The sequence below is a fragment of the Streptomyces sp. NPDC059477 genome (assembly GCF_042749375.1).
GTDB lineage: Bacteria > Actinomycetota > Actinomycetes > Streptomycetales > Streptomycetaceae > Streptomyces.
In genome coordinates this window covers 38140-95810 of the sequence record NZ_JBHYUG010000022.1, presented here as the reverse complement: position 1 = coordinate 95810, position 57671 = coordinate 38140, and the positions used below count along the sequence as shown (strand labels likewise).

49 protein-coding genes (1 of these 49 running past the window's edge) are annotated in these 57671 nt (G+C 72.9%); 29 read left to right on the top strand and 20 right to left on the bottom strand.

The features are described 5' to 3' along the window. Positions 1–462: the 3' portion of a hypothetical protein gene (locus tag ACFXAZ_RS14555; protein ID WP_384589623.1), read on the top strand. 1974 nt of this gene lie to the left of the window's left edge; 462 of the gene's 2436 nt are visible here — the last part of the coding sequence; its start codon lies off the left edge, out of view; it ends in the stop codon at positions 460–462. Positions 463–727: 265 nt separating this feature from the next. Here the strand turns inward: ACFXAZ_RS14555 and ACFXAZ_RS14550 are convergent, their stop codons facing one another. The 5 genes from ACFXAZ_RS14550 to ACFXAZ_RS14530 form a co-directional block, all read right to left on the bottom strand. Then, positions 728–2890 (bottom strand): FUSC family protein, encoded by a 2163-nt coding sequence (locus ACFXAZ_RS14550; protein WP_384589621.1) that lies wholly within the window; start codon positions 2888–2890, stop codon positions 728–730. An 859-nt stretch (positions 2891–3749) separates the two neighbouring features. Beyond that, entirely contained in the window at positions 3750–6194 is a 2445-nt protein-coding gene (locus ACFXAZ_RS14545; RefSeq protein ID WP_384589618.1) for a right-handed parallel beta-helix repeat-containing protein, read from the bottom strand. Positions 6195–6323: 129 nt separating this feature from the next. Next, positions 6324–6926, bottom strand: a complete 603-nt coding sequence (locus tag ACFXAZ_RS14540; RefSeq protein ID WP_384589615.1) for a hypothetical protein — start codon at positions 6924–6926, stop codon at positions 6324–6326. 257 nt (positions 6927–7183) lie between these two features. Beyond that, positions 7184–8008 carry an MOSC domain-containing protein gene (locus ACFXAZ_RS14535; protein ID WP_384589612.1) on the bottom strand — a complete coding sequence of 275 codons (825 nt, stop codon included), beginning with the start codon at positions 8006–8008 and terminating at the stop codon, positions 7184–7186. Positions 8009–8050: 42 nt separating this feature from the next. Beyond that, positions 8051–8482 carry a DUF6643 family protein gene (locus ACFXAZ_RS14530; RefSeq protein WP_384589609.1) on the bottom strand — a complete coding sequence of 144 codons (432 nt, stop codon included), beginning with the start codon at positions 8480–8482 and terminating at the stop codon, positions 8051–8053. A 298-nt stretch (positions 8483–8780) separates the two neighbouring features. On the opposite strand from ACFXAZ_RS14530, the gene ACFXAZ_RS14525 reads away from it, so the two are divergent. Continuing rightward, positions 8781–10082, top strand: coding sequence for a TerD family protein (locus ACFXAZ_RS14525; RefSeq protein ID WP_384589662.1), 1302 nt, complete (start codon positions 8781–8783; stop codon positions 10080–10082). Between the two features lie 10 nt (positions 10083–10092). On the opposite strand, the gene ACFXAZ_RS14520 is transcribed toward ACFXAZ_RS14525, so the two are convergent. Further along, entirely contained in the window at positions 10093–11286 is a 1194-nt protein-coding gene (locus ACFXAZ_RS14520; protein WP_384589606.1) for a glycosyltransferase, read from the bottom strand. A 39-nt stretch (positions 11287–11325) separates the two neighbouring features. Between ACFXAZ_RS14520 and ACFXAZ_RS14515 the strand changes: the two genes are divergently transcribed. Together ACFXAZ_RS14515 and ACFXAZ_RS14510 are read left to right on the top strand one after the other, a co-directional pair. Further along, the gene (locus tag ACFXAZ_RS14515) at positions 11326–12117 is read left to right on the top strand and encodes a glutamate racemase (RefSeq protein WP_384589603.1); all 792 of its coding nucleotides are present in this window, start codon (positions 11326–11328) and stop codon (positions 12115–12117) included. An 87-nt stretch (positions 12118–12204) separates the two neighbouring features. After that, positions 12205–12756 carry a hypothetical protein gene (locus ACFXAZ_RS14510; protein ID WP_384589600.1) on the top strand — a complete coding sequence of 184 codons (552 nt, stop codon included), beginning with the start codon at positions 12205–12207 and terminating at the stop codon, positions 12754–12756. A 47-nt stretch (positions 12757–12803) separates the two neighbouring features. On the opposite strand, the gene ACFXAZ_RS14505 is transcribed toward ACFXAZ_RS14510, so the two are convergent. Further along, positions 12804–13838 (bottom strand): O-antigen ligase family protein, encoded by a 1035-nt coding sequence (locus ACFXAZ_RS14505; RefSeq protein WP_384589660.1) that lies wholly within the window; start codon positions 13836–13838, stop codon positions 12804–12806. A 331-nt stretch (positions 13839–14169) separates the two neighbouring features. On the opposite strand from ACFXAZ_RS14505, the gene lnt reads away from it, so the two are divergent. From lnt to ACFXAZ_RS14485, 4 genes are all read left to right on the top strand, one after another. After that, the gene (lnt, locus tag ACFXAZ_RS14500) at positions 14170–15780 is read left to right on the top strand and encodes an apolipoprotein N-acyltransferase (RefSeq protein ID WP_384589597.1); all 1611 of its coding nucleotides are present in this window, start codon (positions 14170–14172) and stop codon (positions 15778–15780) included. A gap of 67 nt (positions 15781–15847) precedes the next feature. Then, on the top strand, positions 15848–16327 hold the full coding sequence (locus ACFXAZ_RS14495; RefSeq protein WP_384589594.1) for an NUDIX domain-containing protein: 480 nt from the start codon (positions 15848–15850) through the stop codon (positions 16325–16327). Between the two features lie 54 nt (positions 16328–16381). Continuing rightward, a complete protein-coding gene (locus tag ACFXAZ_RS14490) occupies positions 16382–17185 on the top strand; it encodes a 3-hydroxybutyrate dehydrogenase (RefSeq protein WP_384589591.1) in 804 nt (267 codons plus the stop codon). 228 nt (positions 17186–17413) lie between these two features. Next, positions 17414–19351, top strand: coding sequence for a helix-turn-helix domain-containing protein (locus ACFXAZ_RS14485; protein WP_384589589.1), 1938 nt, complete (start codon positions 17414–17416; stop codon positions 19349–19351). Positions 19352–19360: 9 nt separating this feature from the next. Here ACFXAZ_RS14485 and ACFXAZ_RS14480 read toward each other — a convergent pair whose 3' ends face one another. Continuing rightward, on the bottom strand, positions 19361–19867 hold the full coding sequence (locus ACFXAZ_RS14480; RefSeq protein ID WP_384589586.1) for a cupin domain-containing protein: 507 nt from the start codon (positions 19865–19867) through the stop codon (positions 19361–19363). A gap of 141 nt (positions 19868–20008) precedes the next feature. Between ACFXAZ_RS14480 and ACFXAZ_RS14475 the strand changes: the two genes are divergently transcribed. From ACFXAZ_RS14475 to ssuE, 11 genes are all read left to right on the top strand, one after another. Continuing rightward, on the top strand, positions 20009–20443 hold the full coding sequence (locus tag ACFXAZ_RS14475; RefSeq protein ID WP_384589583.1) for an RrF2 family transcriptional regulator: 435 nt from the start codon (positions 20009–20011) through the stop codon (positions 20441–20443). Beyond that, a complete protein-coding gene (locus tag ACFXAZ_RS14470) occupies positions 20440–21402 on the top strand; it encodes a DsbA family protein (protein WP_384589580.1) in 963 nt (320 codons plus the stop codon). The genes ACFXAZ_RS14475 and ACFXAZ_RS14470 overlap by 4 nt, the downstream gene beginning before the upstream one ends. Before the next feature lie 794 nt (positions 21403–22196). Then, positions 22197–23822 (top strand): ABC transporter substrate-binding protein, encoded by a 1626-nt coding sequence (locus tag ACFXAZ_RS14465; protein ID WP_384589577.1) that lies wholly within the window; start codon positions 22197–22199, stop codon positions 23820–23822. Positions 23823–23849: 27 nt separating this feature from the next. Then, positions 23850–24881 (top strand): ABC transporter permease, encoded by a 1032-nt coding sequence (locus ACFXAZ_RS14460; RefSeq protein WP_384589574.1) that lies wholly within the window; start codon positions 23850–23852, stop codon positions 24879–24881. Positions 24882–24884: 3 nt separating this feature from the next. After that, a complete protein-coding gene (locus ACFXAZ_RS14455; protein WP_384589572.1) occupies positions 24885–25772 on the top strand; it encodes an ABC transporter permease in 888 nt (295 codons plus the stop codon). Then, positions 25772–26794 (top strand): ABC transporter ATP-binding protein, encoded by a 1023-nt coding sequence (locus ACFXAZ_RS14450; RefSeq protein ID WP_384589569.1) that lies wholly within the window; start codon positions 25772–25774, stop codon positions 26792–26794. Before ACFXAZ_RS14455 ends, ACFXAZ_RS14450 begins: the two co-directional genes overlap by 1 nt. Next, positions 26791–27651 (top strand): ABC transporter ATP-binding protein, encoded by an 861-nt coding sequence (locus tag ACFXAZ_RS14445; protein ID WP_384589566.1) that lies wholly within the window; start codon positions 26791–26793, stop codon positions 27649–27651. The genes ACFXAZ_RS14450 and ACFXAZ_RS14445 overlap by 4 nt, the downstream gene beginning before the upstream one ends. A 52-nt stretch (positions 27652–27703) precedes the next feature. Continuing rightward, the gene (locus tag ACFXAZ_RS14440; protein WP_384589563.1) at positions 27704–29047 is read left to right on the top strand and encodes an LLM class flavin-dependent oxidoreductase; all 1344 of its coding nucleotides are present in this window, start codon (positions 27704–27706) and stop codon (positions 29045–29047) included. 8 nt (positions 29048–29055) lie between these two features. Continuing rightward, positions 29056–30885, top strand: coding sequence for an FAD-dependent oxidoreductase (locus ACFXAZ_RS14435; RefSeq protein WP_384589560.1), 1830 nt, complete (start codon positions 29056–29058; stop codon positions 30883–30885). 1 nt (position 30886) lies between these two features. Beyond that, entirely contained in the window at positions 30887–31744 is an 858-nt protein-coding gene (locus tag ACFXAZ_RS14430) for an alpha/beta hydrolase (protein ID WP_384589557.1), read from the top strand. A gap of 57 nt (positions 31745–31801) precedes the next feature. Further along, the gene (ssuE, locus tag ACFXAZ_RS14425; protein WP_384589554.1) at positions 31802–32359 is read left to right on the top strand and encodes an NADPH-dependent FMN reductase; all 558 of its coding nucleotides are present in this window, start codon (positions 31802–31804) and stop codon (positions 32357–32359) included. Positions 32360–32395: 36 nt separating this feature from the next. Here ssuE and ACFXAZ_RS14420 read toward each other — a convergent pair whose 3' ends face one another. Next, complete coding sequence (locus ACFXAZ_RS14420; RefSeq protein ID WP_384589551.1) at positions 32396–32812, bottom strand: VOC family protein; 417 nt, start codon at positions 32810–32812, stop codon at positions 32396–32398. A gap of 125 nt (positions 32813–32937) precedes the next feature. Here ACFXAZ_RS14420 and ACFXAZ_RS14415 point away from each other — a divergent pair, with 125 nt between their 5' ends. From ACFXAZ_RS14415 to ACFXAZ_RS14405, 3 genes are all read left to right on the top strand, one after another. Further along, positions 32938–33534: a TetR/AcrR family transcriptional regulator gene (locus ACFXAZ_RS14415; protein ID WP_384589548.1), complete on the top strand. Its 597-nt coding sequence runs from the start codon at positions 32938–32940 to the stop codon at positions 33532–33534. A gap of 132 nt (positions 33535–33666) precedes the next feature. Further along, positions 33667–34743, top strand: a complete 1077-nt coding sequence (locus tag ACFXAZ_RS14410) for an MDR family NADP-dependent oxidoreductase (RefSeq protein WP_384589545.1) — start codon at positions 33667–33669, stop codon at positions 34741–34743. Between the two features lie 193 nt (positions 34744–34936). Continuing rightward, positions 34937–35407, top strand: a complete 471-nt coding sequence (locus ACFXAZ_RS14405) for a MerR family transcriptional regulator (RefSeq protein WP_384589542.1) — start codon at positions 34937–34939, stop codon at positions 35405–35407. 189 nt (positions 35408–35596) lie between these two features. Here the strand turns inward: ACFXAZ_RS14405 and ACFXAZ_RS14400 are convergent, their stop codons facing one another. From ACFXAZ_RS14400 to ACFXAZ_RS14370, 7 genes are all read right to left on the bottom strand, one after another. Further along, positions 35597–36634 carry a LacI family DNA-binding transcriptional regulator gene (locus ACFXAZ_RS14400; RefSeq protein ID WP_384589540.1) on the bottom strand — a complete coding sequence of 346 codons (1038 nt, stop codon included), beginning with the start codon at positions 36632–36634 and terminating at the stop codon, positions 35597–35599. Between the two features lie 224 nt (positions 36635–36858). Continuing rightward, a complete protein-coding gene (locus tag ACFXAZ_RS14395) occupies positions 36859–38184 on the bottom strand; it encodes an amidohydrolase family protein (RefSeq protein WP_384589537.1) in 1326 nt (441 codons plus the stop codon). Continuing rightward, on the bottom strand, positions 38171–38926 hold the full coding sequence (gene allE / locus ACFXAZ_RS14390; RefSeq protein WP_384589535.1) for a (S)-ureidoglycine aminohydrolase: 756 nt from the start codon (positions 38924–38926) through the stop codon (positions 38171–38173). The genes ACFXAZ_RS14395 and allE overlap by 14 nt, the downstream gene beginning before the upstream one ends. A 2-nt stretch (positions 38927–38928) precedes the next feature. Continuing rightward, a complete protein-coding gene (locus ACFXAZ_RS14385) occupies positions 38929–39969 on the bottom strand; it encodes an aminopeptidase (RefSeq protein WP_384589532.1) in 1041 nt (346 codons plus the stop codon). After that, positions 39957–41429 carry a dihydroorotase family protein gene (locus tag ACFXAZ_RS14380; protein ID WP_384589529.1) on the bottom strand — a complete coding sequence of 491 codons (1473 nt, stop codon included), beginning with the start codon at positions 41427–41429 and terminating at the stop codon, positions 39957–39959. The genes ACFXAZ_RS14385 and ACFXAZ_RS14380 overlap by 13 nt, the downstream gene beginning before the upstream one ends. After that, complete coding sequence (locus tag ACFXAZ_RS14375; protein ID WP_384589526.1) at positions 41426–42778, bottom strand: amidohydrolase family protein; 1353 nt, start codon at positions 42776–42778, stop codon at positions 41426–41428. The genes ACFXAZ_RS14380 and ACFXAZ_RS14375 overlap by 4 nt, the downstream gene beginning before the upstream one ends. Before the next feature lie 7 nt (positions 42779–42785). Then, positions 42786–43478: a pyroglutamyl-peptidase I gene (locus ACFXAZ_RS14370; protein ID WP_384589523.1), complete on the bottom strand. Its 693-nt coding sequence runs from the start codon at positions 43476–43478 to the stop codon at positions 42786–42788. Between the two features lie 316 nt (positions 43479–43794). Here ACFXAZ_RS14370 and ACFXAZ_RS14365 point away from each other — a divergent pair, with 316 nt between their 5' ends. The 6 genes from ACFXAZ_RS14365 (at position 43795) to ACFXAZ_RS14340 (ending at position 51553) form a co-directional block, all read left to right on the top strand. Continuing rightward, positions 43795–45444 (top strand): ABC transporter substrate-binding protein, encoded by a 1650-nt coding sequence (locus ACFXAZ_RS14365; protein WP_384589520.1) that lies wholly within the window; start codon positions 43795–43797, stop codon positions 45442–45444. Continuing rightward, the gene (locus ACFXAZ_RS14360) at positions 45441–46466 is read left to right on the top strand and encodes an ABC transporter permease (RefSeq protein ID WP_384589517.1); all 1026 of its coding nucleotides are present in this window, start codon (positions 45441–45443) and stop codon (positions 46464–46466) included. The genes ACFXAZ_RS14365 and ACFXAZ_RS14360 overlap by 4 nt, the downstream gene beginning before the upstream one ends. After that, the gene (locus tag ACFXAZ_RS14355; protein WP_384589514.1) at positions 46466–47371 is read left to right on the top strand and encodes an ABC transporter permease; all 906 of its coding nucleotides are present in this window, start codon (positions 46466–46468) and stop codon (positions 47369–47371) included. The genes ACFXAZ_RS14360 and ACFXAZ_RS14355 overlap by 1 nt, the downstream gene beginning before the upstream one ends. A gap of 478 nt (positions 47372–47849) precedes the next feature. Beyond that, positions 47850–48920: an ABC transporter ATP-binding protein gene (locus ACFXAZ_RS14350; protein ID WP_384589511.1), complete on the top strand. Its 1071-nt coding sequence runs from the start codon at positions 47850–47852 to the stop codon at positions 48918–48920. Then, a complete protein-coding gene (locus tag ACFXAZ_RS14345) occupies positions 48917–49768 on the top strand; it encodes an ATP-binding cassette domain-containing protein (RefSeq protein ID WP_384589508.1) in 852 nt (283 codons plus the stop codon). The genes ACFXAZ_RS14350 and ACFXAZ_RS14345 overlap by 4 nt, the downstream gene beginning before the upstream one ends. Before the next feature lie 75 nt (positions 49769–49843). After that, the gene (locus tag ACFXAZ_RS14340; RefSeq protein WP_384589505.1) at positions 49844–51553 is read left to right on the top strand and encodes an ABC transporter substrate-binding protein; all 1710 of its coding nucleotides are present in this window, start codon (positions 49844–49846) and stop codon (positions 51551–51553) included. 118 nt (positions 51554–51671) lie between these two features. Here ACFXAZ_RS14340 and ACFXAZ_RS14335 read toward each other — a convergent pair whose 3' ends face one another. Together ACFXAZ_RS14335 and ACFXAZ_RS14330 are read right to left on the bottom strand one after the other, a co-directional pair. Next, complete coding sequence (locus ACFXAZ_RS14335; protein ID WP_384589502.1) at positions 51672–52661, bottom strand: phosphotransferase family protein; 990 nt, start codon at positions 52659–52661, stop codon at positions 51672–51674. 78 nt (positions 52662–52739) lie between these two features. After that, the gene (locus tag ACFXAZ_RS14330; RefSeq protein ID WP_384589499.1) at positions 52740–53993 is read right to left on the bottom strand and encodes a prolyl oligopeptidase family serine peptidase; all 1254 of its coding nucleotides are present in this window, start codon (positions 53991–53993) and stop codon (positions 52740–52742) included. Positions 53994–54109: 116 nt separating this feature from the next. Between ACFXAZ_RS14330 and ACFXAZ_RS14325 the strand changes: the two genes are divergently transcribed. Further along, positions 54110–54952: a TetR/AcrR family transcriptional regulator gene (locus ACFXAZ_RS14325; protein ID WP_384589496.1), complete on the top strand. Its 843-nt coding sequence runs from the start codon at positions 54110–54112 to the stop codon at positions 54950–54952. Between the two features lie 143 nt (positions 54953–55095). Here the strand turns inward: ACFXAZ_RS14325 and frc are convergent, their stop codons facing one another. Continuing rightward, a complete protein-coding gene (gene frc, locus ACFXAZ_RS14320) occupies positions 55096–56352 on the bottom strand; it encodes a formyl-CoA transferase (protein WP_384589493.1) in 1257 nt (418 codons plus the stop codon). Between the two features lie 76 nt (positions 56353–56428). Beyond that, the coding region (gene oxc / locus ACFXAZ_RS14315; RefSeq protein ID WP_384589490.1) for an oxalyl-CoA decarboxylase at positions 56429–57671 on the bottom strand (1243 nt) is incomplete at its 5' end.

Below are 57671 nucleotides of genomic sequence, written 5' to 3'. Positions count from 1 at the left end.
TCCGGCCACTCCCAGGGCAGCGTCCTCGCCGCCGCGGCGGCCTGGCAACTGACCCCGGCGATCCGCGCCCGGGTGGCGCTGCTGACGTACGGCTCCCCGCTGGAGCGGCTGTACGGCCGCTGGTTCCCCGCCTACTTCGGCCCGGCCGCGCTCGACGCACTGCACCGCGACGTCGACTGCTGGCGCAATCTGTACCGGGACACCGACCCGATCGGCGGCCCCATCGGGCTGCCCGGCAGCTGCGGCCCCGATGTCGACCGCGCGGCCCTCGCCGACCCCCTGTCCCACGGCCGTACGGCCCTGCACCCGCTGCCCGCACCGATCCTCGGCCACTCCGACTACCAGGCCGACCCCGCCTTCGCCGACGAACGGTCCCGGCTGCTGGCCCGATTGAGCCCGGCGGTGCCGGGGCAGCGGCCGGGGGCTGGGGGTGTGGGTGAGGGTGATGGCGAGGGTGGTTAGGAGGGATCGCCGGGGATCAGTGATCAGCGGGGGAGGGGGTGTCGTCCCGTCTCCCGTCCGGGGTCGGGGCGGGGGTGTTGCCTTCCTCGTCCGGGGCCTGGGGGCGGGAGTGTCGGCCTCCTCGTTCGGGGCCTGGGGTCGGAAGTGTCGGCCTCCTCGTCCGGGGCCTGGGGGCGGGGATGTTGTCCTCTCCGCCGGGGCCCGGGATCAGGAATGTTGCACCCCCCGGCCTACGACCGGTGGATCGGGGATGTTGTTCGCCCGCCTACGACCGCGGGATCGGGGATGTCGTCTCCCCGCCCACGGCCGGGGGGTAAGGGATGCCGTCCACCCCGCCCCCGACCGCCGTCTCCAGATCCGCCGCCAGTCCCCCCAGCCAGACCTCCATGTCCACCAGCAGGGACAGCGTCGCGGCCGGTTCCCGCCGGGCGGCGCCCCACGGCAGCGGGGCCGGCCTGACCCGCACCCCGTCCGCCGGGAACTCCGCCGCCCGTTCCCCCGCCGCCGCCACCTGACCGGCCGCCTCATGGGCCCACTGCCGCACGGCGGGCGGGAAGTCCGGCGGGCCGTGCTCGCGCGGCAGCCAGTAGGCGCCGATCAGCACCCGGGAGCCGTAGTTGAGGGCGGCGAGCCAGTCGGGGCCGTCCTCGCCCGCGTGCGGCACGGGTTCCGCGCGGTACTGCGCGTAAGCGGCCTCCGCGATCTGGAGCCGGTGCAGGGCGAGCCACTGCATCCCGGCGGCGACCTTCCCGCCCGGGGCCCGACCGCCCCCGCCCGTCACGGCGTCGGCGGTGGCCCGCACCAGCGGCCCGGACGTGTGCAGCAGCGCCGACACACCCCGCCGGATCTCGGCCCGCGCGCCGGACGGCCACGCCAGCAGCCCGCACATCAGCCCGATCGCGCTGCCGGTCAGCACATCGATGAGCCGTGCCTCCGCCAGCCGCCAGGTCACCGGCGTGAGCTGAGCGAACGCCATCGAGACGACCAGCGTGAACAGGCCCTGCGCCCACGCCGGGCCACCGACCGGCCCGACCGAGAAGGCCACCAGCATCATCGGCACCAGCAGGAACTCGTACACCCGGATGGTGTCACCCGCCCCGATCACCAGTACGCCCGCCGCGATGGCGCCCAGCAGGGTGCCGAGGGCCGCCGAGCGGACGGCGGACCAGGTGGCGCCCGCCGTGGTGCGCCCGAGGGTGAGCACGGCCAGCAGCACCCAGAAGCCGTGCGAGAGATCGAACGACCCGGCCACCAGCCGGGCCAGCGCCAGCCCCAGCATCGTCCGGACGGCGTTCTGGAACACCACCGAGTGCGGGGTGAGGTTCCCGGCGACGCGCACGAACCACAGCCGGGGCGTGGAGCGTTCCGCGTACCAGAACTGTTCCTCGGGCAGTCCGGGCACCGAGCGCCGGCGCCGCCCGGCCGCGAGGGCGACGGCGGTGCGTACGGTCATGGCGGACACCGCGGCCGACAGCACCGTCGACCGTCGCCGCAGCACCGCGTGGAGCAGGCCCTCGGGCCTGTTCGGGAGCCGCGTGCGCTCGACCAGGAACCGGTCGGTCATCTCCACGATCACCCCGGGACCGGCCGCCGGGGGCCGCCCGCGCAGAATGCCGGCCGTGTCCGCGCCGGTCGCCGCGATCCCCCTCAGCAGGGTCTGGGTGGACAGGTCCACCGGGCAGGGCGTGAGTTCGGTGAGGGAGGCGAGCTGATCCAGCAGCCGGCGGGTCGCGGAACCGGCCTGGGCCAGGGCGCGGTCCGTCCGGCCGGCACCTGTGGGGCGGCTGCCGGCCGGCTGCTGCGAGAAGCGCAGGTCCCGGCCCGCCGCCCGCAGCCGCGCCGCCAGCCCGGTGTCCGCGCCCACCTCCCGGGTCAGTCGGCGCGCGGCCCCGACCGCGAGATCCAGAGCCCCGGCGAGCCGGTCCTCGTACGACGGCTGCCACGGCTGGGGGAGCAGTAGCAGTTCGCACAGGATCAGCGCGCCCGCCCCGACGGCCAGTCCGGTCAGCCGCTCGGGCGCGGTGCCGGGCGCGTAGGGCGGGAAGCAGGCCAGGATGTAGCAGAGCTGGAGTGCGGGAACGGTGGCCGCCAGCCGTGGCGCGCACGCCGCGCCGAACGTCAGCACGAACCCCACGACCAGCATGCCGACGGCCGCCGCCCAGGTCGCCATGGCCAGCACCGTACCGAGGACGATCAGTACGGCGGCGCCCGGCAGGGCCCGCAGTACCGTTTCGGCACGGTGGCGGCCGGAGCCCGGTAGCGGGGACAGCGCGCCGAAGGCGATCGCCGCGAACAGGGCGTAGACGGCGACGAGGGGCTGGTCCAGCAGATGCGCCGCCGGGTAGAAGCCGACCGTCGCCGCGACCGTGACCCGCAGCGATCGCCGGGCCGCCTCGGCCAGCTCGGCCCGCGCCGGCGGCTTCGGCATGAACGTTCCTCCCCCTGGGCTCGCCCGGCGCGGGTCCCGACGCGGTGAGATCCGCCTCGACGGACGTCTGCCGCGGCGGGTTCCGGGTGTCGACCCATGCTGCCGGGCGAGAGCCGGACCCGCCGCCCGCCGCACCAGCGCCCCGCCGGGGGTCGCCCGACCGGCCCACTGTGCCGCGGAGCGGTTCTCCGTCGGGGGTGACCTTCTGCGCGGCGGAGGGGGGTGGCTCGGATCGGAGGGGGCTGGGCCCCGGGGGGGCATGCTCGGGCCCGGGGGACCGCGGCTTGGTTGGGAGCCCAGGGATGCCTGGCGAGTGGGACCTGGTGGTCGAGCGGGGATGCCTGGGCCAGTAGGACCCCCGGGGCCATGGGGAGGCCGGGCCAGTGGGGCCTCGGGGCCAGGGCGGGGATGCGCGGGCCAGCCTGCCCGGCTCAGCGGGGTCCCGGGCCCGGTGGGGTGCTCGGGCGAATGGGACCCGGTGGCCAAACGGGGATGCTTGGGCGGCTGGACCCCCGGGCCAGTGAGATGCCTGGGCCAGGCGGATCTCGGGAGGCCAGGTGGGGATGCGCGGGCGGGTGAGGCCCCGGCCCAGTGGTGTCTCTGTGGTGTCTCTGTGGTGTCTCTGGACCGAGCGGCGTCTGCGGGCCTAGCTGGACCCCGGGCCAGTGGGGTGCTCGGGCCAATGGGATCCCGGGGGGACAAGTGGGGATACGTGGGCCAGCGGACCTCCGGCCCCGGCGGGATCCCGGCCCCGGCGGGATCCCCGGCCCCGGCGGTGTCCCTGGACCCAGCGGGACCCCGGGGCAAGCCCGATGCCTCGGTTCAGCTGCCCGACCCGGCTCGCTGCGCCGCCGCCGGTTCAGGGCAGTTCCGGCAGGTCCTCCTCGAACAGGAGTGACAGGTCGTCCTTGCTCGGTTCCGTCAGCTGGGCCACCCGGCTCGCGTGCCGTTCCACCATCGCCTCGAACGTCTGCCGCGCGGTCCGTCCGTTGCCGAAGGCCGGACCCTTGGGCAGCTCGGCGAAGTACTTCCTGAGCGCCTCCGGAGCGCCCGGCGCGAGCTGGTACTCATGCTCCTCGGCCTGCTGCTGCACGATCCGCAACAGCTCCTCGGGGTTGTAGTCGCCGAAGGTGATGGTCCGCGAGAAGCGGGACGCCACGCCCGGATTGACCGACAGGAACCGCTCCATCTCGGCGGTGTACCCCGCGACGATCACCACGACCGCGTCCCGCTGGTCCTCCATCAGCTTCACGAGCGTGTCGATGGCCTCCTTGCCGAAGTCCCGGCCCGCGTCCTCCGGCGACAGCGCGTACGCCTCGTCGATGAACAGCACCCCGCCGCGCGCCCGTCCGAACGCCTCCTGGGTGCGGATCGCCGTGGAGCCGATGTGCTCGCCGACCAGATCGACCCGCGAGACCTCGACGAGATGGCCCTTCTCCAGCACGCCCAGCGAGGCGAGGATCTCGCCGTACAGCCGGGCGACGGTCGTCTTACCGGTGCCGGGGGAGCCGGTGAAGACCAGATGCCGCTTGACGGAGGCGGCCTTGAGACCCGCCAGCTGGCGCCGCCGCCCCACCTCGATCATGTCGGTCAGCGCCCGCACCTCGCGCTTGACGCTGTCCAGGCCGACCAGGCCGTCCAGTTCCCCGAGCACGGTCGTGGAGCTGCGCGAGGGCTGCTCGGGCCCGGCGGGGGCGGCGGCCGGTACGGGTTCCGGCTCGGAGGTGCGCTGTCCGGGGATCGCCCCGAGCAGGCCCGGCGTCCCGGTCGTCGTCTGCTGGACGGCCGGCTCCGGCGCCGAGGGCCGTATGCCGCCGCTCTCGTCGCTGGTGCAGTCCTCGATCACGGGCCCGGTGCCCGCCGCGCCGTCCGACCCGGCGTCCGCGAACTCGTACCCGCCGCGGGCGCAGCGCTCCGTACGGCACTTGCGCAGGGTCGTGCGGGAGCCGTCTATGACATGGAAGCCGTAGCCGCCGCTGCCCGTCACCCGGCAGTTCAGGAAGCTGCCCCGGCCGCCCGCCGACACATAGAAGCCCGCTTCGGCGGGGGAGTCGACCGTGCAGCGCTCCACGGTGGGGTCGGCGCCCTTGGTGACGATCACCCCGGTCTGGGTGCCCGTCACCGTGCAGTTGCTGAGCGTGCCGCCGCTGCCGTGGTCGCGGAACCAGGCGCCGGTCGCGGCGTCCCGGATCCGGCAGTCGTCGAGCTGGGCGGTGGCGCCGTCGCTCACCGACACCGCCGTGTTGCGCACCTGGGACAGATCACTGTCGACGACGTCCGCGCGGGAACCGCGGTCCAGCACGAACAGCGCGTCCGGCACGTCGTGCACCCGGCAGGAGTCGAGGACGGCGGTGGCGCCGTCGCTCACCCACACCGCCGGATAGTCGCCGGTGGAGTCGAAGATCTCGCACTGATTGGCGTCCACGCGCGTGCCCGGGTCCCACACCGACAGACCGTTGCGGCCGAACTGCCGGACGGTGGTGCGGGTCAGGGTCAGCACCGAGCGGGAACGCAGATCGACCGCGTTCTCCGGGATGTCGTGGATACGGCAGTCGGCCAGGGTCAGCACCGCGTCGGTGTCGAGCGTGACGCCGTCGGCGGTGGTGCGGTGCACATCGCAGTCGGTGAGATGCGCCGTCGCGCGGGCGGTGATCTGCACGCCGCTGCCGCGCACCTCGTAGATCTCGCAGCCGACCGCCTCCACCGCGGAGTTCTCCCCGGTCGCCGTCAGCCCCGCGCCCGAGGTGTGATGCACCCGGCAGCGCTCCAGGCGGGGATGCGCGCCCCCGCGCACGGCTATCCCGGCCTGCCCGGCCGCGACCACCTCGCACTCCTCGAACACCCCGCCCCCGCCGTCGAGCACGGCGATGCCGATGCCTCCCGGATTGTCGACGGTGCACCGCCGCACGGTCGGCCGGGCGCCCCCGCGCACCTCTATCCCGGCGGCGGACCGGGTCACCACCCGCACATCCGTCAGCTCCGGCGCCCCTTCCTCGACCAGCAGCGCGGGCGCGGCGGAATCCTGCCCCTCCACCAGCAGATCCTGTACGACGGCGGAGGCGCGCACGGTCAGCGGCACCCCGTCGGCCGGGGCGATGCGCACCGAACCGGGGGAGCCCTCGGGGCCGCGCAGCGTCACCGCGCGCTCCACCACGAGATTCTCCCGGTAGGTGCCGGGGGCGACGGTGAGCACATCACCGTCGGCCGCGGCCTCCAGGGCGGCGGCGAGCGAGGTGTACTCACCTGTGCGGCGCCGCCACCGCGAGGTACCGGTGTGCGTCACCTGGACCGTGCCCTGTGCCATGGCGTTGTTCTGTCCCCACCTCGTCGTACGCGGGTTTGATGCCGAAGGGTTCGGCCGGTCCACCGTAGCGTGCGCGCGGGCGGTGGGTTGACCAGAGCCGAAAGGCCGTCAATTGCCGACCAACGGGCGTCAACTGCCCGTACCGGTCCGGCCCCAGTCCGGGCCCGCGCGGTCCCATGCCCGGTCCCAGCGGGCGTGGCGGAGCGTGACCAGCCGCCGGACGATCAGGCGTCTGGAGCCCTCCACCAGCCCGGCGACCGCGAGCGCGGCGCCGAAGCCGGCGAGCACCGCGTGGGTGGTGGCCGTGGCCGGATCCAGTGGACGGGCGACCGTCCGCCCACTGGCGTCGGTCCAGATCGTGAACCGGTCGCCCGCCTGCGGGGAGGTCAGCCGGGCCAGCACGGGCCCGCGGTGCTCGCTGCCGTCCGGCGCCGTCCAGTCGGCGAGGACTCTGCTGCGGGTGTCCTGGGCCGCGGCCTCGGGGTCGATGTCCAGCACACCGCGATCCAGCTCGCGCACCACCGTGGCCGTCACCTGTAGCCGGGAACTGTGCTGTTCGCGCACCGACCGGTCCAGGGCCTCCTGGACGGTGAAACCGGCCAGGACCCCGAGCACGGGTGCCAGCAGCACGATCAGCAGCAGGGCGGCCAGGGCCACCCAGGACTCCACGAGATCGGTTCTCCGGCACAGCGGATTGTGCCGCCAGCTCCACAGACCCTTGATCGCTCGCACCGTCCGGCACCCCCTTCCCCGATCCGTGATAACCCGAGGCACGGCCCCACGCGGAGCGAACCGGTCGAAGAGAGAGCGAAATCACCCCCGGCCGGACCACTCGTGCAACTCTCACGCGCCTCTCAGAATGCCCAACGGACAAAGCCCCGGGAGGGGTTCCCACGGCCGGGAACGGTGTTCTGCGCTCGGTGTCCCACTGGGGTGAACGGCTCATCGTTCAGCTGATCGCTGGGCTGATCGCTCAGTCGGCCGCTCGGCTATTCGCGGATCCGGACCGGATCGCCCACGCGGACCGTGCCGGTGGACAGCGGCACCAGATTCTGTCCGAAGACCAGCTTGCCGCCGATCCGGCGATGCCGGCCGAGGGTGAACAGCGGCTCCTTGCCGCGCGCCGAGGTGCTCTGGTCCGTGGTCGTCACCACGCACCGCCCGCACATCTTGGCGACCCGGAACCGCACCGGCCCGATGTCGAGCCGCGACCAGTCGTCCTCCGCCCACGGCTCGGTCCCCGAGACCACCACATTGGGCCGGAAGCGATTCATCGGCAACGGGCCCTCGGCGGCGTGGGGGCCGCTCGCGATCAGCGAGTTGAGGGCGTCCAGGGAGGCGGTGGTGGTCAGCAGCAGCGGGTAGCCGTCGGCGAAGCTGACCGTCTCGCCGGGCAGCGCGAAGTCCGGATCGACGGGCCGGCGGGTGGCCGGATCGTCCATGTGCACCAGCCGGACGTCGGCGCCGAGGAAAGCGCTGCACCATGCGTGCGCGGCGGCGTCGGCGAGCACGCCCTCCACCTTGTTGCCGAAGATCTCCAGCGTGACCGTCGCGTCCGGCTCGGGCACCGGCACGGCCAGCGGTTCCAGCGCGGGCGCGGACAGCAGGACGCCGCCGCCGGGCACCGGCTCGGCGGCGGCCTGCGCGAGGAGCGGTTGCTGGCGTTGGGTGACGACCTTTCCCCCGTTGTCGATCAGCACCCAGCGTCGGTCACCGGCCGGCCCCCAGGGCTCCATCACGCACTCCGGGAGCGACAGTCCCCGCAGTGCCTTGACCGGATGGATGTGTATCGACTTCAGCCACGCGTTCCCCATACGGCCATCGTGCCAGGCGGCACCGACAACCGGCGGCGGAGATCAGTAACCGCGGTACTGCTGGTTGTTGTACGGGTCCTGGTAGCCGCCGGGCGCGGGGCGCGGCGCGGCCGGGCGCATCGCCTCGTAGCCGGTGGCGCCGGGAGCGGCGGGCCGGGGCTGCTGCGGCTGCGGACCGGGGTATCCGCGCGGCGCGGCGGCCTGGTGCGGGATGTACGCCGCGGGCGCCTGCTGCAACGGGGCGGGCTGCTGTGCCTGTGGGTAGCCGTAGAGGGGCTGGGACGGAGCCGCCGGGAGGGCGGGGAGCGCCGACGGCAGCGCGGGCAGGTGGCTGCCCGTGTCATAGGCGGCGGGGACTCTGATCGGGGCGATCTGCGGGGTGCCCCGCTCGGCCACGAGCGAGTCGTAGATCGGAGTGTCCGGGAAGGAGGCGGAGTAGTAGCCGCCGCCATAAGTGGAGCGGGGGGAGGTCATGGCACATAAGTTAAGCCCACGATGTGCTGGTTGTGGAGACCGATAAGAGGGTTGATTTCCGTGTCGGCGGTGACTCAGGATCGCCAATCCGAGCGAACTTGGGAAAAAAGGGCGGAAGTCCGCGTTGGGATCGTGTAAAGGCTCAGTTCCCGGCGGGTTACCGGCGGTTGACCATGGGTGTTCACACCTCACCCGGACGGGCGTCCGAGCGCCCCGGGGAATAGGTTGGCGGTACGGAAACCAGGATTGTCCGGGAGCGCCGCGCGGCGCGACGCACAAGATGGGGGCGGACATGTCAATGCCGAAAGGTTCGAACGTTCCGGTGCCGGCTTCGGCGCTACGGGTCGAGGTCGCCTGGCGCACGGGTGCCGGGGTGCCCGACGCGGACGCCTCCGCGCTGCTGCTGGTGGCCGGGAAGGTCCGCTCCGACTCCGACCTCGTCTTCTACAACCAGCCGTCGCACACCTCGGGCGCCGTCCGGCACGAGGGCAAGCGCAACGCGGGCGGCCGGGTCACCGACTCCCTGACCGTCGACCTCGCGCGCGTGGAGCCCGCCGTCGAGACCGTCGTCCTCGCCGCCTCCGCCGACGGCGGCACCTTCGGCCAGGTGCCCGACCTCTCCGTCGAGGTCCGCGAGACCGGCCGCGACACCGTGGTCGCCCGCTTCGAGCCCACCGGCGCCACCGTCGAGACCGCCTTCGTCCTCGGCGAGTTCTACCGCCGCCAGGGCGCCTGGAAGTTCCGCGCGGTCGGCCAGGGCTACGACCGGGGCCTGGAGGGCCTCGCCACGGACTTCGGCATCTCCGTCGACGAACCCCAGCAGCCCGCCGCGCCACCGCCCTCCCCACGACCGCGCTCGCAGCCGGTCCCCGCCGCGCCCGCCCGGCCGCTGACGCCGCCCGCGCCCGCTGTCCCGTCCGCCTCCGCCACAGCGCCCGCGCCCGCCGCGTCCGCGCAGCCGGTGCGGCTGACCAAGGTGACGCTCACCAAGTCCGCCCCGGCCGTCTCGCTGACCAAGCAGGGCGGCACCTCCGGCGCGATGCGTGTGAACCTCAACTGGGAGGTGCACAAGCAGTTCAAGGGCTGGGGCAGCAAACTCGGCCGCGCGATGGCCATGCACGCCGACCTCGACCTGGACCTGTGCGCCCTGTTCGAACTCGCCGACGGCAGCAAGGGCGTCGTACAGGCCCTCGGCAACGCCTATGGAGCCCTTGACCGTCCGCCGTTCATCCACCTCGACGGCGACGACCGCACCGGCTCCAGGGCGAGCGGTGAGAACCTCACCGTCAATCTCGACTTCCAGCGGCACTTCCGCCGCATCCTCGTCTTCGTCACCATCTACGAGGGTGCCCGCTCCTTCGCCGACCTGCACGCCACCGTCACCCTGACCCCGCAGTTCGGCGCCCCCATCGACTTCTCCCTCGACGAGTGCACGGTCCCCTCCACGGTCTGCGCCCTGGCCCTGATCACCCACACGGACGGCGAACTCATCGTGCAGCGCGAGGCCCGCTACCTGGTGCCCGAGCGCGGGGTGAGCCCGCAGCGCACCGTCGACCGCGCCTACGGCTGGGGCATGGACTGGACGCCGGGCCGCAAGTAGGCGGCACGTCTCAGCCCTCGTCGGGCACGGCCTCCGGACGCGCATAGGTGCGGCCCTTCCAGGCCGCGCCGCGCCCCCGGTAGTGCTGCACCGCCGAGTCCACCGTCATCAGCAGATAGAGGAACGCCGTGAACGGCAGCAAGGGGGCCGGCCACAGCGGCTGACCGTAGTAGCGCAGCATCGGGACATACGTCCCCGTCATCACCAGCCACGCCGCCGCGCCGAGCAGCGCGGTCGCCGCGCTCCCGGTGGCCGCGCCGGCCACCAGGGCGACGGGCGGCACCAGATAGACCAGGGCGAGTCCGGCCACCGTGCCCGCCAGGAGCGCGGGTTGGTGCCTCAGTTGCGCATAGGCGCTGCGCGAGACCATCCGCCACAGGTCGTGCAGCCGGGGATACGGGCGGATGCTGTCCACCCGGTCGGCCAGCCCCAGCCAGATGTGCCCCCCGCCGCCCTTCACCGCGCGGGCGAGCGCCACGTCGTCGATCACGGCGTGCCGGATGGCGTCAGGGACGCGCGCCCGCTCGGCCGCCTCCGCGCGCAGCAGCACACAGCCACCGGCCGCGGCGGCGGTCCGCGCGCCCCTGCGGCCGATCCGGCGGAACGGATACAACTGCGCGAAGAAGTAGACGAAGGCGGGCACCACCAGCCGCTCCCACACGCTCGCCACCCGCAGCCGGGCCATCTGCGACACCAGGTCGAAACCGCCGCCATGGGCCGCGGCCACCAGCTCCCGCAGACTGTCCGGCTCATGGGCGATGTCCGCGTCGGTCAACAGCAGGAATTCCGGCCCACGCGCGCGGGCGAGCCCCATCCCGTGGCGCACGGCCCACAGTTTGCCGGTCCAGCCCGCGGGCGGCTCGCCCGGCGAGTCCACGGTGAGCGCCAACCCGCCACACTTGTCGGCGAGTTCCCGGGCCAGGTCCCCGGTGCCGTCGGTGCTGCCGTCGTCGACCAGGATCACCTCGGCCCGCCCCGGATACTCCTGGGCGAGCAGCGAGGGCAGGCTCAGCGGCAGCACGGCCGCCTCGTCGCGGGCGGGGACGATGACACAGACGTAGGGCCACGACCGCGGTTCCCGGCGTATGGGCAGCCGGACATCGGTCCGCCAGAAGAAGCCCTGGCACAGCAGCAGCCACAGCCAGGCGGTGAGCGATCCGGCGGCGATCCAGGCGAAGACGGTCACCCGCGCAGTCTGCCCCACGGCACCGGTGCGACACGGGCCATCGTTTATCGTGGCCGGGTGAAGATCGCGCTCATGGACTCCGGAATCGGCCTGCTGGCGGCGACCGCCGCGGTACGACTTCTCCGCCCCGACGCGGATCTCGTTCTCTCTCTCGACCCCGACGGAATGCCCTGGGGGCCGCGCACCCCCGAGGACCTCACCCGGCGGGCCGTGGACGTCGCCCGCGCCGCCGCCGCCCACCGCCCCGAGGCCCTGATCGTCGGCTGCAACACCGCCACCGTGCACGCGCTGACCGCCCTGCGCGACCTCCTGGAGCCCGGCCTGCCGGTGATCGGCACGGTCCCCGCGATCAAGCCCGCCGCGGCGAGCGGTGGCCCCGTCGCCATCTGGGCCACCCCCGCCACCACCGGCAGCCCCTACCAGCGCGGGCTGATCCAGGACTTCGCCGACGGCGTTCCCGTCACCGAGGTGCCCTGCTGGGGACTGGCCGAAGCGGTCGAACACGCGGACGAGGCCGCGATCGACGCGGCCGTCACCGCCGCCGCCGCACTGACCCCCCGCGAGGTAACGACCGTCGTCCTGGGCTGCACCCATTACGAACTGGTCGCCGAACGCATCCGCGCCGCCGTCCAGCGCCCCGGCCTGCCTCCGTTGGTCCTGCACGGTTCCGCCGGAGCGGTGGCCGCGCAGGCCCTGCGCAGAATCGGCGCCGCGCCCGCCCCGGACGCGCCCCGTGCGGGCACGGTGACCGTCCTCCTGAGCGGGCGCGCGGGCGGTCTCCCGGAGCCCGCGCTGGCCTACGCGGAGGGCCGCCTGCTGCGTACCGCCGCCCCCGCGCGCGTGGTGTAGCCGTCCGGGACGGGCGGGCCGCCGTCCGGAGCATTCACCGTGTGCAGCGAACTACCAGCGGAGCGAAACCTGAGTAGTCTCGAAGGCATGAGGGACCACCCCCAGGATGCGGACGCGGACGCGTCGCACCCCGATGTCTGGACCGGACAGGCCACCAACCGTGTTCAGTGGTTGCTGGCGCTGGTCGGCTTCGCCTGCTTGGCGCTCGGTATCGAACTGGCCGTCGACTCCGCGTGGACGGCGGGTTCGGCCCCCCTGGTGATGTCCGTGGTCGGCTGCATCCTGGCCGGTCTGCTGGTCCTCTTCGGGACCCTCGCCTTCGTCAGCGTCGCCCTGAAGGTCGACAAGGACTCCCTGGAAGTGCGCTGCGGCCACATCGGCGTGCCGCGCCGCCGCATCCCCCTCGCCCATGTCGTGGGCGCCGACTTCGTCGCGCATGTGACCCCCCGCCACTGGGGCGGCTGGGGCTACCGCTGGCGGCCCGACATGGGCACGGCCGTCGTCGTGCGCCAGGGCGAGGGACTGGTCCTGCGGCTGTGGGACGGCCACACCTTCACCATCACGGTCGACGACGCGGAGGCGGCCGTACGGGTGATCCGCGACCGGCTGCGCACCACCACGCCGGACACGGCCCACTGACCTGACCCGGCCTGATCAGACCCGACGCCCGACTCCGACGCCCGGTCTCACCCGTTCGGCTCCTCCTGGGCTCGCCGATCGCGACGACTCTCCTTCATTTCGGATATATCCGAAATGTCGGGCATGTCGGTGCCATCGGGGAGCGGTCGCGCGGTCGCCAGGCCCACCAGCAGGCCCGCTCCCGCCGTCACGGCGGTGAAGCTCAGCGCGTTGCCCACGGCGGCGATCGCCGCGACGGCTGTCAGCGCGGCACCCGCGGTGAGCGCGACCGGCGTGGGACGCGCGGTGCGCCACAGCGCGATCAGCACCCAGCAGAAGGCCGCCCCGAGCAGCGCCACCCCGATCACCCCCTGCTCGGCGGCCTGCTGGAGCAGCGCCGAATGCGGTTTGCCGTCGGACGTCGGCGCGGCGCCCGCGGCCGGGCTCAGTTCCCCGAACCGCCCCGGGCCCACACCCAGCACCGGCTCCTGGTCCAGCAGCCGCAAGGCGTCCCGCCACAGCGCCACGCGGGCGGCGGTGAGCCGGCCCTCCAGCGTCGCGGCGAGCCCGTCCGGCAGCACCTTTGCGGTCACCGCCCAGGCCGTCGCGGTGACCCCGGCCGCGGCGAGGGCCAGCCCGGCGATCCCTATCCCGCGCCGCCGCACCCGGCCCGCCGCGAGCGACGCCAGCAGGACCACGGCACACGCGACCGCGCCGGTCGGTGAGCCCAGGGACGCCGCCGTCACCGCCGCCCCGGCGGCCAGCAGCCGCATCGCCAGCCGGATCCCGGGCGCCGACGCCTCCCACGCGGCACAGCAGGCGGCACCCGCGGCCAGGGTGAGCAGGGCGGCGGTGGCCCCGAGGTGGCCCAGCGGCGCCCCCGGCCGCGGGCCCGCCGACAGTTGCGGGACGACCACCGGCAGCGCGATCCCGGCCAGCGCCGCCGCGCCCGGGGCGGCGACCGGCAGCAGCGCCCCGGTGATCCGGCCCGCGGCATGCCCGGCGGCCACCGCCAGCACCGCCAGCAGCGCCCCCTCCGGCCGTCCGCCGTGCACGGCCGCGGTGATCAGCGACCAGATCGCACTGCCGCCCAGCACGGCCATCCCCACCGCGTCGGAAACGTTTCGTCTGTCGTCCCGCGCCGCCGCGCCGGCCGTGGACACACTCCTCGTGGACCCCACCCGTCCCCCCGGACCTTCTCCCCGGCCCCGCCCGCGCGCGTAGCCACGACCGCACGCCACGGGGCTCCGGACACCGTAACGGCTGATCGACCCTTTGGGGATGAGGGGTGACGAAGTGTGCGGAATGCGTGTGCGGACCGCCCGAAGGAGGCCGGGCGAGCGGCCGAGCCCGGCCTCCTTCGGGCAGGTCGGGGCACCCGCCCGCCCAGGACCGTCCTGTCGGCCGCTCAGGATGCCGCCGTACACTCCCCGAGTGACCGTCACCGCGACTCCCGTCGGCGAACCTGACCAGGTCGAACCGCAGCCCGCGCCCGCCGTGTGGCGCCGCTGGCCCGCGCGTCTGGTCCCGCCCGCCGTAGCCGCGCTCTCCGGAGTGCTGCTCTACATCAGCTTCCCGCCGCGCACCCTGTGGTGGCTGGCCCTGCCCGCCTTCGCGGGCTTCGGCTGGGTGCTGCGCGGACGCGGCTGGAAGGCGGGCCTCGGTCTCGGCTACCTCTTCGGTCTCGGTTTCCTGCTGCCGCTGCTGGTGTGGACCGGCGTGGAGGTCGGCCCCGGCCCCTGGCTGGCGCTGGTCGTGATCGAGGCGCTCTTCGTCGCGCTGGTCGGCGCGGGTGTCGCCGCCGTCTCCAAGCTGCCCGGCTGGCCGGTGTGGGCCGCCGCCGTATGGATCGCCGGAGAGGCGGCACGCGCGCGTGTGCCCTTCAGCGGCTTCCCCTGGGGCAAGATCGCCTTCGGCCAGGCCGACGGCGTGTTCCTCCCGCTCGCCGCCGTCGGCGGCACCCCGGTGCTCGGCTTCGCCGTCGTCCTCGCGGGCTTCGGCGTGTACGACGTCGTCCGCGTCGCCCTCGAAACGCGCCGCACGCGCGCGCTGCGCCGGGGCGCCGCCGCGGTGGCCCTGCTCAGCGTGGCCGTCCCCGTGGTGGGCGCGTTCGCCGCCCGCCCGCTGGTCAGCGACGACGCCGAGGACGGCACCGCGACCGTCGCGGTCGTCCAGGGCAACGTCCCGCGCGCGGGACTCGACTTCAACTCCCAGCGCCGCGCGGTGCTCGACTACCACGCACGGGAAACCGAACGGCTCGCCGCCGACGTGGCCGCGGGCAAGGTCCCCCAGCCCGACTTCGTGCTGTGGCCGGAGAACTCCTCCGACATCGACCCCTTCACCAACCCCGACGCCCGCGCGGTGATCGACCAGGCCGCCCAGGCGATCGGCGTGCCCATCTCGGTCGGCGGCGTCGTCGAGCGCGACGGGAAACTCCTCAACGAGCAGATCCTCTGGGACCCCGAGCAGGGGCCCGTCGACACCTACGACAAGCGGCAGATCCAGCCGTTCGGCGAGTACCTTCCGCTGCGCTCCCTGATCGGCGCCATCAACAGCGAGTGGACCAGCATGGTCGCCCAGGACTTCAGCCGGGGCACCGAGCCGGGCGTGTTCACCATGGACGGCACCACGGTCGGCCTGGTCACCTGCTACGAGGCCGCCTTCGACTGGGCCGTGCGCTCCGAGGTCACCGACGGCGCCCAGATGATCTCCGTGCCCAGCAACAACGCCACCTTCGACCGCAGCGAGATGACCTACCAGCAGCTCGCCATGTCCCGCGTCCGCGCGGTCGAGCACAGCCGTACCGTCACCGTCCCGGTCACCAGCGGCGTGAGCGCGATCATCATGCCGGACGGCACGATCACCCAGCGCACCGGCATGTTCGTCGCCGACACACTGGTCCAGGAGGTGCCGCTGCGCTCCTCGCAGACGCCCGCCACCCGGCTGGGCGTACTGCCGGAGATCGTTCTGGTGCTGGTCGCCGCCGGAGGCCTCGGCTGGGCGATCGGTGCCGGTGTGCGCGGGCGGCGCGCGGGTGGCGCGTAGCGGTACGACCGCCGTACGCCCCTTGAATCCGGCGGGACCGGACGAGCTGCGCCGCTAGGGTCGGGGCATGGCTACTCCTGACTTCATCACCACGCTGCGCGAGTCCGCAGGCCATCAACTGCTGTGGCTCCCCGGGGTCACCGCCGTCGTCTTCGACGACGAGGGCAGAGTGCTGCTGAACCGGCGGTCGGACACCCGCAAGTGGTCACTGATCGGTGGTATCCCGGACCCGGGCGAGCAGCCCGCGGTCTGCGCGGTGCGCGAGGTGCAGGAGGAGACCGCCGTGCACTGCGTCGCCGAGCGGGTGGTCCTCGTCCAGGCACTGTCGCCGGTGACGTACGAGAACGGGGACCTCTGCCAGTACATGGACATCACGTTCCGCTGCCGCGCGCTCGGCGGGGAGGCCCGGGTCAACGATGACGAGTCGCTGGACGTGGGCTGGTTCCCGGTCGACGGGCTGCCGGACCTGAACGAGTTCGGTGTGCTGCGGATCAAGCAGGCCATGACCGAGGCCCCCACATGGTTCGACACCACGACTTCCCTGTGAGGTGTGGTGGCCCACCACATGGGTGAGGGGGCGGGGGAGGCTTAGGGTCGGCGCATGACCACGCCCAGCCCCGGCCTCGCCCCGACCAAGATCACCCCGCCCGACCTCGGCGGGCGTACGGCCCTGGTCACCGGGGCCGCCAGCGGTATCGGACGGGCCTGCGCGCTGCGGCTGGCGTCCGCCGGGGCCCGGGTCCGGGCGGTCGACCGGGACGCCGCCGGGCTGGCCGCCCTCGCCGGGCTCGCCGCGGACCTGCCGGGCCCGGTCGAGGCGCACGTCCTGGACCTGACCGACCTCGACGCCGCCGAACAGGCCGCCGCGGGCACCGATGTGCTGGTCAACAACGCCGGGCTCCAGTTGGTCCGGCCGATCGAGGACTTCCCGCCGGACGTCTTCCACACGGTCCTCACCGTGATGCTGGAGGCGCCCTTCCGGCTGATCCGGGGCGCACTCCCGCACATGTACGGACAGGGCTGGGGCCGCATCGTCAACATCTCCTCCGTGCACGGCCTGCGCGCCTCCCCCTACAAGTCGGCGTACGTCGCCGCCAAGCACGGCCTGGAGGGACTGTCGAAGACGGCGGCGCTGGAGGGCGCCCCGCACGGCGTCACCTCGAACTGTGTGAACCCCGGCTATGTCCGCACCCCGCTGGTCGAACGGCAGCTCGCGGACCAGGCGGCGGCGCACGGCATCCCCGTGGAGCGGGTGCTCACGGAGGTGCTGCTGAGCGACAGCGCGGTCAAACGGCTGATCGAACCGGAGGAGGTCGCCGAGGCCGTCGCGTATCTGTGCGGGCCGTGGGCGTCCTCCATCACCGGGACCTCACAGGTGCTGGACGGGGGCTGGACCGCGCACTGAGTGTGCGCGGTGAGTGGGGGCACTCGGTGGCACTCGGTCCGGCGCTGGGTCCGCGCTCTCGGTGAGCGTGCCAGGTGTGCGCCGGGATGGCCCGCTGGGTGGTTTGTCAGGGGCATCCCGTAGGGGGTCTCGTAGGGCGGCCCTGGTTTTCCACAGGCCGGTGGTCCGGTCGTCGGGGGTTGTCCACAGGGCTGACGGGGCGGGCCGCGGATGGGTCATCCTGGGCACATGTCCCGCGATCACATGCAGTCCGCCGAGCGCTCCGCCGCCGCAGACCCACCGGGCGGCGCCGAGGTGCCGTTCCTGGAGCTGCTGGCCCGTGGCGCCCCCGTCGACGCCTATGAGCAGCCGGTGCTGCGGGCCCGCGCCGAGGGCCGGGCGCCCGAGTGGATCGCCGCGCTGGAGACCGCCAAGCTGCGCGCGCTGCGGGTACGGGCCGAGCTGGAGGGCCGCAGGCGCCGCGAGGCCGAGCTGTCCGCGCTGTTCGAGACCGCCCACGACCTGGCGGGGCTGCGCGACCTGGACGCCGTCCTCCAGGCGATCGTGCAGCGCGCCCGCTCCCTGCTCGGCACGGACGTCGCCTACCTCAGCCTCAACGACCCCGAGCGCGGCGACACCTATATGCGGGTCACCGAGGGTTCGGTCGCGGCCCGCTTCCAGCAGCTGCGCCTCGGCATGGGGGAGGGGCTGGGCGGTCTGGTCGCCCAGAGCGCGCGGCCGTACGTCACCGATGACTACTTCCACGACGAGCGCTTCCGGCACACCATGACGATCGACACGGGCGTGCGGGACGAGGGCCTGGTGGCGATCCTCGGCGTCCCTCTCATGCTCGGGCAGCAGGTGATCGGTGTGCTGTTCGCGGCGGACCGGCGGGCGAGGGTGTTCGAGCGGGAGCAGATCGCGCTCCTCGGCTCCTTCGCGGCGCTCGCCGCGGCGGCCATCGACACCACCCATCTGCTCACCGAGACCCGTTCGGCCCTCGCCGGCCTGGAGCACGCCAACGAGATCATCCGCGACCGCAGCGCCGTCATCGAGCGCGCCGCCGAGGTGCACGACCGGCTCGCCGAACTGGTGCTGCGCGGCGGCGGTGTGCATGACGTGGCCGCCGCCGTCTCCGAGGTCCTCGAAGGCACGGTCCGCTTCACCGAGACGGACGCGACACCCGCCGCCCCTCTGGAGGCATCGCGCGCCGACGGACACGCCGTACGGCACAAGGACGACTGGATCGCCGCCGTCGCCGCGGGTGACGAACTCCTCGGCGCCCTCGTCCTGCGCGGCCAGCCCGACCTCGACCCGGTCGACCAGCGCACCCTGGAGCGCGCCGCGATGGTCACCTCCCTGCTGCTGCTCGCCCGCCGCTCGGCGGCCGAGGCCGAACAGCGCGTCCGCGGCGAACTCCTCGACGACCTCCTCGACGCCCGTGGCCACGACCCGCGTCTGCTGCGTGAGCGCGCGGCCCGGCTGCGCGCCGACCTCGACGCCACCCATGTCGTGCTGGCCGCCCGTCTCGACGGCACCGCCGCCGACGCCGAACAGGAGGCCGCCGCCCGCCGCCGGCTGTGGTCCGCCGCCTCCCACCTGGCCGCCACCCGGCACGGCCTGGCCGCCGCGCGCGACGGCGGTACGGTCCTGCTGCTGCCCCTCACCGACGGCGACACCGCCACCGATGTGGCCCGTGGCGCGGCCCGCCGGCTCGGCACCGCCGTCCACGAGGCCGTCACCGTCGGCGCCTCCGCCCCCGTCGAGAACCTCACCGCACACCCCGACGCGATAGCCGCCGCCTACGCCGAGGGCCGCCGCTGTCTGGAGGCCCTGCGCCTGCTGGGCCGCACGGGCGATGGAGCCGCCGCCGAGGACTTCGGCTTCCTCGGTCTGCTCCTGGCCGGGGACCGCGACATCGCCGCCTTCGTGGACCGCACCATCGGCGCGGTGGTGGCGTACGACGAGCACCGACACACCGACCTGCTGCGCACCCTGGAGGCCTACTTCGCCTGCGGGATGAGCCCCGCCCGCACGAAGGACGAACTCCACGTCCATGTCAACACGGTCGCCCAGCGCCTGGAGCGCGTCGGGCGCCTCCTGGGCGAGGACTGGCAGAGCCCCGCGCGTCTGCTGGAGATCCAACTGGCCCTGAGACTGCACGGATTGGCGGTGCCCAGACCCTGAGGGAGCAGCTCACCCGCTGTCGTCCGCCAGCGCGTACAGCTGCGGCAGGTTGACCACGATCGCCTCCTGTGTGCTGCGGGCGATGACGACCACCGCCTCGTCGGCGGGATCGGGGTTCTCCTCGCGGTGGGGGACGTACGGCGGGACGAAGATGTAGTCGCCGGGGGCGGTGCGCAGGCGTACTTCCTCGGGCTCGTCGCCGCTCGCGTCGAGGAACACGAACTCGGGGTGGCCGCTGACGACGTAGATGGCGGTCTCCGACTCGCCATGGTGGTGGTCGGAGGAGGCGGTCGCGGGGGCGACATGGGTCTGGCCCATCCACAGCTTCTCCGAGCCGACGGCCCTGCCGCTGACGGCGGCGAATCGGCGCATGCCTCCGGTCTGGGCCGTGTCGCCGTCGAGCGAGTCGGCGCGGATGTGGTGGAGACGGGTGTGCAAGGGGGTGCCCGCGGTGGTGGGGGCGCCTTGGAGATGAGGGTGGAAGCCTTCGCCGGGGGTCGTCAGGGGGTCGCTCATGGGCGGGGAGGCTATGGCGGTGCCGAAAAGGATGTCAAGAGGTGTCCATTGCTGTTCACCTGCGGCAATGTTGCCGCAACGGAGGATTGTGGCCAGGAGTGGCCCCTCGTTGGGCAGTTGTCGTCGGGCATGATGGAGGGCATGCATATCTCCGCGAAGGCGGATTACGCCACGCGGGCGCTGCTGGAACTCGCCTGCGAACCGGCCCGCCCGCTCACCTGTGAGGCCATCGCCTCCTCGCAGCAGATTCCGTTCAGATTCCTGAAGTCCGTCGTGGGCGAGTTGCGCAAGGCGGGCCTGGTGCGCAGCCAGCGCGGCTGCGAGGGCGGGTACTGGCTGGGCCGTCCGGCCGGTGAGATCACCCTCCTCGATGTCTCGCGCGCCGTCGACGGCGAGTTGCTCACCCTGCGCGGCGAGCCGCTGACCGGGCTCGACTATCCGGGGGCCGCGACCGGCCTGCCCGGGATATGGCGCCGGATCGAGGCCGACGCCGCCGCCGTCCTGGGCGGGGTGACCCTCGCGTCCCTGGTGCCCGTGGCCGAGAGCGGGCAGCTGAGCCGGAGGGGAGCGGCGTGAGCGCCGTACCCGACGGGCCGGTGGTGGAAGTGGTCGAGTACACCGACCCGTTGTGCCCGTGGGCCTGGGGGTCGGAGCCGGTGCTGCGCAGACTGCGCGCGGCCTCGGCCGGCCGGGTCGTGTGGCGCCGCGTCTTCTGCATCCTCTTCGACGACACCGACGACCCACCACCCGACCCGGCCGCCGAGACCGCCTGGTACGCGCGCTACGTCGAGGAGATCACCGCCCACACCGGTGCTCCCCGGGCGGCGCGTCTCGACCGGGTCGCGGCGAGTTCCTGGCCCGCCTCGCTCGTCGCGAAGGCGGCGGAGATCCAGGGCCCCGACGTGGCCGAACGCGCGCTGCGACGGCTGCGGGAGACGGTGTTCGTCCTGGGACGGCCCGCGGACACCATGCCGCTGGCCCTGGCGGCGGTGCGGGGCTGCCCCGGCCTGGACCTCGCCCGGTTGTCCGCCGACGCGGTGTCCGCACCGGTCCTGGAGCGGGTGCGCGCCGACCACGCCGAGGCGCGGCGCCCGGTGCCCGAGGCGCTGACGGCACACGGTTCCTCGCCGCATCCCGGCGCGGCCAAGGAGACCGCCGACGGCGGCGTGCGATACGCGCTGCCCACCGTGCTGGTCCGCTCGCCGGGCGGCCACCGACTGGTGCCGGGCTGGCGCGACTACGACGAGTACGCCGCCGCCGTCGCCTCCCTGTGCCCGGGGCCGCTCCCGGAACCGTCCACGCTCTCCGCCGAACAGGCGCTGGAGCAGTACGGCAGCCTCACCGACGTCGAGCGCAGAGCCCTGACCCGGGGCGCGTGGCCACCCGCGCACGCGATCCGCGCCGACACCGGGAACGGGCCGCTGTGGCTGCACCCGGGGGAGGCGGCCGGGCACCCGGCGACGGCCGACCAGGCCGGGCCCGCCGGCGGCCCGACCGGTTCGGCCGCCCACCCGGCAGGGTCCGCTGCCCACTAGGTCGGGCCTGCCGCTCACCAGGTCGGGTCCGCTGCCCACCAGGTAGGGCCCGCCCCGACCCGAGCGGTCCCGCCGCCCTTCAGGCCGGTCCCGCGTCGACTCGACCGCCCTTGCCGCCCACGAGACCGGCCCCGCACGCGGCCCGACCACTCCCGTCGCCCACCAGGCCGGTCGCGCTCCCCGGCGAGGCCCGCTGGGCGGCTCCTGACCTGCTGTCAGGTGGGCTCTGGTCGTCCCGCTCAATGAGACATCAATTGGTGTCCATTGACAGCCGGTGAGGTACGACCGCAGGATTGCCGCATGCTCACGACGCACCCCGGTGTGGTGTGCCGCTACGTGGACCTGCGGCGCACCAGCAGCGCTCTCTGTCGCTGACCCGTTCCGCTGCCCCGGCCCTCCGGCGCCCCTCCGTCCGCTGACACCGGGCAGCCCTCCCGGCGCCGCCGCGCCGCTCTCGTCGTACCGTGCCGTCCCTCGCGGGAATGTGCGCGGCTTCCGTGGCTCCCGCGACTCCCGCCGCCCCCTCGGCGATTGACGCGTTCGCGGTAGTCGGCGCGTGTGCCGCCTTGGATCCGGTCCTGGATTCCCCTCGGGATTCCGCCCCACCCTCCCGGCCTGTCCGCGAACCTGCTGACGCCGACGCCCTCTGCCCTTCCTCACCCTCACCCTTGCCCAGAGCCCGAGTCCGGTGTGCGCTCGACGTGTGCCGTGACGTCGTCCGGGCGGAGCCCCGGTGCGCCGGGAGCCCTGTCCCGCCGCCCCGCCCCGGGCCGTGCCCTCGCAGAAAGAAACCCATGTCTCCCCTGTCCGTACGTCCGAAGTTCCTCAAGTTCCGCCGCCGGGTCGTAGCTCGCCAAGCCCGCGTCAGCGACGTCGGCCGCACCCATGCCACCCCCCGCCGCACCCACCCCCTGCGCGCCACCGCCCTCGCCAGCGTTCTGCTGACCGTGCTGGTGCCCACCCTCAGCGCCTGCGCCGGGGAGACCGGGTCCGCGTCCGGCAGTTCCACCCTGAAGTGGACGTCGTCGTACTTCCCCACCCACTGGGACCCGGTGGTCAGCGGCAGCGGCGCCCAGTTCCGGGAACTCGCCCTCGTGTACGCCTCATTGACCCGTACCGACGAGAACGGCGACGCCGTACCCGACCTGGCCGAGAGCTGGGAATACAACGCGAAGGGTGATCAGGTCACCTTCCATCTGCGGCCGGGCCTGACCTTCAGCGACGGCGAACCCGTGGACGGCGCAGCAGTGAAGGCGGCCATCGAGCGGGCCAAGGACCAGCAGAACTCCGCGCTGTTCGGCGACCTGACCTCGATCGGGTCCGTGGAGGCCGACGGGCTGGACGCCATCGTCAACCTCACCCAGGTCGACTACCAGATCCCCCAGTTGCTCGGACAGCGTGTCCTCCAGATCGCCAGCCCCAAGGCGGCGGCCTCGCCGGAGGAACTGGACCAGCAGCCGGTCGGCGCGGGCCCGTTCATCGTGACCCAGCTGGTGCCCGGCACCAAGGTCACCCTGAAGAAGAACCCGGACTACTGGGACGCCGAGAACATCCACATCGACAATGTCGAGCTGACCTCCGCCCCCGACGCCGCCACCGTCGTCAACGGCCTTCAGACCGGCGTGTACAACTTCGCCGACATCGACCCCAGCCAGGCCCAGGCCGCGAAGGACGCGGGCCTCGACGTCTTCGTCCAGCCCGGCTTCAACGCCGCCAATCTCAGCCTCAACATCAACAAGGCGCCGTTCGACAACCCCGAGGTCGTCGACGCCGTACGCCACGCCATCAACCGCGACGAGTTCGTCGACAAGCTGACCTTCGGCTACGGCGAGGCGACCGACCAGCCCTTCCCGAAGGGATACGTGGCCTACGACCCGGAGTCGGAGAACGCCTATCCCTACGATCCCGAGGAGTCGAAGAAGCTGCTCGCCGACGCGGGCTACCAGAGCGGCGAGGTCAAGCTCGACCTGGTCATTCCCGCCGAGGACCCGCAGGCGGAGATCGTCCAGTCGCAGCTGGCCGCGGTCGGCATCACCGTCAACATAAAGATCGACAAGAACTGGGCCACCCCGTTCTTCGCCAAGGACCTGACCTTCTCCTTGTACGGGACCACCGGCCGTGACTCCGCCGTGCAGACCCTGACCGCGCACTTCGGCCCCGACGGCCCGCTCAACCTCAGCACGCCCTACGAGCCCGCCGGTTTCGAGGAGGCCGTCACCAAGGTCCGCCAGACGCCGCTCGACTCGCCCGACTACCAGGAGACCCTCCAGGCGGCGACCCGCGCCGGACTCCAGAGCCAGGCACTGGTCTTCACCTACTCCCAGCCCAACCTCATCGCCAAGAGCACCTCGGTCTCCGACCTGCCCAAGAACCCGGCCCACATCGACTGGACCGGCGTGACCATCTCCGACGCCGGCTGAGCCGCCCTGAACCGAAGGGAGGCACCCATGACGACCACGGAAGCGCCGGCGGCGAAGTCCGGCCCACGTCGCCCGGTCGTGGCGGCCAGGACCCGGCGGGCGCTGGGCCGCGTCCTGCTCACCCTCGCCCGGTCGGTCGCGATCTTCGTGCCGGTGTTCCTGGTCGCGACGTTCGTGACATTCGCACTGCGCTCGCTCAGCGGGCTCAGCCCGGCACGGATCCAGCTCGGCGAGCAGGCGACCCCCGAGGCGGTCGCCCGTATCGAGGCACAGTGGGGCCTCGACCGGCCCTTCCTGGTGCAGTACGGCGACTGGCTCACCGGAGTGCTGCACGGACAGCTCGGCGCCAGCTGGACCAACGGCGCCGACATCTCCACCCTGATCGGCCTCGGCCTGGGCGTGAGCCTCTCGGTGGCCACCTTCGCACTGCTCATCGGCGTGATCGCGGGCTTCGCCCTCGGCACCGTCGCCGCGCTGCGCCGCACCACCTGGCTGGACCGTGCCATCACCGGCTTCGTGACGCTGATCTCCGTGATGCCGCCGTTCGTCGTCGGCATCGTGCTGGTCGCGGTCCTCGCGGTCGGCCTGGGCCTCTTCCCGTCCGCCGGATACGTCCCCGCCGCCGACGGATTCGGCCCCTGGCTGGCCCACATCACCCTGCCGGCCGTCGCGTTGAGCTTCGACGTGGTGGCCGATGTCGCCCGCCAACTGCGCGGCAGCCTGATCGGGGCCTACCGCGAGAACTACGTGACCGGAGCGGTCGTACGGGGACTCAGCCCCCGGCGCATCTTCTTCGGGCATGTCCTGCGCAACGGCCTGGGGCCCGTGCTCGCCACCCTCGGCCTGAAGTTCCCCGCGCTGGTCGGCGCGTCCGTCGTCACCGAGTGGATCTTCGGCCTCCAGGGCTTCGGCCGGTTCGCCAACGACTCCGCCCAGGCCGGTGACGTACCCGCCGTCCAGGGCGTCCTCGTGGTGTCGATCGCCCTGGTCGTCTCCTTCAACCTCGTCATCAACCTGGTGCTGGCGCGTGTGACGCCGGCCTCCCAGAGGGGGGTGTGACCCATGCCGCGTCGTGTCCTCGCCCTCCCGTCGGGCCGGATCGCCGTCGCCATTCTCACCGGCATCGCGCTGCTGGCCCTGTTCGGTCCCCTGATCGCCCCGCAGAACCCGCTCGCCACCAGCGACAACGCCCTCGCCCCGGTGTCCGGCGCGCACTGGCTCGGCACCGACTATCTCGGCCGCGATGTGCTGAGCCGCCTTCTGGACGGCTCCCGGCTCAGTGTCCTCGGCGCGCTCGAAGTGGCCGTCACCGCGCTGGTCGTGGGGTCCGTCCCCGGCATCCTGTCGGTGTATCTAGGCCGGACCTTCGAATGGATCACCCTGCGGCTGGCCGACACCCTGGTCGCGCTGCCGTTCCTGCTGTTCGCCGTCGCCGTGATCGCCCTGCTCGGCAACGGGCTCACCCAGGCGATGCTCGTCACCGGCGTGCTGGTCGCCCCGCTGTTCTACCGGGTCTCCCGCGCCGCCACCCTGAGTGTCGCCCGTTCCCCGTACGTCGAGGCCGCGTTGCTGGCCGGGGCGTCCGTCGGCTGGGTGGTGCGCCGGCACGTGTGGGCGAAGGTGCTGCCGCCGATCGCGGTCGCCCTCGCCCAGACCATCGGCGTCGGCTTCGTCATCGTGTCGAGCCTGACCTTCCTCGGGATCGGTGTGCAGCCACCCGAACCCACCTGGGGCGGACTGCTCGCCTCCGACCTCGGCTATCTCAGCCACCGGCCGTGGGCACCGCTGACCCCCGCGCTGCTCATCATGGTCACCGTCTGGGCCAGCAATGTCCTCGCCGACGCCATCCGCGATGTCTCCGGCGAGGCGGGCCGCGCACTGCTGACCGCCCGCGCGGCCCGCACCCGCCGCCCCGACCGGGACCGCCCCGCCGCCACCGGAGGTGCCTGATGACGACCGCGTCCGAGAACCTCACCGCCGAGGAGAACGTCGCTCCCGAGGGGGGCCCTGTCTCCGGCGGGAGCCTTGTCCCCAGGGGGAACCTCACCCCCGAGGGGACCCCTGCCCGCGGCCCGGACCTCACCCCCGAACCCCACCCACCCGCGCTGTCCCTGCGTGACGTCCGTATCCGGGACCGGGTCACCGGCGACGAGATCGTGCACGGCGTCAGCCTCACCCTCACCCCCGGCCGGGTGGTCGGCATCGTCGGTGAGTCCGGCAGCGGAAAGACCCTCACCTGCCGGGCCGCGCTGGGCATCCTGCCCGACCGGTTCGAGGTCTCCGGCGGCACGATCGAGATCCTGGGCACGGACATCGCCGGTCTGTCCCCGGCCCGCTGGACGGCCCTGCGCGGCGGCACGATCAGCGCGGTCTTCCAGGACCCCGCCTCCTATCTCAACCCCTCCCTGCGCGTCGGCGCCCAGATAGCCGAGGTCGTCCGGGTCAAGAAGAAGCTGCCGAGGCGCGCGGCCCGCCGCCGTGCCTTCGAACTGCTGCGGGCCGTCCACCTGCGGGACCCCGAACTGGTCTACGGCCAGTACCCGCACGAACTGTCCGGCGGCATGCTCCAGCGCGTCCTGATCGCCACCGCCATCGCCGCCGACCCACGCGTCCTGGTCGCCGACGAGGCCACCACCGCGCTCGATGTCACCGTCCAGGCCGAGATCCTCGACCTCCTCGCCGACCTGCGCGAACAGGCGGGCCTCGCCCTGGTCGTGGTCTCCCACGACCTCGCCGTCGTCGCCCACCTGTGCGACGAGGTCCTCGTCATGCGGCACGGCGAGGTGGTCGAACAAGGCCCCACCGCCCAGGTGCTGCACGCCCCGCGCCACGACTACACCCGGCTGCTGATCGACGAACACGAGCAGTACGGCCTGGAGAAATTCCTCGCCCCCGACCTCGCCCCCGCCCCCGCCCCCGGCCTCGCTCCCGGCCTCGCCCCCGGCCTCGCCCCGAAGGAGGCGACGACATGAGCCCGCACCCACCCCCCGAAAAGCGCCCCACCGACACCCCGCCCGTCCTGAAGGTCACCGACCTGGACGTCCACTACGGCCCCCGCCGCCGACGCCGCCGCGCCCTGCACGGCGTCTCCCTCGCCGTCTCACCCGGCGAGACCGTCGGTGTCATCGGTGAGACCGGCTCCGGCAAGTCGACGCTCGCCCGGACCGTCCTCGGCCTGGTGCCCGCCTCGGCCGGGTCGGTCCTGGTGGACGGCGACGAGGTCACCTCGTACGGCCGTCGCCAGTTGCGCGACCTGCGGCGGCGGGGCGTGCTCCAGTACGTCTTCCAGGACCCCCTGCGCAGCCTCGACCCGGACCTCACCGTCGCGGCCTCGCTGGCCGAACCGCTGCTGATCCAGGGCGTCCGGCCCGACGAGGCGGCGGCCCGCGTACGGACCTTCCTGGCCCGGGTCCGGCTGGGCGAGGACCTGCTGGACCGGTTGCCCGGGGAACTGTCCGGCGGCCAGCGGCAGCGCGTCGCGGTGGCCCGCGCGCTGGTCACCGAGCCCCGCCTGGTCATCCTCGACGAGCCCGTCAGCGCCCTCGACTCCGCCAACCGCGTACAGGTCCTGAAGATCCTCAAGGAGTTGCGCGCGGACGGCACCGCCCTCGTCTTCATCTCCCACGACCTCGGCTCGGTGGTGGGCATCGCGGACCGCATCGCGGTGCTGTACCGCGGCGAACTGGTCGAGACCGGCGCCGCCCGCGACGTCGTCAGCACCCCCCGCCACCCCTACACCCGGCTGCTCGTACGGTCCGCCCCCACCCTGCGGGCGGCCCCCGCCCACCGAGCCGAACGCGCGGCCCTGCGCGCCCTGCTGCACACCTGACCCACCACAGTCACCAGGCCATATCCCCTCATCGTTCCGAGAGAGGTCTCCCATGTCCCGCACGATCCATCTCGCCCTGCACCCGCACGGTGTCGGCGGTCCCGGCCAGCACGGGCTGTGGAAGGACCCGCGCGTCGCGAACAACGCGAGCATCGACATCCAGTACTACATCCGGCAGGCACAGGCCGCCGAGCACGCCCTGTTCGACGCGCTGTTCATCGTGGACAGCCAGTTCATCAACGCCACCTATCCCGCGCACTACCTCAACCGGCTGGAGCCGCTGACCCTGCTGTCGGCGGTCGCCACCCACACCCGGCACCTGGGGCTGGTGGCCACGGCCAGTTCCACCTACAACTCACCCTTCAATCTGGCCCGCCGGTTCGCCTCCCTGGACCACATCAGCGGCGGCCGGGCCGGCTGGAACGTCGTCACCAGCTTCGACACCGGGGCCTCCCGCAACTTCGGCCTGGACGAACACCTCGACTACACCACCCGCTACGCCCGTGCCCTGGAGTTCGTCCAGGTCGCCCGTGGACTGTGGGACTCCTACGAGGACGACGCCTTCCCGGCGGACATCGAGCGGGGCGTCTTCGTCGACCCCGACAAGCTGCATGAACTCAACCACCGGGGCGAGCACTTCAAGGTGGCCGGACCGCTCAATCTGTCCCGCTCCCCGCAGGGCCAGCCGGTGATCTTCCAGGCCGGGGTCTCCGAGGAGGGCCGTGATCTGGCGGCGCGGGTCGCCGAGGGCATCTACGCGCCCGGCGGCAGCCTCCAGCAGGCGCGGGACTACTACGCCGACATCAAGCGCCGCGCCGCCGCCTACGGCCGGGACCCCGACCACGTGAAGATCTTCATCCATGGCGGGCCCGTCGTCGCCGCGACGGACGAGGCGGCCCGGCGCCGTGAGCGCGAGATCTTCGAGGAGGACAACGACTTCGACCGCAACCTCGCCCTCCTCGGCCGCGCCTTCGGGGCCTACGACTTCAGCGTGCACGACCTGGACGCCCCGTTCCCGGACGTCGCCCACCTCGCCGAGAAGGGCGGGCGCACCGGCGCCAACCAGCTCATCGCCCGCGCCCGCAAAGAGAATCTGACCCTGCGCCAAGTCGCCGAGACCGTCTCCGAGTTCCGGCAGTCGCCGTTCGTCGGGGCGCCCGAAACGGTCGCCGACACCATCGAGCAGTGGTTCGACGCGGGGACCCTCGACGGGATCAACCTCGCCTTCCGCACCGACGACGATCTGAATCTGTTCGTGGACGGGGTCGTCCCGATCCTCCAGAAGCGCGGTCTGTTCCGTACCGAGTACGCGGCCGACACCCTGCGCGGCAACCTCGGCCTCCCGGTCCCCGTCAACCGCTGGACGCGCGAGCGCGACGCCGCGGTGAACGGCTGAACCGGCCGATGACCGAGACGACGACACCCCCGACGCCGATACTGCCGACGCCACCGACGCTCACCCCGACGGGCGGACGGGACATCCACACCGTCCGCTTCCCGGCCGCCGATCCGCCGGCCGCCGTGGACGTCCTGATCGTCGGCGCCGGGCCGGTCGGGCTGGCCGCCGCGCTCGAACTGACCGCCCGTGGAGTGCGGGTCGCCGTCGTCGACCGGGCCCGCACCGCCACCCTGGTGCGGGCGGGCGCGATGGGTCACACCCCCCGGGTGGTGGAGCAACTGCGCCGCTGGGGGCTGCTCCAGCGGGTCCGGGACGCCTGGACCTACCCACCCGAGTGGAACCGGGGCATCCGCGTGGTGACCTCGCTGGCCGGACATGAACTCCTGGCACCGCCCCGCCCGTCGTTCACCGCCTGGGACAACACCCCCAGGCGGTCCGCCGCCGAGGCACTGCGCCGCCCCCAGACGGTGTTCCAGCGGGTCTTCCTCGAACGCCTCGCGGAACAGGGTGTGAGCGTGTCCGGCGGCTGGGAACTGACGGCCCTGCGCGAGGACGCCGAGGGCATCGACGCCGAGATCGCTGAGGTCACCGAGATCACCGAGGTCACCGGCATCGCGGATACCGGCTCGGGCGCGCCCCGTACCATCCGCGCCGCCTACGTCCTGGGCGCCGACGGCGGCGGCAGCACCACCCGCGCCCTCGCGGGCATCCGGCGCGAAGGCGCGCACGCCACCGACAAACGGCTGCGCCTCATCGTCCGCACCGCCGACATCTCCGACCGCGTCGGCCCCGCGCCCAGCGCCACCAACATCGTCGTGAACCAGCACGCTTCCGGTTTCCTGGCCGCGGTCAGCGCCCGCGAATGGCGGGTGTACGCGGGCCCCTACCCCCTCGACCACCAGCCCGGCGAGCCGGAACTCCTGGCCACCGCCCGCGCCGCCTTCGGCTTCGACCTCGAACTGGAACTGCTCTCCGCGACCACCTTCTACGAGGCCACCCGCATCGCCGAGACCTTCCGCCGCGGCCGGGTCCTGCTCGCCGGGGACGCCGCCCACGTCCGTACCCCCGGCGGCAACCTCGGCGAAGGCATCGGGGACGTGGTCAACCTCGGCTGGAAGCTGGCGGCCGTCCTGGCCGGCCACGCCCCGCCCGCGCTCCTCGACTCCTACGACCAGGAACGCCGCCCGCACAACTGGCGCGTCGCCGATCACGCCCTGGACCGGACCCGGCGCGACCGCGCGGCCCTCGCCGAGATCCGCGCGGACGGTATCCCCGACGACACCGACCTCGGCCCCGCCGCCGAGCACCGCCGGACCGCCATCGCCGCGCGCCTGCGCCAGGATCACGGTGGCGCCGACGGCGTCACCTTCGACGAGCGCTACGACGCCTCCGCAGCCATCTGCTACGAGCCCGGCCAGCACGCCATCGAACCGCCCTGGCGGCCCGACGTCTACCAGGACGACCCGCGCCCCGGCCACCGGGCGCCCGACGGCCCCGTCGATCCCAGCGGCGGCACCCTGTACGACCGTATCGGCTGGTCGTTCGCCCTCCTCGTGCTCACTCAGGACCGCACCGCCGAGCGGGCGTTCACGGCCGAGGCCGCCGCCCGGGGCCTGCCGTTCACCGTCGTCCACCTCACCGACCCGGCGGCCCGCGCGGTCTACGGCACCGCCCATGTCCTGATCCGGCCCGACCAGCATGTGGCCTGGCGGGGCGCGCGACTGCCCGACGGCGGCGCCGGTGCCGTCCTGGACCAGGTACTGGGCCACGCCCATGACGTAGCACTCACCCACCCGACCCCGCCCCGCCCCCACCGACCAGAACAGCGAGCCTGACATGACCGACCCCACCCCCGGCACCGACCGCACCCCGGGCACCGACCGCACCCCGGACACCGACCGCGCCCACGACACCGACCCAACCAGCCATGCGGACCCCACCCACGAGACCGACCACCACGCCCCCGCCGGCCTGCGCACCCGTGGCACCGTCGTCGTGGTGCCCGGCCGGGGTGAGACCAGGGCGACCTATACCCGGCTCGGGCGGCGACTGGCCGCGGACGCCTACCGGGTGAGGGTGATCGACGCCCCGGACATCGACCCCCGGGAACCGGCCGCGTCGCTGACCGCCCTCGCCCACCGCGTCGCCGCCGCCGTGGAGGGCACGGCGGGGGAGGACGGGGTCGTGCACCCCGTCGTCCTGCTCGGCGCCGACACGGGCGCCGCTGCGCTCGGCGCGCTGGCCGGTGTCCCCGGGGCGCCGCGTCCGGACGCCCTCGTCCTGGCGGGCCTGCCCGGCGAGGGCGCCGCCGCCGTCGGCACCTGGGACGAGGAACTCGACGTACGCACCTCCTGCCCCGCCCACCGGGGCACCCTCAGCGAGGACTCCCAGGTGGCGCGCGGCGCACTCGGCACCCCGCTGCCCGCCGCCCTGCTGACGGCCGCCCACGACAGCGAGCCCGGCGTGCCCGTCCTGCTCCTCGCCGGGGACGCCGATCCGCTCGCCGACCACGAGGCGCTGGCCCGGACCGCCAAGTCCCTGGACCGGGCCCGGCTCTCCGTGGTGCGCGGCGCCCATCACGACGTCCTCAACGACCTCCAGCACCGGTCCGTCGCCGCCGAGATCGTCACCTTCCTGGAGACCCTGCGCAATGAGCTGAAGCCGCTCATCGCGGTGGAGTCCAGCGCCTGGTGAGCCGCGTGCGCGACGCCACCCCCTGACCCCCGCCCAGCCCTCCCCCGGAAGGTCCGCATGGCCGCCATCCTGTCCGTCTCCGCCAGCCCCTCCGCCACCTCCCGCACCGCCCGCCTCGTACGCCACCTCGACGACCGGCTCCGCCGCCAGGGCCACGAGGTGACCACCCTGGACGCGCGCACGGTGCCCGCCGACGCCCTGCTCGGCGCCGACTTCCGGCACCCGGCGATCGTCGAGGCCACCGCACGGTTCGCCCAAGCCGACGGCATCGTCATCGGCACCCCCATCTACAAGGCCGCCTACTCCGGCCTGCTCAAGGCGCTGCTCGACGTGCTGCCCCAGTACGCGCTCGCCGGCAAGACCGTCCTGCCGCTGGCCACCGGCGGCAGCACCGCGCATGTGCTGGCCATCGACTACGCGCTGCGCCCGGTGCTCAGTTCCATGGGCGCGGCGCACATCGTGCCGGGCTGGTTCACCCTGGACAAGGACATCACCGTCGACGCCGACGGCACCACGACGGTCGCCCCGGCCGCCGCCGATGCCCTGGCCCAGGTCACCGACCTGTTCTCCACGGCCCTCGGCGGCCACCTCACCGCCCTGGCCCGGACCGGCTGACCCGGCACCGGCCCCTCCGGGCCCGTGGGCGGGTCGTCAGGAGCCGGTGTACTGCTCGGCGTACTCCGGCGACGGGGCGATGGGGGTGATGATGTCGATCAGTACGTCACTTGGATCGGCCACGATGAAGTGCCGCTGCCCGAAGTCCTCGTCGCGCAGGGGGAGCAGAGGGCGGAGCCCCTCGCGCAGGACGAGCCGGTCCCACTCGGCGTCCACGTCGGGCACCTCGAAGTTCAGGAGCAGTCCCTGGGCGGGGCGGCGGTGGCCTTCGGGGATGGTCGGGTGGGTGTGGTCGAGCAGGGCGAGTTCGTGGGCGGCCGGGCCGGGGTGGCGCAGGCTGACGTACCAGTCCGCCTCGAAGGTCGTCTCGAAGCCGAGGAGCCGGGTGTAGAAGTCATGGGACTCCTTCAGCCGTGCCGTGCCGATCACCGGATAGAAGCTGGTCAGGCGCATGGTCGAACCCCTTTCACATACCGATGGTATGCGAACGACGCTAATTCACATACCGCAGGTATGTCAAAATGGCCCGTGAGAGAGCAGAGCGGGGCAGGGCGAGGGCGACGAAAGGCGGCACGGCGATGGGTGAGCAGGGCGTCCGGGCGCGGCAGCGGGAACAGACCAGGCGGACGCTGCTGCGGGAGGGCAGAAAGGCGTTCGCCGCCGACGGGTACGCCGGGGTCGGCGTCGCGGAGATCGTCCGTGCCGCGGGGGTGACCAAGGGCGCCTTTTACCACCACTTCGCCACCAAGGCGGACCTGTTCCACGCCGTGCTGGAGGAGGTGCAGCAGGAGGTGGGCCACCGGGTGGCCGCGGCGGCCGAGGTGTGCGACGACCCCTGGGACCAGCTCACCACCGGGTGCCGGGAGTTCCTCACCGCGGCCACCGATCCCGACCTCCAGCGCGTCATGCTGATCGACGGCCCGGCCGTCCTGGGCTGGGCCCAGTGGCGCGCGATGGACGAAGCCGCCTCGGTCCGCCACCTGACCGACATCCTCACGGCCCTGCGCGACGCGGGACGCATCGTCCCTCAACCGGTCGAGCCCCTGGTCCACCTCCTGTCGGGCGCGATGAACGAAGCGGCCCTGTGGCTGGCGACCACCCCCGACCCCCGTCACCACCTGGACCACACCCAGGCCGCACTCACCCGGCTCCTGGACTCCCTCCGCCCCACCTGACCCATGGGTGACGGGGCGGTGGCACGACCTCAGCCCACCGGTTCGGGCGTGCCCGGGTACGGGTTGCCCCTGACGTGCGGGTCAAGGGTTAACGTCCCTGCGCCGTGCCCGCCCACCGCGTCAGGAGCGCCCATGACCGCACCCCGGCCCACCCACCCCCGTACCCACCGCGAAGTGCGGCTCGCCGCCGTGCCCGACGGTCTGCCCACCGCCGCCGACTTCACCGTGGCCGAAGCCCCGCTGCCCACCGCCGACGAGCATCACGTCCTGGTCCGCAACCACGCGTTCCTGGTCTTCGGCGGTCTGCGCACCCTGATCGGCGGCAAGGCGCGGGACACGCCCGTACCGACGCTGAGCCCCGGCGACCCGCTGTTCGGGCCCGCCCTCGGCGAAGTGGTCGAGGCGCCGAAGGACAGCGCCCTCAGCCCCGGCGACCTGGTCACCCACCCGCTCGGCTGGCGCGAGTACGCGCGCGTCCCGGTGGCGCACTGCACCCCCGTCGACCCGGAGTTCCCCGAGCCGACCGCCCTGCTCGCCTCCGGCTCCGCCGCCTACGGTGCGCTCACCCGGCTCGCCCGGGTCCGTGCGGGCGATGTCGTCCTGGTCACCGGCGCCGCCGGCGGGGTCGGCTCGCTCGCGGGGCAGATCGCCCGGCTGCTCGGCGCGGGCCGGGTCATCGGCACCACCGGCTCACCGCACAAGGCCGCGCGACTCGTCGCCGAGGCGGGCTACGACACCGTCCTGACCGCCGGTTCCTGGCGCGCGGACGATCCCACCCAGGCGCACCGGGCCTTCGCCGAGCAGCTCGCCGAGGCCGCGCCGGACGGCATCGACGTCCTGCTGGACAACGTGGGCGGGATCCAGCTCGCCGCCGCCGTCGACGCGGCCCGGCAGGGAGCCCGCTTCGCCCTCGTCGGCGCGCTGTCCGGACAGTTCGCCGCCGACGGCTCCGGCGCCGCCGCGCCCGTACGGCTCGACACCTTCCGGCTCATCGTCAAGGGCGTCGCCCTCCAGGGTTACACCGGCACCGAGCACCCCGGAGTGGACGCGGAGTGGACCGAGCGGTTCGCCGACTGGCTGCGGACCGGCGCCCTCCGCACGCCCCTGAGCCGCGTCACCGGCATCGAGCGGGCCCCGCACGCCGTACGGGAGATGATCGACGGGCGGCACTTCGGCACGGTCGTCGTGGAATTGCCGGCCCAGGACTGAGGTTGCACGACTGACGGGACGGCCGCCGGGGCCGTCGCAGCAGGACTGACGAAGCGGACGCCGGGGCCGTCGCAGCACGAGGGACGGGACGGCTGCCGGAGCGGCCGTTCCACGACGGGCGAACCGGCCGCCGGGGCTGTCGTGCGGCGGCGCCCCGGCAGCCGAAGCTTCACGACCGCCGGGAGGTACCCCTATGCGGATCGGCGACGCGGCAGCCGCCGCCGGCACCACACCCAGGGCGCTGCGCTTCTACGAGCAGCGCGGACTCCTGCCTCCGCCGCGCCGCTCACCGTCCGGCCAGCGTGACTACGGCTCCGGCGAACTCGCCGTGCTGCACGTCATCCGCCGGCTCCTCGGCCTGGGGCTCACCGTCGAGGACCTGCGCGGCATCGCCGACCGGCTCCCCCTGCTCGCCGAGCACCCGCCGCCCTGCCGTGCGTCGCCGGCGGCGGGGGACGAGGAGGCGGCGGAGACGGGGGTCGTCGGCACGGCCGTGGTCCGGCGGCGCATCGCGGCGATCGACGCCGAGATCGAACGCCTCAGCGGGATACGGGAGACGCTGGCCGCGTGCCTGGCAGCACCGGATGCCGCCCCCGAGGCTCGGCCTTCCGAGATCTGGCCTTCCGAGGCCCGGCCTCCGGTGGCCCGGCATTCGGTGACCTGACTGCTTGAGGCGCGGCCGTCGAAATGGGGAGCTTCCGAGGCGCGGTCTCCGAGGCCGCGACTTTCCGAGATCCGGCCTCCGGCGATCCGGCCGCTCCAAGCCCCCCGGGACCGACTCCCCGATACGCCACCCGCCGAGACCTCACCCGCCGAGACCTCACCCCCAGGACCGGGTCACCCCCCCGCCCCCTCACCCCACCCGCACCGTGCTCGCGCGGACGCGTAGCCGGCTGGGGACCAGGGTCGGGGCGGTCACGGTCTCGCCGTTGAGGCGTTTCAGGAGCATCTCGACCGCCGCTCCGGCCTGGTCGGCGGGGCGCAGATCGATCGCGGTGATCGGCGGATCGGACTGCTGGGCGAAGCGGTTGTCGATACCGATGGCGAGCAGCAGATCCTCCGGCACCCGGATGCCCCGCTCCCGGCAGGCCCGGGTCGCGCCCTCGCTGTACTGCTCGGCGGAGGCGATCAGCGCGTCCGGCGGCTCGTCGGCGTCCAGGAGCGCGCAGGCGGCGCGATAGGAGTCGGCCTCCAGCCGGTCCACCGACACATGGGCGACGAAGGGCCGCATGCCGTGCGCCGCGCACCAGGACTCGTACGCCTCGCTCCCCTCCAGCGTCCAGGCCCAGGTGGAGCGGGCCGACAGCAGGGCGATCCGGCGGGCCCCCTGGGCGTGGAGATGGTCCAGCAGGTCCCGCATGTTCTGCTCGTTGTCGCCGGAGACGTAGAAGGGCCGCTCGGGGCGGTCCGGGTCGCGCTCGATGGAGACGACCGGGATACCCATGCCCTCCAGCAGGTCGATACGGGGATCACCGGCGGCGGGGTCGCACAGCACCACCCCGTCCGGGCCGATCAGCCGCCACTCGTCCTCCGTGCTGATCCTCGGGGTCAGCATCACCGCGTAGCCCTCGCTGAACGCGGCGCGGGCCGAACCGGACGCGATGGTCATGTAGTAGTCGAGGCCGATCATGTCGTACTCGTTGCCGCTGACGTCCCGGTGCGGCAGGACCAGGGCGATGGTGCCGGTGCGGCCCCGCCGGAACGCCTGGGCGACCCGGCTGGGCCGGTAGCCGAGGGAGGTCGCCGTCCGCCGGATGCGGTCGCGGGTCTCCTGGCGGAGTTTGCCCTTGCCGTTCAGGGCGTCGGAGACCGTGGTCACCGATACCCCGGCGGCGGCGGCGACATCACGGATCGTCACCCGGCCGCCTGCGGCTTTGGTCGCCTTCACCACGGCATCACCAGATTCACTCGTAGCCCTGCCCGACGTCGACACGGAACTCGGAAACGAAACACGACATGAAGCACGATCCACGGAACACGATCCACGGAACACCACACACCCCGCACAGCGCCGGGATCAAGGACCCGGCACCGGGGCCACGGCCGGTCCGACGCGCGTACGCATACAGTACGACGGGCTCCGGCCCGGCCCCGACAACCGCACGGCACGATCGGTCAGGCCACCCCCGCCGGCACCGGAGCCGTCCAGATCTCGCCCAGCCGGCGCGCCACGATCCGCCCGCCCCGTACGGTCCAGCGCGGGCCCGGCTCATTGCGCAGCGCATCGGTGAGCGAGGTCGCGGCGAGGACCACGAAGTCGGCGGGTTCGCCCGCCCGCAGGGCGTTGAAGGGCACCCCGGCGGCCCGTGCCGCGTGGTCCGTCACCAGCCGCCAGGCCGTCTCGACGCCCCGGTCGTCCTCGTCGGCGAGCGGGACCGCGTGCCAGGCCAGCCGGGCGGTGTCCAGCGGATCGAGATTCCCGAACGGCTCCCAGTTGTCCTGGAGGTTGCCGGTCCCGGCCGCGAGGGTGACCCCCGCGGCGAGCAGTTCGGCGGCCCGCGAGACACCCCGGTAGGGCCGGGAACCGCTCAGGTTGGTCGGGCAGACGGTCACCGTGATGCCCGCCTCGGCGACCTTCTCGATCGCCTGCCGGGCGTCGCCCTGGGAGTAGGTCTCCAGGGCCCCGACATGGTTGGCGTTGACCAGCCCCTGCATGCCGTGCGCGAGGGTGCGTTCCGCCAGCGGCAGCAGCAGCCGTTCCGTGGGGTCGGTGAAGTAGTCGACGTTGATGTCGATGCCCACCCCGAACCGCTCCGCCAACTCGAACACCTGGTCGAGATGGGTGAGTTGGTCCTCCGGTGAGCGCTCGTTGTTGGGCCAGCCGCCGACCCGGTGGGCGCCCGCCGCCAGCGCCGCCGCCACCAGGTCGTAGGCGCCCGGGTCCTGCACCAGGCCCTCCTGGGGGAAGGCGGTCACCCGCAGCTCCAGCAGGTCCGTGTGGGCCTCGCGGGCGTCCATCACCCCCTCGAAGGAGGTCAGTCCGGTCACCGTGTCGATGTCCGCCTGACCGGCGACCGTCCCCACCCCCTGCGCGGCGGCCAGCCGCAGGAACGCCCCGGCGCGGTCCGCCACCTCCTCCCGGGTGAAGGTGGCCTTCAGATCACGCTGCCGCTGCATCAGCGCCGGGCGGTGGGTCAGCGGGGCGGGCAGCCCCAGCGGCCCGATCGAACGCCGGCTGAGCGCCTTGTCCGGGTGACTGTGCGGCTCGGTGAACGGGGCGGTGATCAGCCCGCCGTCCGCCGCGATCCGCTCCCGGGCGGCCACCCCCGCACCGGCCCCGGGCCCCAGCGCGGCGATCCGCCCGCCGCGTACGACGACATCCACCAACTCGGCGGTCACGGCACCGGCGGCGGACGCGACCCGCGCCCTTTCCACGATCAGATCGGCCACCACGGCCCCGTCCAAGGGCGCCACGCTGACCTGGTGCTCAGAAGCCGTCACGGTTGATGTCCTTGTAGAGAAGGTACGAGGGTCGGGTGGAGCCGGTCGCGTAGAAGGACTGGGGGCAGTAGGGGGCCATGTAGATGAAGTCGCCTGCGGAGACCTCCAGGTGGTCGTCGCCCAGGTAGTAGACGCCTTCCCCTTCGAGCATGTACAGGCCGTGCTCCTGGTGGTGCACCTCCACCATCTGGAACCGTGAACCGACGTCGAACCGCATGAAGTTCATCGCCATGTCGTAGCGCTCGTCGTCGGGCAGCAGCGGGGCGTAGGTGCCGCCGATGGTGTCATCGGGGTGATGGGTGACCTCGTCGACATGCCCGGCCACCGGCTCCGGCGGCGCGACCCCGTCCACCCGGTCGTAGCGGCGCTTCACCCACAGCACGCGGGTCGCCTCCGGCGCCTCGACCCCGAACTCCACGCCCTCCGGCAGGAAGAGGTAGCCGCCCGGCTCCAGCGCGTACGCGCCCGTACCGGCCGTCACCGCGGCCGTGCCGTCGAGGACGTAGAGGAAGTTCTCGAAGCCCGCGCCGAGCGGCCGGGTGCTGTGGCCGCCCGCCTCGAACTCCAGCAGATACTCGCCGAAGCGGGCCGGCAGCGAGCGCGGGGTCGCCAGCGGCTTGGCGATCACCCCGGTCAGATGCGGCAGCGCGTTCTCGACCAGGTTCTCCGGGCACATCAGCGTGTACGCGGCGCGCAGCCGCCCCCGGCTGGCGCTCACCTGGTGGACGACGGGACTGTTCATGGTCAACTCCTCAAGTCGGGGGAGGGCGTGAGGCCGGGGAAGGGCCCGGCGTAGGCGCCCTCGGTCAGTACGGTCAGTCCGTCGACCCGGACCGTGGGGCGCTCGACGACCATGTCGACATGGACCGGGGACTCCCAGTCGGCGCCGGTGAATTCGGGGAAGGGGTGCCCGAAGGCGATGTGGGTGCCGGGGACGTTCTCGTCGAAGAGCAGGTTTCCGGTCAGGGTGGTCAGCGCACGGTTGGTGCCCAGGGCGAGTTCGCCCAGCCGGAGTCCCTCCGGGGCCTCGGTGAGCCAGTCGCGGAGCCGGTTCTGAAGGGTCCGGTCGGGGTGGCGCAGGGACACCGCCCGGCCGTCGGCGACCTCGATCAGCAGCGGTTCGGCGAGCAGTCCGCACTCACTGTTGAAGGGGTAGCCGACGACCGAGACCGCCAGGACGCCCTCGGCGGTCAGCGGGGTGCAGAACACCTCGCCCTGCGGCAGCCGCCCGCCCTGCCCCGCACACTGGTACAGGCCGGTGAAGGGCGTCCAGGGCCGGTCCGGGCCGCAGGTCAGGGCCAGTTCGGTACCGGTGGTGCTGGTGACGCGCACCGATCGGCAGCCGGTCAGCCGTTCCCGTACCGCCAGCGTGAAGCGGGCGACCTCGGTGTAGTCGACGGCCATCCCGATGCCCAGAGCGATGTCGTCCAGCGCGGGCATGTGGGCGTGCCGGGCGCCGAGCCGGTCCAGGTGGTCCCAGAACGTGGTGTCCCAGGCGAGCAGATCGCCGGGATCGGCCGCCGCGAACACCGTCACGGTCGGCTCGTACGCGTCCAGGGCCCGCCCGATCTCCTCGCGCGCCCGTGGGTAGCCGTCGGCGACATCGGGGACGACGGCCAGCTCGGCGCCGGTCGCGGCCCGCGCCTCGGCCAGGATGATCCGGGCCAGCCGGTGGGTGCGGCGATCGGTGAGGATCAGCACCCGGTCGGCCCCGGTGACCGCCAGACACGTACGGACCAGCTCCCGCGCCCCGCGCACGACATCGGGCCTGCTCAGACCGGACATGGGGCCTCCTCGCCGCTGCCGCTGCCGGGCGCGCCGACAGGTTCCGCCCATGGGGCTTCCTCGCCACCGCCGGGTGCGGGCGCGTCGGCGCGGTCCGCCGGAAGGGCCAGGAAACGCCCTGTGCCCTTCGGTACGACGACCTGCCCGCCGACCGCCACCGTCCGGCCCCGTACCACCGTCCGCACCACCCGCACCGAGCTGACCCGGCCGTCGTACGGCGACCAGCGTTCCTCGGCGAGCTGCTGCCGCTCGGCGCTGACCACCCATGGGTCGGCCGGGTCGAGCAGGACGAAATCGGCGTCATGGCCCGGCCGCAGCTCTCCCTTCACGCCCGCCGCACCGCACAGCCGCGCGGGCCCGCTGGTCAGCAGGGGCACGATCCGGTCCCAGCCGACACCGCGCCGCAGCGCCTCGGTGATCACCAGCGGCACGTACTCCTGGACGCTCTGGATGCCGAACGGGCAGCCGAACACGTCGTCCGACGCGCCGAGTTTGTCGGCCCGGCCGTAGGGACAGTGGTCGGAGACGATCGCCTGGACCACCCCGGCCGCCACCCGCTCCCACAGCTGTTCCACCCGTGCCGGGTCCCGCAGCGGCGGGGCGCACACCCCGAAGGCGCCCAGACCGGGCAGTTCGGCGGCGGTGAGCAGCAGATGGTGGGCGGTGACCTCGCAGGTCGCGTCGAGCCCGGCGGCCCGCGCCTCGGTGACCAGGTCGATGGCCTCCGGGGTGGACAGGTGGACCAGATGGACGGAACAGCCGGTGCGCCGGGCCAGCCGCAGCACCTCGCGTACGGCCTCGATCTCCGACGACGGGGGGCGGGCCGCCAGCAGGGCGCCGACATCCGTGCGGCCCCGGGCCCGCTGGAGGGCCTCGCCCCGGGCGAGCGCGTCCCGGTCCTCGGCGTGCACCAGCACCCGGGCGCCCAGCCGCGCGGCCGTCGCCATCCCGGTCAGCAGATCTGCTTCGCTGGCGGGCGGGAAGTCCATGTCGTTGTCGGGCAGGAACGCCTTGAAGCCGGGGGCGCCGAGCGCGTGCTGGCCCGCCATCTCGGCCAGCGACGGTTCGGTCAGCGCGCCCCACAGCCCGAAGTCGACCACCGCGCCCGCCCCGGCCCGCCGGATCTTGTCGGCGTACCGGGCGGCGGTGGTGGTCGGCGGATCGGAGAACGGGTGCTCCACGACGAAGGTGACCCCTCCGGCGGCGGCGGACCGGGTCCCCGTGTGGAAGTCGGTTTCGAGGGAGATCCCGGGGACGTCGAAGTGCACATGCGGGTCGACCACGCCGGGGATCAGGTACAGCGCCCGCGCGTCGAGGGTTTCCCGGGCGTCGACCGCGGTGCCGGGCGGCACGATCGCCGCCACCTTCCCGCCGTCCACCACCAGCGTCCCGGGCCGCGCGCCCTCGGGAGCGAGCACGGTCGCGCCGGTGACCGCGAGGTCGGGGCGTCCGCCGCTCATCCGGCCGCTCCCCGTGCTGCGGGGTGTGCCGTACGGTTGCCGAGGCGGGCGTCCGTGACCCGGCGGCCCACCAGGCGCCCGCGCCGGAACGTCGTACGGGTGCCAGGCAGCCCGGCGAGCACGGTCCCCCGGTCGGGGGCGTCGAACAGCACCAGATCGGCGTCCGCGCCGACCTCGATGTCCCCGTCACGCCCGCCCAGGACGGCCGCCGCCCGCCCGGACACCATCTCCCAGGCGAGATCGACGGCGCCCTCGTCCTCGAACCCGGCGCCCAGGAACGTCATCCGGGCGCGGTCGAGCGGGTCCAAAGTGCCGAGCGCGTACCAGCCGTCGTTCATGTTGTCGCTGCCGGCCGCGACCAGCGCCCCGGCGGCGGTCAGCTCCAGCGGGCGGGACAGCCCCCGGGGGCCGCCGTCCACCAGGTTCAGCGGGACGACCACGATCCGGACGTCCGCCTCGGCGACCGCCGCGACGACGCGGGCCGCGTCGGTGTCGTCGTACACCTCAAGACCGCAGCAGTGGCTGGCCACCACCCGGCCCTGGTAGCCGCGCCGGACCGTTTCCTCGGCGATGTACTCCAGCATGGTCTCGGCCGGGTCGATCGCGCAGTCCGCGTGGATGTCCACGCCGACGCCGAAGCGTTCCGCCAGGTCGAAGGTCTCGCGGACGCTCGCCCGCTGGGCCTCGGCACCGTCCTCCACATTGGGCCAGCCGCCGATCAGCGAGGCCCCCGACCGCAGCGCCTCCGCCAGCAGGTCCCGCGTCCCGGGGTCCCGGGCCAGCCCCTCCTGCGGGAACGCCACGATCTCCACGTCCATCAGATGCGCCACCCGCTCCCGCGCGGCCAGCACCCCGTACAGCCCGCGCAGCCCGGACACCGAGTCGACGTCGACATTGGCGCGCAGCCGGGTGACCCCGCCCGACGCGGCGAGGCGCAGCGCGCGCGTCGCCCGCTCGGTCACGTCCTCGACGGTGAAACCGGCCTTGATCAGCCGTGCCCGCTCGAACCCGTCCCGGGCCCCGGCGGGTGCCAGGCTTCTGCTGTACGCCTTGTCGGGGTGGTAGTGCGGCTCGGTGAAGGCCCGGGAGACGAGGCCGCCGCGCGCGTCCAGCGAGTCGATGGCCCCACCGGCTCCGGAGTCAATGGCCCTCCCGGCCCCGGAGTCCGCAGACCTCCCGGTTCCGGAGTCCGCAGCCCCTCCGGTCCCGGCGGGCACCAGCGCGCTCACCTTCCCGTCCCGCACATACACATCCACCAGCCCGCTGCGGCCATGGACGCGCGCCCCCCGGATCAGCGGGACGGAGCCGGGCGGCGGCGGGGACGCGGAGAGATCACGTTCGGACGGCATGGCTGAGTCACCACTCCCATTCGTTGGCGGGGACCCGGATGTCCGCCGGGTGCGCGGCCACCGCCGCCAGACCGGCCCGCAGAGCGGCGATCTGGAGGGCGAGGTCCATGCTCGGACCGTTGTGGCCGATCCGGGCGACATGCTCCGGGGTGTCGGGCAGATGCACGAACCCGCACCGGGTGGGCAGCCCGAGGCGGGCGGCGAGGTGCAGGGCGGTGTACATGACGGCGTTGCAGCCGTGGGTGGAGGCGGAGTTGGAGATCAGGGCGGGGACTCCCGCCGCGCGCATCGCCGTGCTCATCGCCTTGATCGGCAGGGTGGCGAGATAGGCGGCCGGTCCGTCGGGGTAGAGGGGCTCGCCCGCCGGGCGGCGTCCGTCCTCGGCGAACTGGAAGTCCTCCACATTGACCGCCGTCCGTTCGACGGTGACCGTGGTGCGCCCCGAGAACACCCCGCAGGACACCACGGCCGCCGGGGGCGGGCCGGTCACGGTGTCCGGCGCGAGCAGCGGGAGCAGGGCCTCTTCGGGGCGCTCGTCCCACAGGAGGGCACGCCCGACCACGCGGTGGCCGCCGATCTCCTCGCCGTCCAGGGCGAGTGCCACGGCGGAGCTGGGGTTGGCGGCGTAGTGCAGCTCGGTCCGGGACGCCTGGGTGCCGAAGGCGCCGTTTCCGGTCACCAGAATCCAGGGTTGGGTCATCGCTCATCTTCCGGTGGGTGGAATGCGTAAACCATGAGGCGGAAGTGCATCTCGTCGCCCTGGCTCAGCATCATGACGGAAACGGCGGAGAAAAGAAACGTTTCTTTTTCTCGAAGAAACGTTTCTTTCAGGGGGTTGACCCCGGTTGCCCCTCGGTGTTGACTGCGGCCATCGAGCCCGAGCCCCCAGGCTCCGCAGCGCGGCCGAGACCTAGGCGGCACCCCGCCGGAACGGTTCCTCCGCTGCCCATGACCCCCACTGAATCTGGCTGAATTGCGCCCTGCGTGACCCCGAATCCCTCGCGGAGGTACCTCCCTTGAACGCCCTCCCCGTCCCGCCGCGCCCCAGACGGATCGCCGTGTCCCTGGTCGCCGGGGCGCTGCTGCTCACCGCCTGCTCCGGCGCCGCCACGGACGCCGGTGACCCGGGCCAGAAGAAAAGGGTCACCGTCACCGGACTGACCCCCGAGCCCGCCGGTGACCTGGACCGGATCACCTGGGCCGTGTCGGCGGAACCCGCGTCCTTCGACTGGATCTACAACGCCAGCTTCGAGACCGGGCAGATCATGGCCAACGTCTGTGAGGGGCTCTTCCGCCTCGACGCCGACATGTCGGTCCAGCCCGCGCTCACCGAGACGTTCACCAACCCGGACCCCAGGACCTGGGTCTTCACGCTCCGCTCAGGTGTCACCTTCCACGACGGCACCACCCTCACCGCCGACGACGTGGCGTTCAGCCTGGGCCGCAACCTCGACACCGAGGCGGGCTCCTACTGGTCCGGCGCCTACGAGAACGTCTCCTCCGTCGAGGCCACCGGCCCGCTGGAGGTCACCGTCACCCTCAAGCAGCCCGACGCCCTGTTCACCTCCTACCTGAGCAGCCCCGCCGGAATCGTCGACAGCAAGGCGACGGTCACCGCCAAGGGCAAGGCGTACGGCACCCCCGACGGCGGCGTGAACTGCGTCGGCCCCTTCTCCCTGACCGACTGGGACAAGGGCCAGTCGATGACCCTGACCCGCGACGAGAACTACTTCGACCCCGAGCACCGGGCCAAGGCCGAGGAGGTCCAGTTCCAGTTCGTCCGCGACCCCGCCGCCCTGGTGAGCGGACTGCTGTCCGACTCCCTCGACGGCAGCTGGTTCCTGCCGCCCGCCGCCCTGGGCCGGCTGACGGACAGCGGCAAGGGGACCGTCTACTACGGCGAGTCCACCCAGGGCTTCAACGCCATCGTCATGGACGCCGAGGGCCCGCTGAAGGACCTCCGGATCCGCCGGGCGCTGTCCATGGCCATCGACCGCGAGGGCATCATCGACTCCGTCATCAGCGGCGCGGGCGAGCCCCAGAAGGCGCCCGCCGTCCCCGGCTCGTGGGGCTACGCCGAGAAGACCTACCGCACCGCCTGGGACGGCCTCACCGCCACCGAACGCGACCTCGACGCCGCGAAGAAGCTGGTGGAGGAGGCCGGGGCACCGGACCGCCCGATCGTCGTCGCGACGACCAGTGCCGAGGCCGAGGTCCCGGTGATCGGCGCGGAGATCCAGTCCGCCGCCAAGAAGATCGGCCTGGACGTCGAGGTCAAGTCCATCCCCGCCGACCAGTACAACGGCGTCTACACCGACGCCGAGGCCCGCAAGGGCATCGACCTCTATCTGACCGGCTGGGGCACCGACTTCCCCGACCCGCTCCAGATGTACCAGTACTTCACCACCGATCACTTCTATAACTTCTCCGGCTTCTCGGACCCGAAGTACGACGACCTCATCGCCGAGGCCGGCCGCACCCAGGACCCGGCCCGCCGCGCCGAGCTGGTCACCGCCGCGCAGCGGATCGTCGTGGACGAACTGGCGTGGATCCCGCTCTACGCCCCCTACAACACGCTCTTCCTCAACAAGCGGCTGACCGGTTCCCCGGCCTCGTACATGCAGCTGCACTACCCGTGGGCGGCCGACCTGGGAGCGTCCTCGTGAGCGGCCTCGCCAAGGAACGCGCGAAAGCGGGCGGCGGCTTGAAGGTCCCGGCCGCCGGGGGCGGGGTGCTGACCGGAGTCCTCGTGATGCTCGCCAAACGGCTCTCCGCGCTGGCCCTGCTGATGCTGGCGACCTCGTTCATCGTCTTCTCGGCGATGTATCTGGCCCCCGGCTCGCCCGAGTCGTTCCTCGCCCGGGGCAACTCCGTCACCGCCGACACCCTCCAGGCCATCCGTGATCAGTACCGCCTGGACGACCCGTTCTTCGAGCGGTACCTGTCCTGGCTCGGCGGGATCTTCACCGGCGACTTCGGGCAGTCGCTCCAGTTCCGCCAGCCCGTGGGCGATCTGATCGGCTCCCGGATCACCACCACCGTGACCCTCGTCGGCTACGCCTTCGTCCTGATCCTGGTCTCCGGTGTCCTCATCGGCGTGATCGCCGCCGTGAAGCGGGGCCGCACCGACCAGGCCGCCATCATCGGCACCACGATCGCCATGGGCACCCCCTCCTTCGTGATGGCGATCGGACTGACCTCGCTCTTCGCCGTCACCCTCGGCTGGTTCCCGGCCTTCGGCGCGGGCGAGGGCTTCCTCGACCGGATCTGGCATCTCACCCTGCCGGCCGTGGCGCTCGCCCTGTCCTCGGCCGCCCTGGTGGCCCGCGCCACCCGCTCCTCGATGCTCGCCGAACTGCGCAAGGAGTACGTCGAGACCGCCCGGGTCCGGGGCATCCCGCAGCGCCGGGTCATCTGGCGGCACGCCTTCCGCAACGCCCTGGTGCCCGTCGTCACCCTCGCCGGACTCGTGGTCTCCGGACTGCTGGTGACCACCACCCTGGTGGAGACCGCCTTCGGCCTCAACGGCATGGGCTCGCTGCTGGTCCAGTCCGTCAACGCCAAGGACTTCCCGGTGACCCAGGCGATCGTGCTGATCATCGTCGGCGTCTTCGCGCTCTGCAATCTCCTGGTCGATCTGCTGCACCCGCTGGTCGATCCGCGGGTCCGAGGAAAGGTGGGCGCCTGATGCCGGCCATGACCGACACCCCCACCACCGGGACACCCCCCGGAACACCCGAGAAGACCACCGCGCTCGTACGACGCCGGCTGTGGCCGCGCCGCTTCGGCGGGAGCACATCGGTGACGCTGTCCGTCGGGGTGCTCACCCTCTTCGTCCTCGTCGCCCTCCTGGCCCCCTGGCTCGCCCCGCACGACCCCAACGCGGTGTCCCTCGCCGACAGCCTCCAGGGCACCTCCGGCGAACATCTGCTGGGCACCGACCAGTCCGGCCGTGACGTCCTGTCCCGGCTGATCCACGGCGCCCGCACCTCGCTGCTGGGCCCGCTCGGGGTCGTCGTCGGCGCCACGCTGCTCGGCGTCACCATCGGCGTCGTCGCCGCCTGGCGCGGCGGCTGGGTCGACACCGTGCTGTCCCGGACCGTCGAGCTGATCTTCGCCTTCCCCGGAGTGCTGCTGGCGATCCTGCTGGTGGCCGTCCTCAGCGCCGGACTCAAGGCGACCGTCCTCGCCCTCGCCATCGCCTACACGCCCTACATGGCCCGGATGACCCGCAGCGCCGCGCTCGGCGAACGCCATCGCCCCTACATCCGCGCCCTGGAGATCCAGGGGTTCTCCGCCGTCAGCATCATCGCCCGGCATCTGCTGCCCAACATCGCGCCGATGGTGCTGGCCCAGGCGTCCCTCTGCTTCGGCTACGCCATGATCGACCTCGCCGGACTCTCCTTCCTCGGCTTCGGCGTCCAGCCGCCCCAGGCGGACTGGGGCGCCATGATCTCCGAGGGTCAGGTCGCCCTCCTCCAGGGCGCGCCCCTGTCGGCGCTCGCGCCCGGAGTGCTGATCGTCGTCGCCGTCGTCGGGTTCAGCCTGATCGGCGAGGGCGTGGCGGACCGGATCAGGAGGGCGGACCGATGACGGGTTCCCTCCGGTCGGCGGGGGTGTCGGCTCCGGGTCCGGCTTCCGGTCTGGCTTCCGGTCTGGCTCCGGCTCCTGGTCCGGCTTCCCGTCCGGCTCGGGCTTGGGCTCCGGCTTCCCGCGCGGCTCGCCCTCCGGCCCGGACTTCGGCTTCCGCGTGGGCTCCGGCTCCTGGTCCGGCGGGGGCTTCGGCTCCAGCTCCGGTTCCGGCTCCGGCCTTGGCTCCTGGTCCGGCCGTGGCTCTCGTTTCGGCCCCTGGTCGGGCGTCGGCTCTGGCTTCCGCGTGGGCTCCGGCTGCCGCCGTGCCTCTGGCTCCGGCGCCTGGTCGGGCGGCGGTTCCGGCTGCCGCCGTAGCCCTGGTTCCGGCCCCCGGCCCGGCGCCGGCTCCGGCCTCCGCGCTGGCTCAGGCGCCGGATCCCGTTTCAGCACGGGCACCGGCACCCGCACCGGCATCGCCTTCGGCAGAAAGGTTTCTCCCATGACCGCCGCCGCAGCGGCCCCCGCCGCCCCGCCGCGCACCGCGATGCTGGAGGTGGCCGACCTGTCGATCACCGTCCGGCGCGGCGCGGACCGTAAGCCGATCCTCGCCTCGGTGTCCCTGACCTGTGCCAAGGGCGAGATCGTCGGACTGGTCGGCGAGTCGGGGTCGGGCAAGTCCATGACCCTGCGTACCGCCGTCGGGCTGACCCCGGAGAAGGCCGACGTCAGCGGGCAGGTCCAGGTGTCCGGCCGGGATGTGCTCGGCGCCTCGCCGAAGGAACTGGCGGAGGTACGGTCCCGTACCGCGTCGATGATCTTCCAGGACCCCCGGGCCCACATCAACCCCTTCCAGCGCATCGGCACCTTCCTCACCGAGGGGCTGCGTCTCCATCAGGGCCGGTCCAAGGCGGAGGCCACCCGCATGGCCGCCGCCCTGCTCGCGGAGGTCGGACTGCCCGACCCGGACCGTCATCTGCGCCAGTACCCGCACGAACTGTCCGGCGGCATGCTCCAGCGGGTCATGATCGCCGCCGCGCTGGCCGGCGAGCCCGAATTGCTGCTCGCCGACGAGCCGACGACCGCGCTCGATGTGACCACCCAGGCCGAGATCATGTCGATCCTGCTGCGGCTGCGCCGGGAGCGGGGACTGTCCATCGTCCTGGTCACCCATGACCTCGATCTCGCCGTGGCCTGCTGCGACCGTATCCATGTGATGTACGCGGGCTCCATCGTGGAGGCGGCCTCCGCCACCGAACTCGCCCGCGCTCCCCAGCACCCGTACACCGCCGCCCTGTTCGCCGCCCGGCCCGCACCCGACCGTGCCGAACTCCGCGCGGTGTCGGGCCGCCCGCTGGGCCTGTACGAGGTCGAACGCGGCTGCGCCTTCGCCCCCCGCTGCCCCCGGGCCGTCGACGTCTGCCATGACGTGGCGCCCAGGACACGGGAGAACGACGGACACCGGGTGACATGCCATCTGGAGGAGTCCGCCGAGGCCGGGCAGGGCGCGGCGGAGGCGTCCGGCACCCTGACCCGCCCCCTCACCCCGCTCACGAAGGGAGAGCGGTCATGACCGCCGACCGTCCCGCACCTCCCGCATCTCCCGTCCCTCCGGTCGTCCGGGTCGAGTCCCTGCGCAAGACGTACGACCGGGGCCGGGTCGTGGCCGTGGACGACGTGACCTTCGATGTGCTGGCCGGCGGTTCGCTCGGCATCGTGGGGGAGTCCGGCTCGGGCAAGACGACGACGGCCCGGCTGATCGTCGGGCTGGAGGAAGCCGACTCGGGGCGGGTGCTGTTCGACGGCCGGGAGGTCGGCGCGGGTGGTGGCCGGGGGGCGCGCAGGGAGCGGGCCCGTACGGTCCAGCTCGTCTTCCAGGACCCGTACCAGAGTCTCGACCCCCGGCAGACCGTGGGCGACGCCATCGACGAGGTGCTGCGGCTGCACCGGGACCTGGACCCCGCCGGACGCGACCGGCGGCGCGGCGAACTGCTCGGTCAGGTCGGCCTCGGGGCCCGGGAGGCGGCGGCGCTGCCGAGGGAACTCTCCGGCGGGCAGCGGCAGCGCGTCGCCATCGCCCGTGCGCTGGCCGCCGATCCGAGGGTGCTGGTCCTGGACGAGGCGGTCGCGGCGCTGGACGTGTCCATCCAGGCCCAGATCCTCAATCTGCTCTCCGAGATCCGCCGGGACACCGGCGTCGCCCTGATCTTCGTCAGCCATGACCTGGAGGTCGTGCGCTGGGTGGCGGACGACGTGGTGGTGATGTTCCGGGGCGCGGTGATCGAGAGCGGCACCACCGCCGACGTACTGAAACACCCCGAACACCCGTACACCAGGCTGCTGTTGTCCAGTGTGCCCCGGCTGGGCTGGGACCCGGCGGAGGTGTCCCGCGCCCGGCGGGACTTCCTCGCCGCCGGGTGACCCACCGCGCCGCCCTCTTCCTTGTCCTCGTCCCGTCCCGCGTCCGTATGCGGCGCCCCGCTGGAGGAACCCACCATGTCCCACCCCCTTGCGCGCCCCGGCCGCCCACGCCGTCGTCGGGGCACCGCCACGGTCCTCACGGCGCTCACCGCCTGTACGGCCCTCGCCCTGTCCGCCTGTGCCGGGGTGGAGAAGGGGGCCGGGAGCAGCACCGGCACCCCCGAACTGACCGAGTCCATGCCCCCGGCGAAGTCCGAGGTGGCCGGCCTGAGATGGGCGCTGTACGCCGAGCCGTCGTCCCTGGACCCCATCTACAGCAATGACTTCCCGCCGATGGAGGTGCTGGCGAACGTCTGCGAGAGCCTGCTGAGGATCGACCCCGACCTCAGCGTCCAGCCCTCCCTCGCCGCCTCCTGGACCAACCCCGACCCGCTGACCTGGGTGTACGAGCTGCGGGACGGAGTCACCTTCCACAGTGGCGCCGCGATGACCGCCGAGGACGTCGCCTACAGCCTGGGCCGCAACCTCGACAAGTCACTCGGCTCGTACCACGACGCGGTCTACAAGAACGTGGCGTCGATCGAGGCGAGCGGCGACCGGGAGATCACCGTCAAGCTGAAGAAGCCCGACGCGCAGTTCAACCAGGCGATGGCGACCCCGGCCGGGCGGGTCATCGGCAAGGCGGCGGCCCTGAAGGCGGGCAAGAAGCTGGGCCGTCCGGACGGCGGGGTCGACTGCACCGGCCCGTTCGCCCTGGCGAACTGGTCGGCGGGCAAGTCCATCACCCTCGAACGCAACGACGGCTACTGGGACCGCGCGCGGGTGGCCAAGGCCGCCGAGGTGGAGTTCGAGTTCATTCGCGACCCGGCCGCCCGGACGACGGCGATGCTCGCGGGGGAACTGGACGGATCGTGGTTCGTCCCGGCGTCGGGGTACGGGAAGCTGCTGGCCCAGGGCGGCGGCGCGACCGGCGACGGAGGCCAGGACGGGAAGGCCGGGGACACGTCCCTCTACTTCGGCCGGACCACCGGAAGCTATGTCGGCATGGTGACCGACCTCAAGGGTCCGCTCGCCGATGTCCGCATCCGTCAGGCGCTGTCGCTGGCGATCGACCGCGAGGGCATCATCTCGGCGGCGGTCTCCGGTGCCGCCGAACCGCTCAAGGCCCCCGCCGCGCCGGGCACCTGGGGCTATGCGCAGCCCGAGCTGAAGGCGGCGTACGAGGCGCTGCCCGACCCGAGCGGTCCGGCCGAGGAGGCGAAGAAGCTGGTGACACAGGCGGGGGCGCCCGCCGAGCCGATCACCATCGCCGTCACCGGCTCGCAGTCGGAGATGCCGATCATCGGTACGGAGATCAAGCGCGCCGGGGAATCGATCGGGCTCAAGGTGGACATCAAGACCCTCCCGGCCGACAACTACAACGCCCTGTACAGCGACGCCAAGGCGCGTGAGGGCATCGACATGCTGTTCTCGCTGTGGCAGGCGGACTATCCGGACCCGACCGCGATCTACCAGTACCTCCAGACCGGCGACACCTTCAACTTCGCCCAGTGGTCCGACCCGGAGTTCGACCGGCTGATCAACGAGGCCAAGGCGACCGCCGACACCGATCAGCGTGCTCAGCTCATCGCACGGGCCCAGAAGATCGCCGTGGACCAGTCCATCTGGATTCCGCTCTACACGCCCTTCAACCCGCTCTACCTGAACCCGGATCTCACCGGCGCCCCGCTCAACTCGGTGCAGCTGACCTATCCGTGGGCGGCGGACATCGGGGGGAAGAAGTAGCCCTCCCGCAGGACCCGTGGGCGACGGACATGGCCCGCGCCCCGAACCACCGTGGGAATCATGGGGCGGAAGCCAGGTCCGGGGCCGGGCGCCTCGCGCGGTTCTCCGTGGGCGGCGCTCAGCCCCGGACCAGATCCAGCGTCTCCCGGAGGTTGTGCTCGGCGATGTCCGCCATGAACGCGCGGTCGGGGAAGTCCCCGTCCAGCAGCCGCAGGGGCCCCGCGGTGAGCGAGAGCCGCTGTGCCAGCAGGTACAGGGCGAGCCGGTCCTCGTCCAGCCCGTCCGGCTCCAGCGGCCGGTAGCGGTCGTGCAGCCGGATCCGCAGGAAGACGTGCTCCCACTCGACGTCGAAGTACATCAAGCCCTCGATGTCGATCAGTACGGGGTGCCCGGCCGGGTCCACCAGCACATGGTCGGGCCCCAGTTCGCCGTGCACCACCGCGTAGTCCCTACGGGGCCGCACGGCCGCCGCCAGTTCCAGCAGGCGCTCCTCCAGCCGGGGACGGGCCTGCGCGATCCGGGGGTCACGGGACGCGGCCTCGGTGAGGTCCCGCAGTGCCCGGCGCAGGACGATGTCCTCGCACGACGTTCCGCGCGAGGTGTCTCCCCGGTCGACCACGGCCACCTTGCCGTACCCGGCCGCCCGGTGATGTGCCATCGCCTCCAGCGCCGCCGCGAGCCGGGCCATGACCGGCGCGGCGGCGCGTGGGTCCCGGGCGAGCAGCCCTTCCAGGGTCTCGCCCCGCAGATCCTCGACGATCACCAGGCCGGCCGGGCCGTGCACACCGTCGCGGTCGATGAGACGGATCGCCGGGACCCGGACGCCGAGCCCGTCCAGCCGGGTGTGCGCCGCCTCGAACAGGTCGAGACCGGCGGCGGGCGAGAGCGGGTCGGTGAGGTCGTCGTCGCCCTCGGCGGCGGGCCAGTAGTTCTCGGCGGTGTCCCACAGATAGCCGATCGCGGTCGTCGCGTCGTCCATCGTCAGGCGGTACACCCCCTTCTTGCTGCCGCCCGCCAGCCGCTCGACTCCCGCCAGCCGCCGCCCGCCACCGAGCGCGGCCCGCGCCGCACCCGCCAGCCGCTCCCGCGTCCCCGCCCTCGCACCCATGTACCGTCCCACCCTTCCGCCCGGACAACCCGCGCACCTTACGGGAGGGTCGGCGCGGCGGCGATGGCTTTTCTCGCGCTAGGAGACGGTGTGCTGGTCCAGGAAGTCCTGGATGTGCCCCATCGTCTCCTCGGTCGACCAGGGCTTGGCGGCATCTGTGGTGGGTGAGGCGTCGGAGATCGCCTCCGTGAAGCTCAGGTCGCCGTGACCGGCGCCGGTGAGGACCACGCGCTCGGCGTCGACACCCTTGTCCTTGAGGGCGTTGAAGAGGGTCAGTGTCTGGCTGGGTGACACCAGCGGGTCGGCGGTGCCGTGCATCAGCAGGAAGGGGGCTGTCGAGGAGGAGATGTGGGTGGCGGGGTCGGCGGCGGCCACCTCGTCGGTGTAGTCCTCGGTCGATTCGGTGGTGCCGGGTCCGTACACCCACTGTGCGGCGGCGTTGCCCGGGGTGTGGTTGCTGTCCTTGGCGGCCTGGTCGTAGTCGGCGGCGATCTCCGACAGGTTCGCGGGCCCGAACTCGTCCACCACACCCTGTACCGCGCTGCTCCGATCGAGGTCGCCGCCGACGTCGTAGGTCGTGTCGCCGTTGGTGACGCCGGCCATGGCCGCCAGATAGCCGCCCGCGGACTGGCCCCATACGAAGACGTTGTCCGGGTCGATGCCGTAGGTGCCGGCGTGGGCGCGCAGATAGCGGATCGCGGACTTCACGTCGGTGAGGGCGTCCCGGTAGGTGGCCCCGTCGGCGACGGTGCGGTACTGGATGCTGGCCACCACGTAGCCCTGACCGGCGATGTAGGTGCGCTGGTCGAGATTGCCGGTGCGGTCGGACATCTGCCAGCCGCCGCCCGTGATGTACACGACCAGGGGCTTGTCACCCGTGCTCTGGGGCACCTGGATGTCGAGCTTGAGGTCGGTCGGGGTGCCGTCGGTGCTCGGCGAGGCGTAGGTGATGTTCTCGGTCGTGGTGATCGCCGAGGTGTCGCAGGTGATCGCCGCGCCCTGGGGGTCGATGACCGTGCTGGTGCTGTTGTCGGTCTCCTCGATCGTCGTGGCCTGGCCCAGGCTCTGCGCGCCCGGCGCCCCGGACGGCATGTCGGTGGGCATACCGGACCCTCCGCCGGGCAGGGACCGTTCGGCCGTCGGGCACGCGGACGGCGAGGCGGACGGGGCGGCCGTGTCGGACGAGTCGTCGGACGCGCAGGCGGTCAGGGTGACTGCGGTCAGCAGGAGGACGGCCGCCAGAGCGGTGACCGGCCTGCGGCGGCGTGTTGGGCGCGGGGGGTTCGTCGGGTCGTGGTGGGTGACCACGTCGGGTCCAGGCAATCCAGGCATGGCAGATCTCTCCCGAAGGCAGCACACAGGGACAGCGAACGGAGATAACCGGAGAAGGGATCTCCGTATTCGCTCGACGTCAACGTAACACGAACCGGAGAACAATTCTCCGGTTCGTGTACGGTGGTGAGGAACGGCCGCGGGCGGCGGCAAGGGCGACGACGGGAGCGGCGGCACGTGTGCAGCGGTGGTGGCAGGACGCCCGGGGACGACGGCACGCCCTCGACGCGGGGGACCGCCTGATGGCGCCGCCGTCCGACGCGCCCCGTCTGCGGCGTGACGCCGAGGTCAACCGGCGTCGGCTGCTGGCCGCCGCGCGTGAGGTGTTCCGGGACCGCGGGCTGCGCGCGACCCTCGACGACGTCGCCCATCACGCCGGACTCGGCGTCGGCACGGCGTACCGGCACTTCCGCAACAAGGACGCCCTGATCGACGCGCTGTTCGACGACATGCTCGCCCGGGTCGAGGAGGTGACCCGTGAGGGCGCCGAGGACCCCGACGCCTGGCGGGGACTGGCGACCCATCTGGAGCGCGTCGCGGAGTTGCAGGCGCTCGACCGGGGGCTGCGCGAGGTGCTGCTCGGCACCGGCCGGCCGATGCCGGGGGAGAGCGAGTTCCGGTACCGGATCGGGCGGCATGTCGACCTGATGGTCGAACGGGCCAAGGCCCAGGGTGTCCTACGGCCCGACGCCGAGCCCTGGGACCTGATGGCGATCCAGCTGATGGTGGCCGCCGTGACCGACCGCACCGGCCGGCCCGACCTGTGGCGCCGCTACCTCCACCTCCTCCTCGACGGCCTGCGCGCCGGCCCCGAACCCCGCGAACCCCTGCCCTGCGGCGACCTCGGCGAGCCTCCGACCCCACCGGGCCGGGGCTTCTTCCCACGCACCGAACCATCGCCGCCCCCGTCGCCGCCCCCGTCGCCGTCCCGGTCGCCGTCCCCGCGCGACGGACGCTGACCCGGGGCCGCTCCCTCCCTCTCCCCTCCACCGGACCTCGGCGCCCCACCCAGAACCGTGCCGCCCGCCTGGCTGCTGTCGCACAGCCACGCGAGCGGCACGGAATCCGGTGGGGTGGGACCCATCCGGTGGGGTGGGACGGCTCAGGCGACGATCCGGGCCTTGTGGAGGGCCTCGATGGCCTCGGGGGTGTAGCCGAGGTCGGCGAGGACCTGGTCGGTGTGTTCGCCGAGCAGGGGGGCGCCCTGGATGTCGGGGGTGAATTCGGAGAACTTGACGGGGTTGCCGACGGTCAGGAACGGGCCGCGGCCCTTCTGGTCCACCTCGACCACCGAACCGCTGCTGCGCAGGGACGGGTCCTCGGCGATCTCCTTCATGCTCAGGACCGGCGCGCACGGTATCTCCGCCTTGCGCAGGATGTCGACGGCCTCGTACTTGTCCTTGTCGGCCAGCCACTTCTCGATCTCGTCGAAGATGTCGAAGATGTGCGGCTGCCGGGCCTGGGCCGTGTTGTAGGCGGGGTCGTCGGCCCACTCGGGGTGGCCGATGGCCTCGGCGGTGCGCGCCCAGTTCTGCTCCTGGATGGTGAAGTAGATGTAGGCGTTGGGGTCGGTCTGCCAGCCCTTGCACTTGAGGACCCAGCCCGGCTGGCCGCCACCGCCCGCGTTACCGCCGCGCGGCACGGCCTCACCGAACTCACCGTCGGGGTACTGCGGGTACTCCTCCAGGTAGCCGAGCCGGTCCAGGCGCTGCTGGTCCCGGAGCTTGACCCGGCACAGGTTGAGGACTGCGTCCTGCATCGACACGGACACCTTCTGCCCGCGCCCCGTCCGCTCACGGGCGAGCAGCGCCGTCAGCACGCCGATCAGCAGATGCATCCCCGTGTTGCTGTCCCCGAGGGCCGCCCCGCTGACAGTGGGCGGCCCGTCCCAGAAACCCGTGGTCGACGCGGCGCCGCCCGCGCACTGGGCCACGTTGTCGTAGACCTTCAGGTCGTTCCACGGCGACTCCTCGTCGAAGCCCTTGACCGAGCCGAAGATCAACCGCGGGTTGAGTTCGTGGATGTGCTCCCAGGACAGGCCCATCCGGTCCATCGCGCCCGGCGCGAAGTTCTCCACCAGCACATCCGCCTCACGGATCAGCTTCTCCATGACCTCCTTCCCCTCCGGCGTACGGGTGTTGATGGCCAGGGAGCGCTTGTTGCCGTTCAGCATGGTGAAGTACAGGGCGTCCGCGTCGGGGATGTCCCGCAGCTGATGACGGGTCACATCACCGCCGTCCACGCGCTCGACCTTCAGTACGTCGGCGCCGAACCAGGCGAGCATCTGCGTGCACGCCGGGCCGGCTTGCACACCGGTGAAGTCGATCACCTTGATTCCGGTCAGGGGCAGGTCGGTCATGTCGGGTTCCCTTTCCACGAGGTGCCGTGAGGTGGGGTGAGGTGGGTTGGTGTGAGGCCCGGTGAGGGCGGGTCGGTCAGGCCGCCGGGTGGTTCACGTCCCCGACTCCCTTGGGGTTGAGGTTGGTCAGGTGGCCGCTCTCGGTGCCGTCCGAGGGGTCGATCAGACAGTCGATGAGCGCGGGCCCGCCCGAGGCGAGGGCCTCGCGGAGCGCGGCGGCGACATCGTCGGGTGTGGTCGCCCGCAGGCCCATGCCGCCGAACGCGTTGATCATCAGGTCGTAGCGGGCCCGCAGAGCGGTCGGAGCGGGGTCGGTGGTGGGGGAGATGTCGTCACCCCGGTACACACCGCTGTTGTTGAGGACGATCGTGATGACGGGCAGGTTGTAGCGGCAGATGGTCTCCAGTTCCATGCCGCTGAACCCGAGGGCGCTGTCCCCCTCGACGGCCACGACCGGATCGCCCGTCTCGACGGCGGCGGCGATGGCGTACCCCATGCCGATGCCCATGATTCCCCAGGTCCCGCTGTCCAGCCGGTGGCGCGGCAGATGCATGTCGAGCACGTTGCGCGTGAAGTCCAGGGCGTTGGCGCCCTCGTTGACGACATACGCGCGCGGGTGGTCGCGCAGCACATCGCGGATCGCCTGGAGCGCGCCCAGGAACTTCATGGGCTGCGCGGTCCGGGCCGCCTCCAGCCGCCCGGCCATCTTCGTCACGTTCTGCGCCGAGCGGGCCGCCAGCCGCTCCCGCCACTCCTCGGGGGCCTTGATCCGGCCCGGCTCCGCCCGGTCGAGCAGGGCCTCCATCACCGACGCCGCGTCCCCGACCAGCGGAGCCTCGATGGGCCGGTTGCCGTCCAGCTCGGCCGGGTCGATGTCGATCTGCGCGAACCGCGCGTCCGGGTTCCACTGCGGCGGCTCACCATGCCCCAGCAGCCAGTTCAGCCGCGCCCCGACCAGCAGGACCACATCCGCCTCCCGCAGCGCCAGCGACCGCGCGGTGGCCACCGACTGCGGATGGTCGTCGGGCAGCAGGCCCTTGGCCATCGACATCGGCAGGAACGGCAGCCCGGTCCGCTCCACGAACTCCCGGACGCTGTTCTCCGCCCGCGCGTACGCGGCGCCCTTGCCCAGCACCATCAACGGCCGCCGCGCAGCAGCCAGCAACTCGATCGCCCGGTCCACGGCCTCGGGCGGCGGCAACTGGCGCGCCGCCGGATCGACGACTCCCGGCAGCGATGCGGCGGCCGTCGCCCCGTCGTCGACCTCCCCGTGCACCGCCGCCGGGAGGTGCAGATAGTCCCCGCCCGGCCGGCCGGAC

Coding starts and splice junctions, on each gene's coding strand:
- ACFXAZ_RS14550 (WP_384589621.1), bottom strand. CDS start 2,890: ATGCCGAAGCCGCCGGCGCGGGCCGAGCTGGCCGAGGCGGCCCGGCGA.
- ACFXAZ_RS14545 (WP_384589618.1), bottom strand. CDS start 6,194: ATGGCACAGGGCACGGTCCAGGTGACGCACACCGGTACCTCGCGGTGG.
- ACFXAZ_RS14535 (WP_384589612.1), bottom strand. CDS start 8,008: ATGGGGAACGCGTGGCTGAAGTCGATACACATCCATCCGGTCAAGGCA.
- ACFXAZ_RS14530 (WP_384589609.1), bottom strand. CDS start 8,482: ATGACCTCCCCCCGCTCCACTTATGGCGGCGGCTACTACTCCGCCTCC.
- ACFXAZ_RS14525 (WP_384589662.1), top strand. CDS start 8,781: ATGCCGAAAGGTTCGAACGTTCCGGTGCCGGCTTCGGCGCTACGGGTC.
- ACFXAZ_RS14510 (WP_384589600.1), top strand. CDS start 12,205: ATGAGGGACCACCCCCAGGATGCGGACGCGGACGCGTCGCACCCCGAT.
- ACFXAZ_RS14505 (WP_384589660.1), bottom strand. CDS start 13,838: ATGGCCGTGCTGGGCGGCAGTGCGATCTGGTCGCTGATCACCGCGGCC.
- ACFXAZ_RS14495 (WP_384589594.1), top strand. CDS start 15,848: ATGGCTACTCCTGACTTCATCACCACGCTGCGCGAGTCCGCAGGCCAT.
- ACFXAZ_RS14490 (WP_384589591.1), top strand. CDS start 16,382: ATGACCACGCCCAGCCCCGGCCTCGCCCCGACCAAGATCACCCCGCCC.
- ACFXAZ_RS14485 (WP_384589589.1), top strand. CDS start 17,414: ATGTCCCGCGATCACATGCAGTCCGCCGAGCGCTCCGCCGCCGCAGAC.
- ACFXAZ_RS14480 (WP_384589586.1), bottom strand. CDS start 19,867: ATGAGCGACCCCCTGACGACCCCCGGCGAAGGCTTCCACCCTCATCTC.
- ACFXAZ_RS14475 (WP_384589583.1), top strand. CDS start 20,009: ATGCATATCTCCGCGAAGGCGGATTACGCCACGCGGGCGCTGCTGGAA.
- ACFXAZ_RS14465 (WP_384589577.1), top strand. CDS start 22,197: ATGTCTCCCCTGTCCGTACGTCCGAAGTTCCTCAAGTTCCGCCGCCGG.
- ACFXAZ_RS14460 (WP_384589574.1), top strand. CDS start 23,850: ATGACGACCACGGAAGCGCCGGCGGCGAAGTCCGGCCCACGTCGCCCG.
- ACFXAZ_RS14455 (WP_384589572.1), top strand. CDS start 24,885: ATGCCGCGTCGTGTCCTCGCCCTCCCGTCGGGCCGGATCGCCGTCGCC.
- ACFXAZ_RS14450 (WP_384589569.1), top strand. CDS start 25,772: ATGACGACCGCGTCCGAGAACCTCACCGCCGAGGAGAACGTCGCTCCC.
- ACFXAZ_RS14445 (WP_384589566.1), top strand. CDS start 26,791: ATGAGCCCGCACCCACCCCCCGAAAAGCGCCCCACCGACACCCCGCCC.
- ACFXAZ_RS14440 (WP_384589563.1), top strand. CDS start 27,704: ATGTCCCGCACGATCCATCTCGCCCTGCACCCGCACGGTGTCGGCGGT.
- ACFXAZ_RS14435 (WP_384589560.1), top strand. CDS start 29,056: ATGACCGAGACGACGACACCCCCGACGCCGATACTGCCGACGCCACCG.
- ACFXAZ_RS14430 (WP_384589557.1), top strand. CDS start 30,887: ATGACCGACCCCACCCCCGGCACCGACCGCACCCCGGGCACCGACCGC.
- ssuE (WP_384589554.1), top strand. CDS start 31,802: ATGGCCGCCATCCTGTCCGTCTCCGCCAGCCCCTCCGCCACCTCCCGC.
- ACFXAZ_RS14420 (WP_384589551.1), bottom strand. CDS start 32,812: ATGCGCCTGACCAGCTTCTATCCGGTGATCGGCACGGCACGGCTGAAG.
- ACFXAZ_RS14415 (WP_384589548.1), top strand. CDS start 32,938: ATGGGTGAGCAGGGCGTCCGGGCGCGGCAGCGGGAACAGACCAGGCGG.
- ACFXAZ_RS14410 (WP_384589545.1), top strand. CDS start 33,667: ATGACCGCACCCCGGCCCACCCACCCCCGTACCCACCGCGAAGTGCGG.
- ACFXAZ_RS14405 (WP_384589542.1), top strand. CDS start 34,937: ATGCGGATCGGCGACGCGGCAGCCGCCGCCGGCACCACACCCAGGGCG.
- allE (WP_384589535.1), bottom strand. CDS start 38,926: ATGAACAGTCCCGTCGTCCACCAGGTGAGCGCCAGCCGGGGGCGGCTG.
- ACFXAZ_RS14385 (WP_384589532.1), bottom strand. CDS start 39,969: ATGTCCGGTCTGAGCAGGCCCGATGTCGTGCGCGGGGCGCGGGAGCTG.
- ACFXAZ_RS14380 (WP_384589529.1), bottom strand. CDS start 41,429: ATGAGCGGCGGACGCCCCGACCTCGCGGTCACCGGCGCGACCGTGCTC.
- ACFXAZ_RS14375 (WP_384589526.1), bottom strand. CDS start 42,778: ATGCCGTCCGAACGTGATCTCTCCGCGTCCCCGCCGCCGCCCGGCTCC.
- ACFXAZ_RS14370 (WP_384589523.1), bottom strand. CDS start 43,478: ATGACCCAACCCTGGATTCTGGTGACCGGAAACGGCGCCTTCGGCACC.
- ACFXAZ_RS14355 (WP_384589514.1), top strand. CDS start 46,466: ATGCCGGCCATGACCGACACCCCCACCACCGGGACACCCCCCGGAACA.
- ACFXAZ_RS14350 (WP_384589511.1), top strand. CDS start 47,850: ATGACCGCCGCCGCAGCGGCCCCCGCCGCCCCGCCGCGCACCGCGATG.
- ACFXAZ_RS14345 (WP_384589508.1), top strand. CDS start 48,917: ATGACCGCCGACCGTCCCGCACCTCCCGCATCTCCCGTCCCTCCGGTC.
- ACFXAZ_RS14340 (WP_384589505.1), top strand. CDS start 49,844: ATGTCCCACCCCCTTGCGCGCCCCGGCCGCCCACGCCGTCGTCGGGGC.
- ACFXAZ_RS14335 (WP_384589502.1), bottom strand. CDS start 52,661: ATGGGTGCGAGGGCGGGGACGCGGGAGCGGCTGGCGGGTGCGGCGCGG.
- ACFXAZ_RS14330 (WP_384589499.1), bottom strand. CDS start 53,993: ATGCCTGGATTGCCTGGACCCGACGTGGTCACCCACCACGACCCGACG.
- frc (WP_384589493.1), bottom strand. CDS start 56,352: ATGACCGACCTGCCCCTGACCGGAATCAAGGTGATCGACTTCACCGGT.